We start from the raw sequence: 56656 nt of genomic DNA on the forward strand, positions 1-56656 counted from the left end.
CGCAGAAGAGCCTCACCGGTGACGAGACCGCGCCGCCGGCCGTGGCCATGAAGGGCTGACCATGCTCGCCACCCGCGGTCTGACCTGGCGGATCGGTGAGGTCGCCATCGTCGACAGCGTCTACCTCGACCTGGCTCCCGGGGAGTTCCTGGGCGTCATCGGGCCGAACGGCGCCGGTAAGACCTCACTGTTCAACCTGATCACCGGCCTGCGTCGGGCCACCGAGGGTCGGGTCGTTCTCGACGGGCAGGACATCGGGGCGCTCCCGCCGCATCGGCGGGCCCGCCTCGGCCTGGGCCGTACCTTCCAGGCGTCCTCGGTCTTCGGATCGTTGAGCGTGCGGGAGAACGTCCGGCTCGCCGTGCAGGCGCACCGCGGGGGCTCAATGGCGTTGTGGCGGCGGGCGGCGGCCGACCGGGAGGTCGCCGTCGCCGCCGACGCGGCGCTCGACCGGGTCGGCCTCGCCCACCGGGGTACGGCCCTCGCCGGCACCCTGGCCCACGGCGAGAAGCGCAAGCTGGAGATCGCCCTGCTGCTCGCCGGTGAACCGCGGGTGATGCTGCTGGACGAGCCGATGGCCGGGGTCAGCGCCGAGGACGTGCCGGAGCTGGTCGCCGTCATCAAGTCGTTGACCGGCGACAGCGGCCGGGCGGTGTTGATGGTCGAACACCACATGGACGTCATCCTGGAACTGGCCGACCGCATCGCCGTCATGCACCACGGTGCGCTGCTGGCCTGCGACACCCCGGAGACGGTGATGGCCAACCCCACAGTGCAAGAGGCCTATCTGGGGGAGTCGCTGTGAGCGCGAGGAGTGAGCCGGGTTTGCGAGCCCCGCAGTCGCGAACGGAGGCGGTGCTGTGAGCGCGAGGAGTGAGCCGGGTTTGCGAGCCCCGCAGTCGCGAACGGAGGCATCTCAGTGACGGAACCGATCCTCAGTGTGGAGGACCTGTCGGTCCGGATCTCCGGGCTGCACATCCTCCAGGGGGTGTCCTTCACCGTCGCCCCGACCGGCGTGACAGTGCTGCTCGGTCGCAACGGCGTCGGCAAGACCACCACGCTGCGCGCGATCGTCGGCCTCACCCCGCCTGCCGGGGAGGTCCGCGGCACCATCCGGATGGGCGCGCAGAGTCTGCTGGCCCGGCCGACGCACCGGCTGGTCCGCGGTGGGCTCGGCTACGTGCCCGAGGACCGCTGCGTGTTCGCCGGGCTCACCGTCGCGGAGAACCTGCGGCTCGCCGAGCGGCGCGGCACCAGCCCGGCGTACGACAAGGTCTTCGCGCTCTTTCCGGAGCTGGACCGACGCGGACGGCAACGGGCCGGTTCGCTGTCCGGCGGGCAGCAGCAGATGCTCGCCATCGGTCGGGTGCTGCTCAACGACAACCGGCTGCTGCTCGTCGACGAGCCGACCAAGGGGTTGGCGCCGAAGGTGGTTACCGAGGTGGCCGAGGTGTTGGAACGGGTCGCGGAGTCGGTGCCGGTGCTGCTGGTCGAGCAGAACCTCGCCGTCGTACGCCGACTGGCCCGCGACGCGGTCGTGCTGGCCGCCGGCAAGGTGGCCTGGACCGGCGACGCCCACGAGTTGCTGTTGGAGACCGCGTTGACGAAGTCGCTGCTCGGTGTCGGCTCCGCGGAGGCGGCTGCGCCGAGCGCGAGGAGTGAGCTTGCGAGCCCCGCAGTCGCGAGGAAGGACAAGCTCTGATGGGCACCGTGATCCTGTTGGCGCTGACCGGGCTCGGTCTGGCGGCGCTGTACTTCCTGGTCGCGTCCGGCCTGTCCCTGGTCTTCGGCCTGGCTGACGTGCTGAACTTCGCGCACGGGCTGTTCCTCGGCGTCGGCGCGTACGGCACCTGGTGGGCGGCGGGCAACCTGCCGGGCGCCGGCCCGGACGGGTTCGGCTTCGTGTTCGCTGTCGCCTTCGGGGTGGCCGCCGGCACGCTGGTCGCGATCCTGGTCGAGCTGGTGCTGATCCGCCCGCTGTACTCCCGCACCATCGAGCAGGTGCTGGTCACCGTCGGGCTGTCGCTGGCCGGGGTGGCGTTGCTCCAGGCCACCTGGGGTGCGGACGCCCGTCCGTTCCCGCGTCCGGACTGGACCCGGCAGGTGACCGGGATCTTCGGCGCGCAGGTGCCCAACGGAGGCCTGCTGCTGATCATCTCTGCGGTGCTGGTGCTCGGCGCGATCCTGGCGTTCCTGCGGTGGACCCGGTACGGCCTGGTGATCCGGGCCGGCGTGGAGAACCGGGAAATGGTGACCGCGCTGGGCATCGACGTCCGCAAGGCGTTCACGCTGGTCTTCGCGATCGGTGGGGCGGCCGCGGCGCTCGCCGGCGCGCTCGGCGGGGTCTACTTCGGCACCGTCTCGCCCGGGCAGGGCGGCTCGCTGCTGATCTTCGCGTTCATCGTGGTGGTGATCGGCGGGATGGGCTCGGTCGTCGGCTCCGCGTACGCGGCGGTCGTGGTCGGGCTGGTGCAGCAGTTCGTCAACTACTACGGCACGTCCGGGCTGGGCGACATCTGCGTGGTCGGGCTGCTGGCCGTGGTGCTGCTGCTGCGCCCGCAGGGCATCGCCGGAAAGGTGGCAACGGCATGACGGTGATCGACGCTCCTCCCGCGCAGGTGCCCGACGAGTTGACCCCGCAGCGGGGGCGGTGGCACCGGGTCCGCCCGTTCCTGCCGCTGGTAGCGCTTGTCGTGCTGGCGATCCTGCCGTACTCGACGATCTCCCTACCGGGGATCTTCGAGGGGCCGGTCAACTCACCCGGCACCCTGCAGATTCTCGCCATCTGCCTGATCTTCGGCGGCCTGGCGGCCGGGTACGACCTGCTCTTCGGTCGGACCGGGATGCTCTCCTTCGGGCACGCGCTGTACTTCGCCGCCGGTGTCTACGGCACCGACATCCTGGTCACCAGGGCCGGTCTGCCGCTGTGGCAGGCGGCGCTGCTGACCATCACCGGCGGCACCATCCTCGCCGCGCTGCTCGGCGCTGTGGCGCTGCGTACCGTGGGCATCGCGTTCGCCATGGTCACGTTGGCCTTCGCCCAGGTGGGCGCGATCCTGGTGGCCCGGGACTTCGGCGGGCTCACCGGAGGCGAGGAGGGCCTGCCGCTGGACGTGTCAGGGCTGCCCGCCGGGCTGGTCGGGGTGACGAACACCGTCAACCTGTACTGGTTGGCGCTGGCGTACCTGACGCTTGTGGTCTTCGTGGTGCACCGGGTGAGCGGCTCACCGACCGGTCGGGTGCTCGCCGGGCTGCGTGACGACGAGCGGCGGATCGGCGTGCTCGGGTTGGACCCGTACCGCTACAAGCTGGTGGCGTTCACCCTGGCCGGCGGGTTGGCGTCGGCGGGCGGGGTGGTCTACGTCCTGATCGTCGGCGGCGCGTCGCCGCACATCACGTCCTCCGAGCTGACCCTGTCGCTGCTGGTCATGGTGGTGCTCGGCGGGCCGGGCACCCGGTGGGGTCCGGTGCTCGGTGGTGTCCTCTACATGTACCTGGACCACCGGCTCACCGCCTTCGGCACGAGCGACGCGGTGGACAACCTGCCGGCCGTCCTCAGCCGTCCGCTGAGCCAGCCGCTGTTCGTCCTGGGCACTGTCTTCATCCTGGCCGTCTACTTCTTCCCAGGCGGCCTGACCAGTCTGGCCCCCCGCCTGTCCCACCTGACCCGAGCCCTCCGCCCCCGCCGTTAAGTCTGTTGATCAAGAGGTTTGCGTCGAAATTCGACCGGATGGTGACGCAAACCTCTTGATCAACAGGGGTATGACGGACGGCGCTGGTAGAAATGCCGGGTGGAGACAGCAGAGCGGGCAGCCGTACGCGAGCGGGCCGAGGCGGTGCTGCGCCGGCTGGCCGGCGACCACGCCCGGCTGCGCGAGGATCAGTGGCGCGCCATCGAGGCGCTGGTCGTCGACCGGCGGCGGGTGCTCTGCGTCCAGCGCACCGGTTGGGGCAAGTCGGCTGTCTACTTCGTGGCCACCGCCCTGCTGCGGGAGCGGGGGGAGCACGGCCCGACGGTCATCGTCTCGCCGCTGCTGGCGTTGATGCGCAACCAGGTCGAGGCCGCCGCGCGGGCCGGCATCCGGGCCCGCACGATCAACTCGGCGAACCTCGACGAGTGGGACGAGATCACCGCCGAGATCCAGACCGGCGCGGTGGACGTGCTGCTGATCAGCCCGGAACGGCTCAACAACCCGGATTTCCGCGACGGCGTCCTGCCGAAGTTGGCCGCCACCACCGGCCTGCTGGTGGTCGACGAGGCGCACTGCGTCTCCGACTGGGGGCACGACTTCCGGCCGGACTACCGGCGGCTGCGGACGTTCCTCGCCGAGCTGCCCGAACGCACCCCCGTGCTGGCGACCACCGCCACCGCCAACGCCCGGGTCACCCAGGACGTCGCCGAGCAGCTGGGCGACGCCCTCATCCTGCGCGGCACCCTGGACCGCGAGTCGCTGCGCCTCGGGGTGCTCGACCTGCCCAGCCCGGCGCACCGGCTGGCCTGGCTCGCCGACCACCTGGACCAGCTGCCCGGCTCGGGCATCGTCTACACGCTGACAGTGGCCGCAGCGGGGGAGACCGCCGAGTTCCTGCGCTCCCGGGGCTACCCGGTCGCCTCGTACAGCGGGCAGTCCGACGACGCCGACCGGCGCGCCGCCGAACAGGACCTGCTCGACAACAAGATCAAGGCGTTGGTCGCCACCAGCGCCCTCGGCATGGGCTTCGACAAGCCCGACCTGGGCTTCGTCGTCCACCTCGGCGCGCCACCCTCGCCGATCGCGTACTACCAGCAGGTCGGCCGCGCGGGCCGCGCCGTCGAGCACGCCGAGGTGCTGCTGCTGCCCGGCGTCGAGGACGCCGCGATCTGGCGTTACTTCGCCTCGCTGGCGTTCCCACCGGAGCAGCAGGTCCGAGCCGTGCTGGCGGCCCTGCACACCGACCGCCCGCTCTCCACCCAGGCCCTCGAACCCCTCGTCGACCTGCGCCGGGCCCGGCTGGAGCTGATGCTCAAGGTGCTCGACGTGGACGGCGCGGTCCGCCGGGTGCGCGGTGGCTGGCTCGCCACCGGCGAGCCGTGGGTCTACGACGAGGCCCGGTTGCGCCGCGTCGCCGAGGCGCGCACCGTCGAGCAACAGGCCATGCGGGAGTACGCGACGACGTCCGACTGCCGGATGCGGTATCTACGGGAACGCCTGGACGACACCGAGGCGGTCGACTGCGGCCGATGCGACAGGTGCGCCGACCCACTCTTCGCCGCAGACGTGTCGACAGCAGCGCTCGCCGCCGCGCAGACCTTCCTGGGTCGACCCGGCGTGGAGATCGCTCCGAAGAAGCTCTGGCCGACCGGGCTCGACGCGGTGGGCGTACCCCTCAAGGGCCGGATCGCCCCCGCGGAGCAGGCGCTGCCGGGCCGGGCCGTCGGGCGCCTCTCCGACCTGGGCTGGGGTAGCCGGCTGCGTGCCCTCGTCGGCCCGGAAGCGCCGGACGCGCCGGTGCCCGACGACGTCGCCGGCGCGGTCGTGGAGGTGCTGAAGGCGTGGGCGCACGGCGACAACCCGTGGCCCCGTCGGCCGGTGGCGGTGGTCGCGGTCGGTTCCCGGCGGCGGCCCCGGCTGCTCGGCTCGCTGGCCGAGCGGATCGCCACAGTGGGCCGGCTGCCGCTGCTCGGCGAGGTCACCGCGGCCGGCCCCGACGGCCCGGCCGGGCCGCGCGGCAACAGCGCCCAACGGGTACGCGCGCTGCACGACGCCTTCACCGTGCCGGCCAATCTGGCCGACGCCCTGGCCGGGCTGGACGGCCCGGTGCTGCTCGTCGACGACCTGATCGACTCGGGCTGGACGATGACGCTGGTGGCCCGGGCCCTGCGTCGGTCCGGCGCGACCGACGTGCTCCCGCTCGCCCTCGCCGTGGCCGGCTGACCTGCTGCCCGCAGGTCGGTTTCCCTCGGCGATGTTCGGGTCTGCGCCGCGGTCCGTGCCTGTTCGGGCGTTGCCCGGCGCTGCGGCGCGCTATTTGCTCCGTGGTCCGTGCCTGTTCGGGGCGTTGCCCGGCGCTGCGGCGCGATCTGCGCCGGTCGGGGTGGGAAAGTTCCCGGGCGGTGTCGAGTGCGACGGTCGCCACGCTGTCCGGGCGTCGGCCTGACCCGGCCGGGCGCGACGGTACCGTGGTCGGCATGACCGACCAGCAGCCCTCCACCCGTGCGCGCACCATTGCGGGCAGGATCGCTGGCGGCGAGGCCGGCCAGGCGCTGGGCGTCGGTCGTGGCTGACCAGGGCCCCGTCGAGCCGGACCGGAGCACCCTCCGGCTGGCGCTGGTGGTCGGCGGGCTGGTGCTGGCGGTGCTGCTCGGCTTCGGCCTCGGCCGGTTAAACGCCAACGGCACCGTCACCGGCAGCCCGTCGTTGGCCGCCGAGCACACCGACCCACCGGGCGTCGCGCCGCACAACCACGGCAGTGCCACGGCCACCGATCAGGGCGCGGCCGTCGAGCCGGGCGGTCTGGCGGTCAGCTCGGCCGGGTTCACCCTGGTGCCCCTGGTCACCGAGTTCGTGGCGGGTCGCCCGGGTCAGCTCCGCTTCCAGGTGCGCGACGCGCAGCGCCGGCCGATCAGCCGGTTCGCCATCGTGCACGACAAGCCGATGCACCTCATCGTCGTCCGGCGGGACCTGACCGGTTACCAGCACCTGCACCCGACCATGGCGGCGGACGGCACCTGGTCGGTGCCGTTGACCCTCGCGCAGCCCGGCCTCTGGCGCGCGTACGCCGATTTCACAGTGGTCGCCGACAACGGCGCGCAGACCGCTGTGACCCTCGGGGCGGACCTGGTGGCCCCCGGCGACTACCGACCCCGTCCACTGCCGGGGCCGGTCACCTCGACCACCGTGGACGGCTTCACCGTCGGCTACCAGGGCACGGTGCAGGCCGGGGCGACAGTGCCGCTGACCTTCCGGGTGGGTGGTGCTGGTGGCGCAGCCCAGTTGGAGCGGTACCTCGGGGCGTACGGGCACCTGGTGGCGTTGCGCGAGGGCGACCTCGGCTATCTGCACGTGCACCCGGAGACCGAGTTGGTGGACGGTCAGATCAAGTTCTGGTTGACCACCCCTGGTCCGGGCCGCTACCGCCTCTACCTCGACTTCCAGGTGAACGCGGAAGTCCGAACGGCCGAGTTCACCCTGACCGTCCCCTAGCCCGGCTCCGGGCCACTGCCCCGTTGATCATGAAGTTGTTGCCCTTCGCTTCGGCGTGTCGTGGCAATAACTTCATGATCAACGGCCGCAAGGGGCGGGGCCCGGGGCCGGGGCGGGGCGGGTTAGCTGGCTCGGCGGATGGGGCGGCGGGCCAGGTAGCGGAGCAGGTCGCGGATGTGGTGCTTCTCCTCGGCGGGGACCGTGGGGTCGGCCAGCCGGTCCAGGATGGCCCGGACGTCGGCCTCGACCGGGCCGTCGTCGTGGCGTCGCCGACGCGCTGGACCGGCGTCGGGCAGGCCGAGCGCGCGGAACGCGGCAGCGACCGGCAGATCCAGCGCGGCGCAGAAGCCGCGCACCTTGGCCAACTCGGGATAGTCCTGCCAGTCGCCGGCCAGCCAGCGGAAGACGGTGGAGCGGCCCACGCCCGTGTGCGAGGCAAGATCAGTCACGGTCCAGCCACGTTCGTCGCGAGCGTCATCGATGGCGCGCCGGACGAAGCGAGCAAAGGCCATCTGCGGTGATACGTCGGCTGATCCCATCCCTGCGTGTCTTCCCCCCTGCCGGAGCACCGGGACGATGCGCCTTCCGAGGGTAGTACGCGAGAAGCCGGAAACAATTGACTGACCGCACAAACTGTCCCGTGGGCGAGACTTTTCTCTGGAAGCGTGTGTGCAGAACGAAAATTGCATCGAGCGATCTTCATCGTTCTTCCATTAAGCTCGGTGCCCGTCCCGACATCGCGTCTGTCGTCTGCCGCCTGCGACCGGACCATCGCCGAGGAGCACCATGGCCGAATTGAGCCGCCCCCAGCCGTACCAGCCCGGTGCGGTGAGCCTCTTCTTCGTCGCCAAGGCCGGCGTCTTCGCCGCCGCGTTCTGGATCTGGTTGCTGGTCCTGGTGCTCCGCACCGACTCCGCGACCGGTCTCCAGGTGCTGGCCGCCACCGGCGCCATCACCACCACGCTGGTCGCTGTCCTGCTCGGCGCCCGGATGGCGGTGCAACACAACGCCGCCATCCGGCACGCCGAGGTGAAGAAGCTACTGGTCGACATCTCCTGGAACGCCTTCGCGGCGGCCGGCAACGCCGAGACCGAGGGCAAGGTCGTGCCATTCCCGACCGCCCCGGTCGACGGTGACTGGGCCGCCCAGCGGCCCGCCGCCGACCGGGTGTCTCTCCTCGACCGTTCTACCAGCGAGCGCAACGGTGGCCGGGACCGCCGACGCTAGCCGCCCTGGGGTGCCTCTTCGGCGGCCAGCAGGGTCTCCAGCCGGGGAGTCACCTGCCACTGGTCCACCAGCTCGCGGTACTCCGCGCGCTGTGGCTCGGTCGCCCCGGCACCGGTACGACGGGCGCGGATCAGCAGGTTACGCGGGGTGTGCTGCGAGTCCACGAACTCCACCACCTCGGTCCGGTAGCCGTGCACCCGCAGCAACCCGGCGCGCAGCGCGTCGGTGAGCACGTCGGCGAAGCGCTCGCGCAGGATGCCCTGCCGGGTCAGCAGGTCGTACGGGGCCGGGGCGGGATGGGCGCGGAGCTGCTTCGCCAGATCGTGGTGGCAGCACGGCGCGGCCAGCACCCAGCGGGCCTCCCAGCGCACCGCGCGGGCCAGCGCCTCGTCGGTGGCGGTGTCGCAGGCGTGCAGCGCCAGCACCAGGTCGGGGGCAGGGTCGACGACGGCGTCGGCGATCGTCCCGGCCACGAAGCTGACCTGGTCGGCCCAGCCGAGCCGCTGCGCCAGCTCGGTGTTGCGCCGCCGCTGGTCCTCCCGGACGTCCACGCCGACCAGGTGGACGTCGAGCCCCCGACTCGTCAGGTAGCGGTACGCGGCGAACGTCAGGTAGGCGTTGCCGCAGCCCAGGTCGACCACCCGTAATGAACCGGTCAGGTCGTCGGGCAGGGTAGCGGCCAGGGCCCGCAGGAACGCGTCCACCTGGCGGCGCTTGGCCGCCGAGCCGCCGATCTCGGCGAAGATCGGGTCACCGGGGTCGAGCAGGTATTCCTTCGCCCGGTCGTTCCCGGTGGGTGTCGCCACCGGACGGGACGTCGCGGCCCGGTGCACCTGCGCCTCACCGGACTTGGTCACCCGCAGTTGAAGGGTCGCGTCGGCCGTCTCGACGTGCCAGTTGCCGAACGGCTCGGCCAGCAGTTCGTCGATCGCCGCAGCGGCCTCCGGACCGGAGGCGAGGTTGCGGGTGTAGGGGCGAGCGCCGTCGGACGTGGTGATCTGCATCCGGGGCCCGGCCTTGAGCCGCACCGGCCGCAGTTCGGCCCGCTCAACTGTGGGGCGGCGACCGCGTCGACGTCCGGCGGCGACCGCCCGGGTCAGCGCGGGGTCGAGCAGCAACGCCCGAACCTCGGTCAGGGCGGCGTCCAGTGGTTGCGGCATCGTTCCATCTTCGGCAGGTGGGGTGGGAGAAGGGAACATCCCCCGTACCGCGCGAGGCGGTGCGGGGGATGTCAGGTGTGGCTGGTGGTCAGTCCGCTGTCGCTTCGGCCGGCGTACCCGCATCGGAACCGCCACCACGGCGGCGGCGTCGGCGACGCGGCTTGGACGCCTCGCCCTCGGACGCGGTGGCCGGCTCGGACGAGCCGGCGTCGGCGGAGATCACCGCGGTCGTCTCGGCCGTGACCGCCTCGCCGGCCCGGCGGCGACGCCGACGGCGAGGGGTACGGGTGCCTTCGTCGGCGGCGTCGGCCGCAGGTGCCTCGGCGGCGGCCGGCGTGGCGGCGTCGGAGCGGTCGCGGCGGCCATCGCCCCGACCACGGCGCTCGCCACGACCCTCGCCACGACCCTCGCCACGACCCTCACCACGGCTCTCGCCGCGTCGGGGGCCACGACCACCGCTGTCGCCCCGACGGGAGCGGGTCGTCCCACCCAGATCCTCTTCGATCTCGGCGGACAGCCCGGCCCGGGTGCGCTCGGCCGTGGGCAGCGTGCCGCTGACCTCGGTGGAGATGTGCAGGTCGGTGTAGAGGTGCGGCGACGTGTGGTACGTCTCCGGCGGCTCCGGCATCTCCAGACCGAGGGTCTTGTCGATGATCCGCCACCGCGGCATGTCGTCCCAGTCGACGAAGGTCACCGCGACACCCGTCGCGCCGGCCCGGCCGGTACGACCGATCCGGTGGGTGTAGGTGTCCTGGTCTTCCGGGCAGTCGTAGTTGATGACGTGGGTGACGCCTGTGACGTCCAGCCCACGGGCCGCCACGTCGGTGGCGACCAGGATGTCGATCTTGCCGGCCCGGAAGGCCCGCAGCGCCCGCTCACGGGCACCCTGGCCGAGGTCACCATGCACGGCGGCGACCGCGAACCCACGGAAGTCGAGATCCTCGGCGACCCGGTCGGCCGCCCGCTTGGTACGCGTGAAGATCATGGTCAGCCCGCGCCCCTCCGCCTGGAGGATGCGCGCCACCACCTCGACCTTGTTCATCGAGTGGGTGCGGTAGACCAACTGCTGGGTCTGCGGCGACGGGCCGGTCTCGGCGGTGTGCCCGGCGTGGATCGTCATCGGCTGGCGCAGGAATCGCCGCGACAGGGTGACGATCGGGTCCGGCATGGTGGCCGAGAAGAGCATCGTCTGCCGGTCTTCCGGAAGCATCGCGAGGATCTTCTCGACGTCGTCGAGGAAGCCCAGGTCGAGCATCCGGTCGGCCTCGTCGAGGACGAGTGCGTGCACCCGGTCGAGCCGGAGGTGCTTCTGCTTCTGCAGGTCCATCAGTCGGCCGGGCGTACCGACCAGGATCTCGACGCCCTTGCGCAGCGCGTCGATCTGCGGCTCGTACGCCACGCCGCCGTAGATCGGCAGCACCCGGACGCCACGCGTCCGGCCGGCGGCAGCCAGGTCCTTGGCGACCTGGATGCCCAGCTCACGGGTGGGGACGACGACCAGCGCCTGGGGGACGCCGTCGCTGCCCTCGCCCGGGGCGAAGACCCGGTCGAGCAGTGGTACGCCGAAGCCGAGGGTCTTGCCGGTGCCGGTGGGCGCCTGGCCGATCAGGTCGACGCCGCGCAGCGCAATCGGGATCGCGTACTCCTGGATGGCGAAGGCGCGGGTGATGCCGGCCGAGGCCAGGGCCTCGACGGTCTCGGCGCGGGCGCCGAGTGCGGCGAACGTGGGGGCCTCCGGTCGAACCGGGGCGGTGGGGGCCAGTTCCTGGCCGTCCAGCAAATCTTGAGTCAGGTCGCTCATGTGGATGTGGGGGTGCCCTCTCGTGGGTGCGCCCGTCATGTCCTCAGGGCGCGTTCGGTATGACGCGGGCCACACGGTCGGCGGCAGATTGCCGAGCCGGACCGGGCCGCACGCGCGCCGCGGGCTGAGCTTCGATCAGATCGGCGCCCACGGCAACTGCTCCATGTTACCTGAACAGGCATACCCCCGTCCCGATTCCCAGTCGGCCACTCGCCACGCGGGGCAAGCAATTGTGACCCACGCCACACCAGCCCTCCATCCCGCCCGTGCCCCCGTTGGCCCGCGCCCGACCCCGTTCCCGTCGATCATGGAGTTGTGGTGGTGGACAAAAGGTTCAAAAGTTCCGCAACCGGGCACCACAACTCCATGATCGACGGGGGCCAGCGCGGAGGGCAGCCACGCGATAGCCTGCCGCTCGTGTCCGCCTCCGGTTCCGCGTACGCCGACCTGTTGGGTCTGGTCGCCTTCGGCGAGCTGCTCGCCTTCGAGCGGATGGCGGGCGATGCCCGGCTCGCTCCCGACTTGCGCCGCCGGGCAGCGCTGAACGAGATGGCCGCGGCTGAGATCGCCAACTACCGGCGCCTCGCCGACCGGCTCACCGCGTTGGGCGTACCGCCCGAGGATGCGATGGCGCCCTATGTCGAGCCGTTGCAGGCGTACCACGACTCGACCGAGCCGCGGGACTGGGCGGAGGTGGTCACGAAGGCGTACGTGGGCGACGCGATCACCGACGACTTCGTTCGCGAGATCGCCGACGCGCTGGAGGAACCGGACCGGGCGCTGGTGCTGGACGTCCTGCACGACTCCCGGTACGCGGACTTCGCCGCTGCGGAGATCCGGGTGGCCGTCGCCGACGACCCCCGGGTGGCCGGTCGGCTCTCCATGTGGGCCCGACGGCTGGTGGGTGAGGCGTTGTCCCAGGCCGGCCGTGTCGCCGCCGAGCGGGCCACCCTCACCGCGCTGATCGCACGCGACGGCCGGGTCGACGTGCCAGGGCTGTTCGGCAGGCTCACCACCGCGCACACCGCGCGAATGGCCGCCGCCGGGCTGAACAACTGACCACTCGGCCGGGTTGGCCGGCTCCGGCCTGCGGCAGGCGGGCCGAGTGCCGACCTGCCGCGATGGCCGGACCGGTCAGCGGACGGTGAACCCGACCGCCCGGGGCGACGCCTCGGCGATCTCGACGTAGGCGACCTTCTCGACCGGAACGATGACCCGCCGGCCCTTCTCGTCGGTCAGGGAGAGCGTGCCGCCGTTGCCGGCGAAGGCGTCGGTGACGATCTGCTCGATCTCGGCCGGCGACTGCGCGCTGTCCACTACCAGCTCGCGTGGCGCGTACTGCACGCCGATCTTGACCTCCACTGTGCCTCCTCAACTGGGGCGAGAGAACCGCCCTGCGAAGGCTATCCGATCACGGGGCCGGCGGTCAGGCTGACTCACCTTGCAGCGGGAAGCTCGCGATGCCCCGCCACGACAGCGCGGCCACCAACGCCTCAGCTTCGGCCTTCGGTACCTGTCGGCCGCCGGCCAGCCAGAACTGTGCGGCCGTCTCCGCCGCGCCGACCAGCCCGGAGGCCAGCAGCTCGGCGTGCGCCCGGCTCACCCCGGTGTCGGAGATGATGGTGTCGGTGATCGCCGCGATGCAGCCCTGCTCGACCCGCTCCACCCGCTGCCGCACGGCCGGGTCGTTGCGCAGGTCCGACTCGAAGACGAGCCGGAACGCCTCGCTCTCGTGGTCGACGAAGTCGAAGTACGCCCGTACCGACGCGCTGACCCGCTCCTTGTTGTCGCTGGTGCCGCGCATCGCATCCTGCACCTGAGCGACGATGGCGTCACAGTGCGTGTCGAGCAGCGCCAGGTAGAGATCCATCTTTCCGGGAAAGTGTTGGTAGAGCACCGGCTTCGAGACCCCGGCCCGCTCGGCGATGTCGTCCATCGCGGCGGCGTGGTAGCCCTGCGCGACGAACACCTCCTGCGCCGCAGCGAGAAGCTGCTTACGACGCGCGGAGCGAGGCAGGCGGGTGGGCCGGCCAGCGGTCTGTGCACCGTTCCCCGCAGCGGTCATGGGATCCTCCGAGTTCTCCGTACGAGCCGGCATTTTCCCCCCAGACCGGGCGAGGCCCGTGACCTCGGTCGTGGAAATGGCCCGCCGCTGTAACTTATCGCCACTCTCGGCACACGGTAGCCTCAGCGGGGGCGACCAAGGAGCGCGCGGTGAGTGAAACAGGGCAACCCGGAGCCGCCACCCCGGGAGATCACGGTGACGGAGCGGGTCAGCACGACGACCCGAGCCGTTCCGTCAGTGGGTGGGCGCCTCAGGCGGGTGGGTGGCCCCGAGCCGCCGACCACGAGGACGCCCGGGATGAGGCGCCGCGCTGGCAGCCCGACCCCGCGTCGGGCTGGCGGACCTCCTCGACACGGCACGGTGACCTGCCATCGCCGCTGGTGGGGCGGTCGGGCGAGCCGGAGTCGCCGGCCCGCACCAACGGCCACCAGGTCAACGGCGTGCACCACCCGGACGACGTCAACGGCGTCCACCACCCCGGTCTCGAACCGCCCTCGGGGCGCCCCACGCCGGTGAGCGCACCGCCTGGGCTGCCCGAGGAGGGTCGCCTCGGGGCGGCCGGCGACCGGCTCGTGGTGCCCGCCCAACGTCCCGCACCGCCAGCGGAGCAGGGTGCCGTCGAGTCCGACCCGGGCCCCGCCCCACACTCCAGCGCCGATCCGGCTGCCGCGCACCGTGCCCGCTGGGCCGAGCCCGGCTTGCCCACCTCGGCCCCGCCGGCCGTCCAGGTGCCACCCGTCGGCACCGCGGCGTCGGGTTTCGAGGTTCCACCCGGTTTCCACGCGCCGATCGCCGAGCGGCTGGCCGCCGACGAGAGTCCGACCGCCCCACGCGACTGGCGGGACCCGCTCGCACCCGAGCCCGCAGCCACCTCGGGACGCAACCCGGGGCCGGCCGCCTCCGCCGACGAGGGCGAGCCCGGTCGCGCTTCCGAGGGTTCCCGCCCGGCAGACACGCATCGCGCCAGCGAGGCGCATCGCACCGGGGACGCGCAGCGTCCCGGCGAAACGCACCGGGCCGGGGAGTCGTCGGCCACCGAGCCCGACTGGTCGGGGCCGAGCTGGAACCGCCCGAGCTGGGGTGGCGGGTGGGCCCCGCCCTGGTCCCGCCAGGACGACGAGCCGGCTGGCCCGGCTGCACGGGACGAGTCGGCGCCGGACTGGGTCGGCGAACCCCACCAGCCGTACGAGCCGGTGCGCGCCGAGGTGCCCCGTCCGTACGAGCCGGTGCGCGCCGAGGTGCCCCGGCCGTACGAACCCGGCCGGGTCGAATCCGCGTCCACCCCGGAACGCCCCGCCGAACCGACCAGCGCACCACCCGCCGACCGTCCGTCGTGGGCGGGTGGCGCGTCGCCGACCAGTGGTCCGCCTGCTGACCGTCCGTCGTGGGCCGGTGGCGCGTCGCCGACCAGTGGTCCGCCGGCTGACCGTCCGTCGTGGGCGGGTTCCGGGGCGACTGGCGGACCTCGGTCCGACCGCCCGTCCTGGGCTGGCGGGGCCGATCCCGACCCCACCAACGCATCGCCCGCGCGGCCCTCCTGGGCCGGGGGGTCCGATCCGACGCCGACCAGCCTGCCGCCGGTACGGCCGTCCTGGGCCGGCGGGTCCGAGGCGGCGACCAGTGTGCCGCCGGTACGACCGTCCTGGGCCGGCGGTTCCGAACCGCCCGCCACCGGCGCGGCGGCGACGCGACCGTCCTGGGCCGGCGGCGCCGATCCGGCACCGGCCAGCTCCCCGCCGACGCGACCCTCCTGGGCCTCCAGCCCCGCATCGGCCGACCCGCCCGTACCGGCCGAGGCGACACCTCCGGTACTCGCCGGACCGCCTCCGGCTCCGGCCGGGCCACCTCCCACGCTGACCGACGCGCCACCGGCTCCGGCAGGCCCGTCGCTGGTGGCGGAGCGCTCGTCCTGGACCAGCGGTTCGCCGACGGCGAGCAGTTCCGGGGCCGAGCGGCCGGACTGGTCCGAGGGCCGGCTCCCGGCCACCCCGGTCGAGCGCCCGTCGTGGCCGGCCAGCCGGTCGGCCAGCACCGGTGGGGGCGACGGAGGCGAGACGCCTGGCCGGTCCCGGCCCGACGTCCGACCGACCGGGCCGTTCCGGCTCCGGCCGGCGACACCCGAGCCCGGCCCGTCGCCCGTCGAGCCGCCCACACCGGCCGCGCCGGTGAACGGCTCGCCATCGACTGACGCCACCCTGCCCTCCACCGCAGCGGTTCCGCCAACCAACCCCAAGGGTTCCGGCCGCCGCGATCAGTCCGCACCGACGTCCGCCTCCGCCACCGCCTACGCGGCGCGCCGATCCGCTCCCGACCCGACGTCCCCGGCCGACGATGGCCGGCAGTCGGCTGCGAGCGCGGTGGTGCTGCCGCAGCGCGTCCCCGCGGAACCGGACGTGCCCGTCGTGCCGGAGCCGCCAGCCGTGGAGCCACCCGCCGAAACTCCGGAACTCGCCCGCATCGCCACTCACCTGCGCCGGGACGACGAGCCAGCCCCGCTGCGCGAGCGCCCCGAGGGGTTCGATGTCAACGCGATCCTGGACGCCGTCCGGGAGGTGGCCGGTGTCCGCGACGCGGCCCTGCGCCGCACTCCGGCGGGGGCGCACAGTCTGCGACTGGACCTGGCCGACGGTGCCGACCCGGCCGAGGTGAGCCGGCAGGTGGCCCGGCTGCTCCAGGAGCGGATGGGGTTGGCCGCGGCCCCGCAGAACGTGCCCGGCCTGCCCAGCACGCCACCACCACCGGTTCGCCGTCGCGCGGCCGAGCCCGCCGAGCGGCGTACCCCGGAGACTCGAAACGCGGCTTCGCGCGATCCCGGCGAGGTTCGGTCGGCCGAGCCGCCGACGGTCGCCCGCCCGTCAAGCGGTCGGGTCGAGTCCCTGCCGGCCGGGCCGGAGCAGCGGACCGGCACGGACCCGACGCGCCGCCGCCGGTCGAACGCTCCGCACCGGGGGCGCGCCACGGTGGAGGAACCAGGGTCGGTCTCGTCCGCGCCGGCCGGCGCCGCGACCGGTAGCCCGGCGACGCTGGGCACGTCGTACTCCGGTGGTCAGGTGACCACGACGGAGTCGGCGCCGTCGCGACCGCTGGAGACCGGCGGTACGCCGGGGCCCCGGGTGGTGATCGACCACGTGCAGGTCAGCACCTTCGGCCTGGACGCGAACGTGGAGGTCCGGCTGCTGGCCGGGGGCGACAGCGCCTCCGGGTACGCCACCGGGCCGGCGGTGGACGGCTACGTGTTGCGGCTCTGCGCGGTGGCGGCGGCCGCCGCTGTGGACGAGTTGCTGCGCGGTGCCGAGAACGCCGAGCGGGGGCGCTGTTTCGTCGAGCACGCCGCTGTGGTGCCCTTCGGCAATTGCGAGGTGGCCACCGTTGTGGCGCTGCTGGTCTGTGAGGGCTGGGTCGAGCAGCTCGCCGGGTCGGCCCTGGTCGCGGGTGATCCGCGTCAGGCGGTGGTCCGGGCGACGCTGGCGGCGGTCAACCGTCGGCTTGAGGCGCTGCTGTCCTGAGTGGTTCGAGGCAGACTGGAGCAATGAGACGCGCCACCCTCTGGCCGGACCACCTGCTCCCCGACGACCGCGTTCCGCCGCCATGGCCGGGCCGGGAGGTCCGCCTCGACGGCCGGGTCACGTACGTCCGGGACACCCCGGCCACCGCTGCCGGGGCGGAGCCGGCGTTGTACGTGCACGGGCTGGGCGGGTCGTCGCAGAACTGGACCGACCTGGCCGGTCTGCTCGCCGACCGGCTGGACGGTCAGGCCATCGACCTGCCCGGCTTCGGCCGGAGCGAGCCGGGCCCGAGCTACACGATTCCGGCCTTCGCGAATCTGGTCGTCCGCTGGATCGAGCATTCCGGTCGAGGGCCGGTGCACCTGTTCGGCAATTCGCTGGGCGGCGCGGTCGCGGTCCAGGTCGCCGCGCTCCGGCCGGATCTGGTCCGCACCCTCACCCTGATCTCCCCGGCGCTGCCGTTCCTGGATTTCCGGCGCTCGTTGCAGGGGCGGATGCTGCCGGTGCTCGCCATTCCCCGAGGTGAGCGGCTGGTCGCCCGGCATCTCACCCAGCTTGCCCCCGAGGTGATGGCCCAGCAGGTGCTGGAGGCGTGCGTCGCCGACCTCAGCCGGATCTGCGATCAGCGCCGGGCGGAGGCGCTGGAGGAGATCCGGGTGCGGTACGAGGCCGAGCACTACGCCGCCGCGTACGTCCGGACGTTCCGTGGGCTGGTCTCCAGCTTCCTGCGGGCGTACCTGCGGGGGCCGGGGTCGCTGTGGCGCCTGGCCGAGGCGGTACGCGCACCGACCCTTGTGGTGGGTGGTCTGCAGGACCGTCTGGTCGACGTGCGGGTCGGGCCGCAGACCGCCCGGCTCATTCCGGACAGCCGATTGATGATGCTCGAGGGCGTCGGCCATGTGGCGCAGTTGGAGGTCCCCCGGCTGGTCGCCCGCGCGGTGGTCGGCCTGCTCACCGAAACGGGGGACGCCGCAGGGCGGTCTGATCTGGCAGGCTGACCTGGATGCTCAGCTCAGCGCGCCATTCTGCTCGCCGTCGGCGACGTTTCGCGCTGGTCGCCCAACTGGTGGCGGTGGTGGTGGCCGTCGGCGCGGCGGTGACCGTGATCGCTGAAGGGCCGGGTGGGCATCCGGGCGCTGAGCGGTTGGCTGCCGAGGAGATCAGCGCGCCGCCGCCGTTGGTGGCCGGGCCGCTGCCGCCCGCCCCTTCGCCCTCCGGCGCGGTCACGCCGAGCCCGCCCCCGGTCACGCCGAGCCCGCCCCCGGTGTTGCGGGTGCCCGGCGCGGTTCCGAGCGCGGGCACGGGCGGGTTCGGCTACGACGCCCGTTCCGGCGCGGTGCTGGGTCGGGCGGGTGAGCTGCGGCGTTACCGGGTCGCTGTGGAGTCGGGCAGTGCGGAGGACGTCACCGAGTTCGCCGAGGCGGTGGAGGTGGCGCTGGCCGGGCCGGGCAGTTGGGTCGACAGCGGCAGGTTGCGGCTCCAGCAGGTGCCGGGGGCTGCGCCTCGGGACTTCACCGTCTACCTGGCCACCGCCCGCACCGCGGGTCGGATGTGCGCGAAGGGTGGGGTCGACATCCGGATCGGCGGCCGCCCGTACACGTCCTGCCGGGCGCCCGGCCAGGTGATCATCAACCTGGATCGGTGGCGGTTGTCAGTGCCGCATTTCGTCTCGGCCGGCGTGCCGTTGGCGGTCTACCGGACGTACGTGGTCAACCACGAGGTGGGTCACCAGCTCGGGCATCGGCACGAGCGCTGCCCCGGCAAGGGCCGGCAGGCTCCGGTGATGATGCAGCAGACGCTGTTCCTCAACGGCTGCCGGGTCAACCCCTGGCCGTACGTGAACGGGCGTCGGTACACGGGCCCCGCCCTCTGAGTACGACACGCCGACCATTGAGCGCTCCATCAGGCGTCTTGCGGCAATAGCGGCGAAAACGGAGAAATGCCCGAATAATCTGGCAGGCTTGATCCTATGACGCCGTCGTCCCCTTACGGCCCGCCCCGGCCGCCCGAGCCCAGCTCGGCGTCGCGGGGTGCGCGTCCCGCGTTCGTCCGGATGCACCGGCGTCGTCGTCGCAGCATGCTGCTCGGTCTCCTCGTGCTCGCGGGCGCCATCGGGGTGACCGTGAGCCGGGGCGGCGAACCGTCGGTCGAGCCTCCGGCCACCACGCAGGGCGGAATGGGCCATGGAGGTGGGGCGGCCGCGCACCCGGCGCCCACCGGCTATCCGTCGGTCGGAGCGGGACGCTTCACGGCAGCCGACGGCGAGACACCGGTGTACGGCACGGACGGGCCGCTGCACCGATACCGGGTCGTCGTGGAACGCGGCGCCGGCCAGGACGCCGACGTGTTCGCCTCCCGAGTTGACGAGGTGCTGACCGACCCGCGCAGTTGGATCGCGTCCGATGAGCTGCGGGTGCAACGGGTGGCCGACACCGGCGCCGCCGACTTCACCATCTACCTGGCCACCCCGGTCACGTCCGAGCGGATGTGCGCCGAGGGCGGGTTGACCACCGAGCGCTACACCTCCTGTCGCCTGCCCGGTCAGGTCATCATCAACCTGGCCCGCTGGATGGAGGCGGTCCCCGACTACGGCGCCCCGCTGGACACCTACCGGACCTACGTCATCAACCACGAGGTGGGCCACGAGTTCGGCAAGGAGCACGAGGCGTGTCCGGGCCCGGGGGAGCCCGCCCCGGTGATGCAGCAGCAGACGTACGGGCTGCAAGGCTGCGTCGCCAACGCCTGGCCGTACCTCGACGGTCGTCGCTACGCGGGGGACATCGTCCCCTGATCCGCCGGGTCGTCGGTTATTCCCGCTCCCGCATACCGGACCACGTGTCGTCCCTCATGGCCGAGGAGGGCTCCCGCGAGCAACAATGGCGCGGTTCACACCGCCGATCCCGGGGAGTCCACCGTGTCGTTGCCCCCGCTCGTCGAGCCCGCCGCCGAGCTGACCGTAGACGAGATCCGCCGCTACTCACGCCACTTGATCATCCCGGACGTCGGGGTGACCGGCCAGAAGCGGCTGAAGAACGCCCGGGTGCTCTGTGTCGGCGCCGGTGGCCTCGGGTCGCCCGCCCTGTTGTACCTCGCCGCGGCCGGAGTCGGCACGCTCGGCATCATCGACTTCGACACCGTCGACGAGTCGAACCTCCAGCGCCAGGTCATCCACGGCGTCTCCGACATCGGCCGGTCCAAGGCCGAGTCGGCCGCCGCGTCGATCCGCGAGATCAACCCCCTGGTCAAGGTGGAGATCCACAACACCGCGCTGGACCGCGAGAACGTCCGCGAGATCTTCGCCCAGTACGACCTGATCGTCGACGGCACCGACAACTTCGCCACCCGCTACATGGTGAACGACGCGGCGGTGCTGCTGGGTAAGCCGTACGTCTGGGGCTCGATCTACCGCTTCGACGGCCAGGCGTCGGTGTTCTGGGCCGAGCACGGCCCCTGCTACCGCTGCCTCTACCCGGAGCCGCCGCCGCCCGGCATGGTTCCCTCCTGCGCCGAGGGCGGCGTGCTCGGCGTGCTCTGCGCATCGATCGGTTCGATCCAGGTGAACGAGGCGATCAAGCTGCTCACCGGCATCGGTGAGCCGCTGGTCGGCCGCCTGATGGTCTACGACGCCCTGGAGATGGAATACCGCAAGATCAAGGTCCGCAAGGACCCGAACTGCGCGCTCTGCGGCGACAACCCGACGGTCACCGACCTGCTGGAAGACTACGAGGACTTCTGCGGCGCGGTCTCCGAGGAGGCCCAGGAGGCGACGCTCGACTCGACCATCACCGCACTGGAGCTCAAGGAGTGGCAGGACGCCGGCAAGGACATCTTCCTCGTCGACGTACGCGAGCCGGCCGAGTACGAGATCGTCCAGATTCCCGGCGCCACCCTGATCCCCAAGGGCGACATCATCTCCGGTGAGGCCCTCGCGAAGCTGCCACAGGACCGGCAGATCGTGCTGCACTGCAAGTCGGGCGTCCGCTCGGCGGAGGCGCTCGCCGCGCTCAAGGCGGCCGGTTTCAAGGACGCCGTGCACGTGCAGGGCGGCGTGCTCTCCTGGATCAAGCAGATCGACCCGTCGCTGCCCGCGTACTGACCGATCGAGCCGGGGCGGCCCTGGCGCGGCCACACCGCCGCGTCGGGGCGTCCCGCGCGACCGCCCCGGCAAATCGACGCAGATGACGCCGAGCGGCCGTCCGGCCGGAGCGACGCAGCCATCCCGGGCTGGCCGATTCTCCGAGGCGGCATCGCGTCTGCGCAGGTAGCGTCTCCGCCGTGGTCGACTTGGAAGCCGCGATCGGGTTCGTCGTGGCGCACGGGGATGCGGTGGAACGCGCCCGCCTCTCCTGGCTCCGCAACGGCACCACCGTGCCCGCCGAGTTGCTGGAGACGGCCGAGGTAGGCCAGTCGCCGGACGGCGGTTGGCCGGCCACCTGGGGCGGCGAGGTCGCCTCGATCGACGCCACCTGCTTCCGGCTCGTCGAGCTTGACGACCTGGGGGCGCTCGGCCGTCCCGCCGCCCGCCGCGCCCTGGACTGGCTGGCGTCCCGGCAGCAGGCCGACGGCGGTTGGGAAGAGGACGCGTCGCTGGCCGACTCGGCGCCGGAGTGGGCCCGTCCCGGTGACCCGGAGGCCGGGTTCCTCGTGTCGGCCAACGCCGGCTTCTGGCTCACCGTCGCCGGGCTGGACGCCCGGGCGTCGGGTCCGCTCGACCATCGGGTCGGTGGGGCGTACGCCGGGGTGGTGCAGGCGGCGGCCCACTCGCTCGCCGCGCGGCTGCGCCCGGACGGTAGCTGGCCGTCGTACCTCGCGGCGGGCTGGCTGAGCGCGGCCGTGCTGCACCGGCAGGAGATGTTCCAGGAGTCCGCCCGGATCCAGGTGGCGCTCGCCGAGCGGATGCCGAAGATGTCCCCCGGGGACGTGGCGTGGCTGGCGGCCACGTTGCGCCGCGCCGGCGTCGACCCACAGGACTGGATCATGGTGCGGGCGCTGCGCCGGCTGACCGAGACCCAGCGCAGCGACGGCGGCTGGGAGAGCGACGACGGCCACCAGTTCGACGTGCACGCCACCCTGGCCGCGATCCGGGCGGCCCGCCCCGCGCCACCCCGCTGAGCCGCCCCGACCTCGCCCCGGCCGGGCGAGGGCGGGGGCTTTAGCGCACGTGACCGTCGCCGGTGACGACGTACTTGGTGCTGGTCAGCTCGGGCAGGCCCATCGGGCCGCGAGCGTGCAGCTTCTGGGTGGAGATGCCGATCTCCGCACCGAAGCCGAACTCGCCGCCGTCGGTGAACCGGGTCGACGCGTTCACCATCACCGCCGCCGCGTCCACCCGCGCGACGAAGTCACGGGCCGCGCTCGCCGAGTCGGTGACGATCGCCTCGGTGTGGCCGGTGCCGAAGCGGCGGATGTGCGCGACCGCCGCGTCCAGCGAGTCCACCACCGCCACCGAGATGTCGGCGGACAGGTACTCGGTGGCGTAGTCCTCCTCGGTCGCCGGGACCACTGCGGCGGAGTGGGCGGCCACCTCGGGTGAGCCGTGCACTGTCACCCCCGCCTCGGCGAACGCGGCCAGCACCAGCGGCAGGAACGCGTCGGCGATGCCCGCGTGCACCAGCAGCGACTCGGCCGTGTTGCAGGTGGACAGGCGTTGCGTCTTGGCGTTCAGCGTGACCGCGACGGCCTTCGCCAGGTCGGCGGCGGCGTCGACGTAGACGTGGCAGTTGCCCACCCCGGTCTCGATCACCGGCACTGTCGACTCCTCGACCACTGTGCGGATCAGCGACGCGCCACCGCGCGGGATGAGCACGTCGACGAGACCCCGGGCGCGCATCAGCTCCTTGACCGAGTCACGGGAGCTGGCGTCGAGCAACTGCACCGCGTCGGCGGGCAGACCGGCCCCGGCGACCGCGTCACGCAGCACCGCGACCAGCGCGGCGTTCGAGTGCGCGGCCGACGACGACCCGCGCAGCAGCGCCGCGTTGCCGGACTTGAGGCAGATCCCGGCGGCGTCCACAGTCACGTTGGGCCGCGCCTCGTAGATGATGCCGACCACCCCGAACGGCACCCGGATCTGGCGCAGCTCCAGGCCGTTGGGCAGGGTGGACCCGCGGACCACCTCGCCGACCGGGTCGGGCAACGCGGCCATCTCACGCAGCGCGTCGGCGATCCCGGCGACCCGACCCGCGTCGAGCGCGAGCCGGTCCAGCACGGCCGCGCTCAGCCCGGCCTCGCGGCCGGCCGCCAGGTCCGTCTCGTTCGCGCTCAGGATCTCCGGGGTACGCGCGACGAGCGCGTCGGCCATCGCCACCAGCGCCGCGTCCTTGACGGTACGGGTGGCAGTGGCCAGGTCGGCGGCGGCGTCCCGCGCCCGCTTCGCCTGCTCGACGACGCTCATCGACTACTCCTCAGCTGGCAGTTGGCTTACAGCAGCACCAGGTCGTCGCGGTGGACGACCTCTCGTTCGTACGCCGGGCCGAGCGCCGCGGCGAGTTCGGACGTGGAGCGGCCGAGCAGCCCGGGTAGCTCCACCGCGTCGTAGTTGACCAACCCTCGGGCGACCGGCGCGCCCGCGGTGTCCACCAGGTCCACCGGGTCGCCGGCGGTGAACGTGCCGTCCACGGCGGTGATGCCGGCCGGGAGCAGCGACTTGCGCCGCCCGACGACGGCGGCGACCGCGCCCGGGTCGAGGTGCAGCCGGCCCCGGGGTGAGGTGGCGTGGGCCAGCCAGAACAACCGGGCCGTCGGGCGTTGCCGCTGCGGGTGGAAGAGCGTGCCGACCGGTTCGCCGGCCAGCGCGGGCGTGGCCAGGTCGGCGGCGGTGAGCACCACCGGGATGCCGAAGCCGGTGGCGATCCGCGCGGCCTCGACCTTTGTCACCATGCCACCGGTGCCGACGCCGGACCGGCCGGTCCCGCCGATGGTGATGCCGGCGAGGTCCGTGTCGTCGCGCACCTCGGCGATCCGGGTCGAGCGCGGGTTGGTGGGGTCGCCGGTCCAGAGCGCGTCCACGTCGGAGAGGAGCACCAGCAGGTCGGCGTGCACCAGCGCGGCCACCAGGGCGGCCAGCCGGTCGTTGTCGCCGAAGCGGATCTCCTGGGTGGCCACCGTGTCGTTCTCGTTGACGATCGGCACCGCCCGCAGGTCGAGCAGCTTGCGCAGCGTCCGGTACGCGTTGCGGTAGTGGGCTCGCCGGGTCACGTCGTCGACGGTGAGCAGCACCTGCCCGACGGTGCGGCCGTGCCGGGCGAAGCTGGCCGCGTACCGGCCGATCAGCAGCCCCTGCCCGACGCTGGCGGCGGCCTGCTGGGTGGCCAGGTCGCGCGGGCGTCGGGACAGCCCGAGCGGGGCGAGCCCGGCGGCGATGGCGCCGGAGGAGACCAGCACCACCTCGCGCCCCTCGGCGGTGAGTCGACCGAGGGTGTCGACCAGCGTGTCGACGCGCTCGTCGGCCAGCCCGCCGGTGGCGGTGGTCAACGAGGAGGATCCGATCTTGACGACGACCCGCCGGGCCGTCGTGACTGCGTCGCGCACCCGACCATTCTGCGTGGTCACCGCCGCACCGCCCGGCGGCGTTCCCATATGGTGGCGGATTGTGACTCCAGACGAGTACGTCGAGGCGGTTCTCGACCTGGTCGAGCGGATCCCGGAGGGCCGGGTCATGTCGTACGGCGCGGTGGCCGACGCGCTGTCTGAGCGCTCGGGCCGCGCCTCGGCCCGGTTGGTCGGCACCATCATGGCCCGGCACGGGGGCTCGGTGCCCTGGCATCGGGTGGTGACCGCGAGTGGTCGACTGCCGCCGGGGCACGAGCGGGAGGCGCGGTCCCGACTGCGGGCCGAGGGGGTGCCGCTGCGCGGCGAGGGTGTGGACATCGCGGCGGCGGGTTGGTCGCCCGATGAGGGGATGTGACCCCCGACTGAACGTGAGTAATGTTCGGCCCCATGAAAACGCCGCCGGGCCCCGGCTCGCTGCCTCGACGGGTGCACGCCGGCTACGCGCTCGGCTCCCTGGCGACCGGAGCGTTCGGCACCGTGCCCGGTCTGCTGCTTCTGCCGTACCTGACCGACACGCTGGGCGTGGCCGCCGGGCTGGCCGCGCTGCTGGTGCTGTTGCCCAAGGCCTGGGACGTGCTGGTCAACCCGGTCGCCGGGCGGATCTCCGACCGCACCCGGTCGCGGTGGGGCGCCCGCCGGCCGTACCTGCTCGTCGCCGGCCTCGCGCTCGCCGTCCTGTTCGCGTCGATCTTCGCCGCGCCGTTCGGTAACGGCTCGGGCGCTGCGGCGTACGTGGCTTTCGCCTTCCTCGCCACCGCCACCGCGTTCGCCTTCTTCCAGGTGCCGTACGTGGCGATGCCGGCGGAGCTGACCGGCGACTACGCCGAGCGAACCCGGTTGATGACCTGGCGGATCGCGGTGCTGGCGCTGGCCATCCTGGTCTCCGGCGCGGTCGCGCCGCTGGTGGTCAGCGCCGGTGGTGACGGCGTGGCCGGGCACCGCTGGATGGGCCTGTTCGTGGCGGTGCTGATCGCCCTCGGCGCCCTCGGCGCGTTCCTGGGCACCCGGTCCGCGCCGACCGGCACCGTGGGCGAGAGCGAGCCGACGCTGCGCGCCCAGCTCGCCGTGGCCGGCGCCAACCTTCCGTTCCGGGCACTGCTGATCTGCTTCGTGGTGCAGTCCGCCGGGGTGGCGACCATCCTGGCCGGGGTCAACTACTTCGCGGGGCAGATCCTGCGCGACGAGGAGAGCGGGCCGACCCTGCTCTTCGTCTGCTTCGTCGGGCCGGCGCTGCTGGTGATGCCGATCTGGAGCCGGATCGGTGCCCGGCTGGGCAAGCGCACCGCCCTGGTGGTCGCCTCGCTGATCCTTGCCGTCGGGGCCTTCGCCCTGGTCGCCGCGCCGGTGCTGCCGGCGGTTGCCGTCTATCTCCTGGTCGCGCTGATCGGCGTGGGGTACGCCGGACAGCAGGTCTTCGCATTGGCGATGTTGCCGGACTGCATCGCGCACGAGACGGCGCGCACCGGCCGACGGCAGGCGGGCGTCTTCACCGGGCTGTGGACCGCCGGTGAGACCTTCGGCCTGGCGCTCGGCCCGGGCATCTACGGACTGGTGCTCCAGCTCTCCGGCTACGTGTCCTCCGACACCGGCTCGGCGGCGGCCCAGTCCGACACGGCGAGGATGGGCGTCCTCCTCGGCTTCACGCTGATCCCGGCGCTGCTGATCGCGCCGCCGATCCTCCTGCTCCGCCAGTACACCCTCACCGCCCACAGCGACCTGGTCGATCATGGAGTTGTGCTGGGGGACGAGAGCGTTGACCGCCACGAGAAGGGCACCGTTACCCCATGATCGACGAGAGCAGGGTTGAGGCCGGAGCACTTTCCGCCACCGGGGTTCCGGCGGAAGAGGTTCTGGAAGAGGTGCGCAAACTGCGGGCGGGTGACGCGCCCACCCACGGGGGACGGCTGTTCGCCTACGTCTACGACCCGGCCGTCCCAGGGCTGGACGAGCTGGCCGCCGCCGCCCACCGGGAGAGCGCGCACGTCAACGGGTTGGACCCGACCGCGTTCCCGTCCCTGCTGGCCATGGAGAACGCGCTTGTCGGCGCCGCCGGCCGGGTGCTGGGCGCCGGCCCCGGCACCACCGCCCCGGACGTCGTCGGCAGCGTCACCAGCGGCGGCACCGAGTCACTGATCCTCGCCGTCAAGACCGCCCGGGACGCCCACCCGGAGATCTCCGAACCCCGGATCGTGGTCCCGTCGAGCGCACACGCGGCATTCGCCAAGGCGGCGCACTACCTGCGGGTGGCGCTGGACGTCGTGCCCGTCTCCCCGGAGACGCTGCGTCCCGACCCGGCCGCGATGGCCGCCGCGATCCGCCCGGAGACGGTGCTGGTCGCCTGCTCCGCGCCGTCGTACGCGCACGGGGTGGTGGACCCGGTCACGCAGATCGCGGCCGCCGCGGCCGAGGCCGGGGTGCGCTGCCACGTGGATGCCTGCTTCGGCGGCTGGACCCTGCCGTACCTGCGTCGGCTCGGGGAGCCGGTGCCGCCGTTCGACTTCGCGGTGCCCGGGGTCACCTCCATCTCGGTCGACCTGCACAAGTACGCGTACGCGCCGAAGGGGGTGTCGGTGCTGCTGCACCGCGATGCCACGCTGCGCGTCCCGCAGTACTTCGCGTACGCCGACTGGCCCGGCTACACCATGATCAATCCGGTGATCGCGTCCACCCGCTCGGGCGGCCCGATCGCTGCCGCGTACGCCACGTTGCGGCACCTCGGCGACGAGGGTTACCTGCGGCTGACCGCCCTCACCCGGGACGCGGTGGCCGGGCTGGCCGACGCGGTCCGCGCCGTCGACGGGCTGCGGCTGATGGCCGAGCCGGAGTCGACAGTCGTCTGCTTCACCGCCACCGACGGTGGCCCCGACCTGTTCGTCCTGGTCGACGAGCTGACCGCGCGGGGCTGGCACACCCAACCCCAGCTGTCGTACGACGGCCTGCCCGCCAGCGTGCACCTCACGGTGACCGCCGCTGTCGCGCCCCGGGTCGCCGAGTTCGGGCCGGACCTGACCGCCGCGGTGGCCGCAGCCAGGGCCGCCGGCCCGGTGCGGCTGCCCGCCGAGCTGGCGGCACTGGTCGGCGCGCTGACCCCCGAGGCGCTGACCCCGGACCTGATCATCGGTCTGGCCGCCGGGCTGGGCCTGGGTGGCGAGGAGGGGTCGGACGCGGGACCGCTGCCGGAGCGGATGGCACTGGTGAACACACTGCTCGACGCCGCGCCATCGGCGCTGCGCGAGCGGTTGCTCGTGGAATTCGTCAGTCTGCTGCAACGCCCCAGTTGGGCGCCGAGCTGACCGTGCGGCTACGGGCCCGGCCTTCAGTTCCGGCCGGGCCCGTAGCCGCGGGTCGATGTCAGACCTTGCCGGTCTCCTCGATGCTCTCGTCGAGCAGTTCCGCCAGCGCTGCCCGGCCGCGGTGCAGCCAGGACTTGATGGTGCCCGCGGCCACCCCCTCCTGACTCGCTATCTCATTGACCGGCAGGTCGGCGAGGTAGCGCAGGATGACGGCCCGCCGGTGGTGGGCGGGCAGTTGGGCCAGCGCGGCGTCGATCGCCACCCGATCGGGCGTCGGCCCGGCCATCGTGGCCTCGACCCGCCGTTGCCGGAGCAGGTGGTTGCGCGCGGTTTGGAGCCGCCGCCAACGGCTCCGGGCGAGGTTCAGGGCGACCTGCCGGACCCAGGCGACCGGGTCGTCGTACCGGGCCAGCTGGTCCCACCGGGTCAGTGCCCGGCAGAATGCCTCCTGCGCGAAATCCTGGGCCTGCGAGAGGTCGCCGACGTAGGCACTCAGTTGGCTGGTCACGCTGCGAAAGTGCGCGTGATAGAAGTCGTCGAAGCTCTCTGTCGTGCTGCGCTCTCCGGCCTCCGCGGCAATGGCCGCCGGTGGCTCGTTGGCACGGGTCCCCGTCATCACTGTCACTGCCTCCCCGTTCGCCGTCGGGCCCGTACCCGAGGCGGTCGTACCACTCGCTCAGCGGGGATCGTTTCCCGTGGTCCCCGCCGTCGGCGGCCCTGCTCGGCGCGCCGTACCCCCGTAGAAGCCCGCAACGGGCCTCGGGGTTGCCGCCGACGCTGTGGATCGACTGTCGTATGGGGGACTGAGTGGCGAGGCGGGGTCGGACGCGGGGCCAGCGCCCCCTTGGTGGGCGACCGTCAGCCGTAGGTCAACGTCATCTGAACCAGGTTGTCGGCTCTGTTGACGTCCGGCAGGACGTCACGTTCGCTGTCCATCGGCTGGACGTCCACGTCCGCCTTGTTCGTGCTCAGCGTTATCCCTTCGAGCACCCGGAAGTCCAGGTCCAACCGCATCTCCGCCCCGGCGGCCAGCTGACCCAGGCGGCAGGTGATCGGTTCGACGCTGTCGTGGACGCCCGCGCACGTGCCCCACCCGTCGACGTCCGCGCGCACCACAGCGGGCACGCCCAACCGCAGCACCACGTGGGCGACCGGGCCGGTGCCCCGGTTACGGATCCGCACCGTGGCCGTACCCGTCCGGGAGCCGTCGTCGGCAGTTCTCAGCACGAGGTCACCGGTGGTGACGGAGACGTCCGCCAGGTTCGGGTTCGGACCGAAGCTGGTCGGCCCGGAGACCTGGCTGAAGGCGTCACCCTTCCAGCGGTAGCCCCGCCACTGCCGTTGTGACCACCTGGCGTTCCAGCCACCCCCGGGAGCGATGTCACCGACCTGAACGCGAACCGTGCCGTCGCCCACGACGTCCAGCGCGAACAGCCACTCCGGCTTGTCGATGGTGGTCGCGACCACCCGGCCGACAGTCGTCGCCTTTCCTTCCTCGTCGCGGTCGAAGGCGACCACCTGCATCGGCCCGCGGGTGCCGAGCACGCACTGCACGAGAGCGACGGTCTCCACCGCGCCGTCTCCGTCGATGTCGCCGTGGTCGAGCGCCAAAAGCCAGTTCGCGCCCTCCCGGGCGTCGCCGGTGAGCCGCGTCTGCGACGTCGGGCAGCCTCGTCCGGCCCGCCACGCCGGCAGGGTCACCGGCACGCCCAGCAGCTGGGCCCGGCTGAACCGGCCGTCCGGCACCCCGATGGTCGGGCCGGCACTGGTCCCGGCAGGGCTGGGGGTCGGACTCGTCGGCGTTGGCGTCGGTGACGCCGAGATGCTCGGCGTCGGGTCGACCGGACCGGGCCGATGGTCCGGGCCGCTCAACGCCGCGTATCCGACCGCCGACCCGCCGAACAGGGCAAGCGCCGTCGTGGCGGTGGCAGCCAGCCGGCGTCGGCCGCGGCCTCGTACGGTCCGTCGAACGGCGGCGGGCCCTGGCGCCTCGACCTCCGCCAGCGCGGTACGGCGGTAACGGGCGAACTCTTCGGCGAGGTCAAGAATCTCCTGCTCAGACATCCCGCACCTCCTCATTCGTGTCGCGTAGGTGAGTGGCGAGCGCGGTTCGGCCCCGGTGCAGCCAGGACTTCACGGTCCCTTCGGCGACCTGTTCCTGGGCGGCGATCTCCGCGACCGTCAGGTCGGCGAGGTAGTGCAGTACGACGGCCCGTCGCTGTTTCGGCGGCAACTTCGCCAACGCGGTGTCGACGGCGACCCGGTCGGGGCTCGGCTCCGCGACGTGTGTCTCCCGCTGCCGCAGCACCCACTGCTGGGCGGTCCGCAGCCGCCGCCAGCGGTTGTGTCCGAGATTCCACGCGACCCGACGGACCCAGGCCAGGGGGTCCTGGTATCCGGCGAGCCGGTCCCAGCGGGCGTACGCCCGACAGAACGCCTCCTGAACCAGGTCCTGTGCCTGCCCCCGGTCACCGGTGTACGCCGTCAGCTGCACCACCAGGCTGCGGTAGTGGGCGTGGTAGAAGTCGTCGAAGACCAGCTCTGCCGGCGCGGAGGTCGCGGCTCCCGGTGGGTCCGGTGGGCGCCCACCCACCGGCACATCTCGTGTCACAAGCACTTGTCCTCCCCGTGGCGACTGCCGGCATCGTGTTCGCCAGCACCGGTCACACAAGCGAGCGCACCGGTAGGTTGCGCGTCAATCGCTGCCGATCCTTGTCGGCTCCGGGACAGTTGGTGAGCCGCTCGGGCCGATCACCGCCGGACCGCACGGACGCCGGCTGTGATTCACTGTCGGTGAGGAGAGGGGGCGGTCGTGCAGCTGCCGGCAGTGCTCGGCGAGCCGATCCGGTTCGTGCTGAACTGGGGGCGCCGCTACTCGCTCTGGGTGTTCAACTTCGGTCTGGCCTGCTGTGCCATCGAGTTCATCGCCACCAGCATGGGTCGGCACGACTTCATCCGACTCGGCGTGATCCCGTTCGCCCACGGCCCCCGCCAGGCCGACCTGATGGTGGTCTCCGGCACGGTGACCGACAAGATGGCCCCGGCGATCAAGCGCCTGTACGACCAGATGCCCGAGCCGAAGTACGTCATCTCGTTCGGCGCCTGCTCCAACTGCGGCGGCCCCTACTGGGATTCGTACTCGGTGACCAAGGGCGTCGACCAGCTCATCCCGGTCGACGTGTACGTGCCCGGCTGCCCGCCCCGGCCGGAGGCGTTGCTGCACGGCATCCTGCGCCTACAGGAGAAGATCGCCGCCGAGCAGTCCGGCATCGGAGGTGTGCCGCAACGGGACGTGCTGGCCGCGCCGCTGGACGCCCCGCCCCGCGAGGCCGCCGCCCCCCGCTCGGTCGACTCGCTCACCGCCCCGCCGGTACGCCCACCAGCCGCGACCTGACAGCATCCGTCGCCACCCACGACGGGTCGTTCGCCACTTCGTTGTGGACCCGCCGCACTAGCCTGCGCACTATGAGCAGCTCAGGGGACCAGCGCTCCGCCCACATCGTCGACGTGCTCACCGAGGAGTTCGGCGCGTCGATGGCTATCGACCCGGCCGCCTTCCGCCGCAAGTTCCGCAAGATGGCGGCGTCGCCGTTCGCCTTCTACCGGGGCAGCGCCGCGCTGTTCTACGCCGACCAGCTCGGCGACTTCGCCGACGACCGGTTCCTGAACGAGCAGACCAGCCGGGTGTGGATCCACGGTGACCTGCACGCGGAGAACTTCGGCACCTACATGAACGCCTCCGGGCAGCTCGTGTTCAACGTCAACGACTTCGACGAGGCGTACGTCGGGCCGTTCACCTGGGACCTGCGACGGCTCGCGGCCAGCGTGGCGCTGCTCGGCTACGGCAAGGCGCTCTCCGACACGGCGATCGGGGAGCTGGTTGCCGGGTTCGCCCGGTCGTACCTGACCGAGCTGCGGGCCATCGCCGCCGGCGGTGACGACGCGATCGGTTCGATCACCCTGGACAACGCCGACGGGGTGCTACGCCGGGTGCTTCAACAGGCCCGGCTCAACACCCGCGTGGACCTGCTCGCCACGCAGACCACCATCGACAACTACGAGCGACGTTTCTCCATCGGCGACGGCGTCTTCGAGATCGACGACGCCACCCGGGACCTGGTCAGCGCCGCCTTCCAGGAATACCTGGGCACCCTGCCAAACGCCTCGACGCAGCTGCGCCCGGTGGCGGCGCGGATCAAGGACGTGGTGCTGCGCAAGGGGGTGGGCATCGGCTCGGCCGGACTGCCGTCGTACAACCTGCTGCTGGAGGGGCACACCCAGGCGCTGGAGAACGACGTCGTCATCTACATGAAGCAGGCGCAGGTGCCGGCCGTGGCGCGGTACGTCACGGACGAGTCGGTCCGTGGCTACTTCCAGCACCAGGGGCACCGGACCGCCGAGTCGCAGCGGGCGTTGCAGGCGCACGCCGACCCGTGGCTGGGCTTCACCGAGCTGAACGGGGCCGGTCAGCTGGTCGCCGAGGTCTCCCCGTACGCCGCCGACCTGGACTGGTCGGACGTGAACGAGCCGGAGGAACTGACCGGCGTTCTCGTCGACCTCGGTCGGGCGGTGGCCCGGATGCACTCGGTCGCCGACGACGAATCCAGTCACGACCTGGTGGACTACTCCACCGAGGAGGCGATCGTCGCGGCGGTGGACGCCGACGAGTCGGGATTCGTCGCCCACCTGGTGGACTTCGCGCACGCGTACGGGGTGCGCGCCCGCCAGGACCACCAGCTCTTCGTCGACCTGTTCCGCAACGGTCGACTGCCGGGCATCTGATCGGGCGCCGCGTCGCTCAGGACGCGAACTCCAGCACCACCTTGATGTCGTCCGGCCCGGGGGTGTACGCGTCGGCGTACCGGTTCACCGGCACCCGCCGCGTGATCAGCGACTCGAGCCAGACCTGGTCGGCGCGGGCGAGCGCCTGCGCGGCCATGGTCCAGTGTCGTCGGTTGGCGTTCACCGAGCCGAACACCACGTTGTTCTCCAGCACCAGCGCCCGGTTCAGCGCCCCGGCGTCGAAGTCGATGCTCCGGCCACCACTGGACACCCCGGCCAGGCAGACGATCCCGGTGGGGGCGGCCTTGCACATGACGTCGAGGACCACCGTGGGAGCGCCGGTGCACTCGATCACCACGTCCGGCTCGAAGGGCAGGTCGTTGACCGGCACCGTGTGGTAGGTGGCACCCAGCCCGGCGACCAGCTCCGGCTTCGGCCCCTCGGTGTTGCGGTCCAGTACGTGGACGGTGAGCCCACGCTGGGTGCCGAGCAACGCGGCCAGCAGACCGATCGGCCCGGCCCCGGTCACCAGGACTGTCTGCGGCTGCCACTCGGCCCGGTGCCCGATCCGCTCGATGTGGTCCCAGGCCTTCGCCACCACACTTGTCGGCTCCAGCAGCACCCCCACCTGCGCCAGCGTCGGGTCGAGCGCGACAGCGAACCGCGGTTCCACCCGCCAGCGGTCCCGCGCGAACCCGGCCAGTGCCTTGATGCCATGTTCGGTGTACTGACCGTTACGGCACATGTCCCACTCGCCGACCGCGCAGTTCGGGCAGGGCACCGGGTCGGGGTACCTGACGATTCCGGCCACCAGGTCACCGGGTTGCAGGGTGCCGCTGGAGTCCTCGATCACCCGGCCCAGTGACTCGTGCCCGATGACCAGGCGGTCGGCACCCGGCGGCGCCTCGCCGTACTCCCCGGCGATGATCTCGTGGTCGGTACCGCAGATCCCCACCGCCAGCGCCTCGACCAGGACAGAGCCCTCCTCGGCAGCCGGCTCCGGCTGATCGTCGACGAGGCTCAGCGAGTTGGCGACCCCAGGTCTTACCGTCACAGCGCGCACGTCCTCATCTTTCCCCGCCCAGGCGCACGCCGCGCCCAAAGCTGGCAGATCGCCGGGCATCGGCGGCGGCCAGGTGCGGCCTCGGCCGGCACTAGGATCAGCGGCATGACTCCCGAAGAGGTCGGCGCTCGACTGGTCGCGCTGCTCGCGCCGGCTGAGGCGACGCCGTCGGTCTCCGGCGGGCAACGTTTCGCCCGGGCCACCATCGACGTGCCACCCACGAGTTGGCTCACAGCGGTTTCGGCCGCCCGTGACGACGCCGAGCTGGCCTGTGACTTCTTCGACTGGCTCTCCGCCGTTGACGAGTTGACCGAGGGCTTCGACGTGGTGGCGCATCTTTGGTCAACGCGACTGCGGCACGGCGTGCTGCTGCGTACCCGGTTGCCGAGAAGCGCGCCCACTGTCGCCTCGGTGGTCGACGTCTACCCCGGAGCCGCCTGGCACGAGCGGGAGACGCACGAGATGTTCGGCATCGACTTCGCCGGGCATGAAGAGCTGCTGCCGCTGCTGCTGCCGCCAGAGTTCGAGGGTCACCCGTTGCGCAAGGAGTTCGTGCTGGCTTCCCGGGTGGCAAAGCCCTGGCCGGGTGCGAAGGAGCCGGGCGAGTCCGAGGCCGGCGGCGGGCGTCGACCGATCCGCCCGCCGGGCGTACCCGCTCCGGGCGAGTGGGGGCCCACGCCCACCCCGGCCGGCGCCGGTGGAGTGGGGGAGGGCCCGCGTGGCGGCACCCCCGCCAGACCGGCCCGTGAGCGTCCGGCGCGGCCCGCCCCGGGGGCCCGTCCGGCGCGTACTCCCCGACCGGTCGGCACCACCGACGGCCCGATCCCTGCCGACCAGCCCGCGCCCGACGCAGGCCCGGCCGCACCTGACCAACCTGGCACCGGCCCGACTGCCGCGCCCGTGTCCGGCGTTGGCCCGGCCAACCAGCCCGCGCCCGACGCGGCCGCACCTGACCAACCTGGCGACGGCCCGGCTGCCGAGCCCGTGTCCGGCGGGCCGGCCACCGAGCACGTGCCCGGCGTCGACGAGATCGGCCACGTCGCGTCCGGCGCGGCCGCATCGGACAAGCCCGGCGAGGGCTCGGCCGCGTCGGGTGGCGAGCCGGTCGCGGACCCGCCGGGCCGCGATGGCCGGAGCGACCACGACGGGGGTACGGCCTGATGCCGCTCTGGGTGGAGTTGGTGCTCCGGATCGGCGGCGTGGTGGTCGCTTTCCTCACCCTGCCATTGCTTGTCGGCCAGGCCGAGCACAAGGTGATGGCGCACATGCAGGGTCGGCTCGGCCCGATGTACGCGGGCGGCTTCCACGGCTGGGCGCAGCTCGTGGCCGACGGGGTCAAGTTCGTGCAGAAGGAGGACATCACCCCGCGCGAGGCGGACCGGGCGGTGTTCCGGTTGGCGCCGGCGGTGGCCCTGGTGCCCTACCTGCTGGTGTTGCTCGTCATTCCGCTCGGTCCGAACGACCTGGTCGGGCAACCGTTGGACATCGGCCTCTTCTTCGTGCTGGCCGTGGTCGGCGTCGGGGTGGTGGCGGTGCTGATGTCGGCGTGGGCGTCGGCCAACAAGTACAGCCTGCTGGGCGGGTTGCGCGGGGCGGCCCAGCTGCTCGGTTACGAGCTGCCGCTGGTGCTGGCCGCCGCGTCGGTGGCGATGGCAGCCGGCACGCTCAGCCTGTCGGGCATCGTCGAGGCGTGGCAGCCGTGGTGGCTGCTCTGGCAGGCACCCGCGATGATCATCTTTTTCGTCGCCGGGCTGGCCGAGATCCGTCGACCACCGTTCGACATGCCGGTGGCCGACTCGGAGCTGGTCTTCGGCTACATGACCGAGTACACCGGTCTGCGGTTCGCGTTCTTCCTGCTCGCCGAGTACGTCGGCATCGTGGTGATCGCCGCGCTGACCACTGTGCTGTTCCTGGGTGGTTGGCAGGGCCCGTTCGCCGACGACCAGTTGGGCTGGCTCTGGACGCTGCTCAAGATCTTCGCGGTCTCCTTCGTGATCATCTGGCTCCGGGTTTCCTACCCACGCCTACGCGAGGACCAACTCCAACGCCTCTGCTGGCTGGTCCTGGTCCCGGCCGCGCTGGCGCAACTGGTCCTGACCGCAGCCGTCCGCATAGCGCTGTAACCCCGCCCGGCCCTGCCCTGCCGTGCGGCCCTGCCCTGCCGTGCGGCCCCGCTCAGCTGCCCCGCCCCGCTCGCTCCGCCGCCCCTGCTGCGTCGATCATGGAGTTGTGGTGGGTGACAAACCGCCAGTACAGGAGTAATTCAGGCACCACAACTCCATGATCGACGGGGTCGAGAGGTTCCGACCCGCGATCTTGCACTTACTGTGCCGACAGAAGGGGGCAAACTGCTCGAACCGGCAACCGAAACTGCAAGATCGACGGCGCAGGCGGGGCGGGCGCGGCGGGCAAGGCGGGCGCGCGGGGATGTGGGGTAGAGCTCGGGCGCGGGCGGGCGCGGGGCGCGGGCGAGGGTTGCTGTTTAGGGCAGCGGGGTGTGGGCGGGGTTAACGGGCTCGACCGGGGGTGGGGGTGGGGTGCCGTCGCCGAAGGGGCGGCCGCCCAGCGCTTCCCGACCGTGTGGGGTGAGCCAGTTGGACAGGTCCGGGCCGAGCGGCACGATCCCTGTCGGGTTGATGTCGCGGTGAACCTCGTAGTAGTGCCGCTTGATGTGGTCGAAGTCGATGGTGTCGCCGAAACCGGGAGTCTGGAACAGGTCCCGGGCGTACGCCCACAGCACCGGCATCTCGCTGAGCTTCTGCCGATTGCACTTGAAGTGGCCGTGGTAGACCGGGTCGAAGCGGACCAGCGTGGTGAACAGCCGCACGTCGGCCTCGGTGATGGTGTCGCCGACCAGGTAGCGCTGGTCGGTCAACCGCTCGGTGAGCCAGTCCAGCCGGTCGAAGAGCTGGTGGTACGCCTTGTCGTACGCCTCCTGGTTGCCAGCGAACCCGCACCGGTAGACGCCGTTGTTGACGTCCCGGAACACCACGGCGTTGACCTCGTCGATCTGCTCCCGCAGGTGCTCGGGGTAGAGCTGCGGTGCGCCCTCGCGGTGGTACGCCCTCCACTGCGTGGACAGGTCCAGGCTCATCTGCGCGTAGTCGTTGGTCACCACCTGGCCGGTTGGCACGTCGACGATCGCCGGCACTGTGATGCCGCGTTCGTAGCCGGGGAAGCGCTTGAAGTACGCCTCCTGGATGCGCTCGATGCCGAGTACCGGGTCCCGGCCGCCGGGGTCGAGGTCGAAGGTCCAGCTCCGGGCGTCGTGGGTCGGGCCGGCCACCGCCATCGAGAGGGCGTCCTCCAGGCCGAGCAACCGCCGCACGATGATCAGTCGGTTGGCCCACGGGCAGGCCCGGCTGACCGCCAGCCGGTACCGGCCGGGCTCGACCGGGTATCCGTCGCGCCCGTCCTCGGTGATCCGGGTGGCGATGTACCGCTGGTCGCGGGTGAACTCGCCGCCCGGCTCGACATACTTGCCGCCTTTTTCCTCGCCCACGTCGCCCTCCCGGTCTGGTCTGTTGTCTCTACCCAATCCTCGCGGATCTACGGCGCACAGTGGTCCGGATACCCTGCCGGCATGACGGATGTGGAGGCGGCGGCCCGGCGGTTCATCGCCGATGTGTGGAATGCCCGCCAGGAGGAGTCGGCGTACGAGTTGGTCGCCGAGGAGTGCCCGGGGCTGGGCGGCACCGGGCCGGAGGCGACGTTGGCCTGGCACCGCGAGCGTCGGGCGGCCTTCCCGGACCTCCGCTACAAGATTGTCGACGTGGTCGCGGCCGGCGAGCGGGTGGCGGTGCACTGGCGGGCCGCGGGCACCCACGCCGGGCAGTTCGGGCCGGTGCCGCCGACCGGGCAGGTGGTCAGCTACTCGGGGGCGACGTTCCTGCGCTTCGACACCGCGGGCCGGATCGTCGAGGTGTGGAGCTGCAACGAGTTGTTCCAGTTGTTGCAACAACTCGGTGTCGAGATGCTCCCGCCGGCCGTCGTCGGCGGACCCGGGGCGTGATCCGGCTGTTCCGCAGGTGACCGCGCTCCTCGGGTGAGCCCTGAGGTCGTCGACCTGTGGGTGGTGGTCGCGCGCGCAGTGGCCACAGGGCAGGATGGTCGACATGAGCGACCCCAGCGAGCGCGGCGACACCAGCGAGCGCGGCGACACCAGCGAGCGCGGCCTCCCCGGCGCGGGCCTGGTGAAGGGGCTGGCGGTCACCCTCAAGACGATGACCAGCCGGTCGACCACTCAGCAGTACCCCGATGTGGCCCCTGAGCTGCCGCCCCGTTCGCGTGGCGTGATCGCGTTGTCGGAGGAGAACTGCACGGTCTGCATGCTCTGCGCCCGGGAGTGTCCGGACTGGTGCATCTACATCGACTCGCACAAGGAGGAGGTGGTGGTGCCCGGCGCCGCCCGCCCCCGCCAGCGCAACGTGCTCGACAAGTTCGACATCGACTTCTCGCTCTGCATGTACTGCGGCATCTGCATCGAGGTCTGCCCGTTCGACGCGCTCTACTGGTCACCGGAGTTCGAGTACGCCGAGTACGACATCAAGGACCTGCTGCACGACAAGGACCACCTCGGTCAGTGGATGGCCACCGTTCCGCCGCCGCCCGCGCACGACCCGAACGGCGAGCCGGCCAAGGAGGAGACCTCCGCCGCGCGCAAGGCGGCCGCCGCACGTCCCGCTCCGCCGGCGGTACGCTCCGACGCCGACCAGGACCCGGCGTCGTGAGCGCCCGGGCCGGAAGGGCGCTCCGGTGACCGGCGCGGACGTGCTGCTGCTCGCCCTCGGCGCGGTGGCGGTCGGCGCGGGCGTGCTGGTGGTGACCACGAAACACCTGGTCCGGGCCGGGCTCTACCTGGTGGTGTGCCTGGGTGCGTTGGCCGGTGACTTCCTGGTGCTCAGCGCCGAGTTGGTGGCCTGGGTGCAGGTGCTGATCTACGTGGGCGCGGTGGTGGTCCTGCTGCTGTTCGCGGTGATGCTGACCCGAGCCCCGATCGGCGCTTCCGACGACCTGGACCGGCCGGGCTGGCCGGCCGCGCTGATCGGTGGCGGCGCCGGGCTGGGGCTGACCGCGCTGCTGGTCGACGCGTACCGGTGGAGCACAGTCACGTTGCCTGACGCCGGCACCGCCGAGCGGCTGGGCGAGCAGATCTTCCAGTCCTGGGTGCTGCCGTTCGAGGTGCTGTCGGTGCTGCTGCTCTCCGCGCTGGTGGGCGCGATCGTGCTGTCCCGGCCGGACATCGGCCGTGCCGCCCCGCAACGCGACGCAGGCGACCTGGTCGACAGCGAGCCCGGGGGGCGCCGGTGAGGCCGGTCATCCCGTACGTCACCGCCGCGCTGCTGTTCGGCCTCGGCGTGTACGGCGTACTGCGCCGCCGCAACGCGGTGCTGGTGCTGATGTCGGTCGAGTTGATGCTCAACGCTGTCAACCTGATCCTGGTCACCGCGGACACCACGGCCCGCGCCGTGCTCCCGCACTCGGGGCAGGTCTTCGCGCTGTTCGTCATCGTCCTCGCCGCCGCCGAGATCGGGGTGGGGCTGGCGATCGTCCTTCAGCTCTACCGGCTGCGGGCGACCGTCGCGGTGGATGACGTGCCGTTGACCGAGTCGCCGGATCCCTCCGCCGGGCGTGAGCCGGTCGTCGCAGACTCGGAGGCTGGCCGGTGACCGGGCTGCTCGGGGCGCTGCTGCCCGCCGTACCGCTGGTCGCCGGGCTGCTCGGTCTGCTGCTGCCACCGGCCCCTCGACGCGACAGCGCGACCGGCGGCGACCGGGCCCGCTCGGGCGCCGTGACGCTCGGCGTCACCGGTGCGGCCGGCGCGCTGGCGTTGGCCGTCGCCCTGCTGTTCACCGTCGACGGGCCGACGGAGACGTCCGCCACCTGGGTCGACTTCGGCGGGCTGGCGGTGACCCTCGGCGTACGGCTGGACGGCGCCGCCGCGCTGGTCGCGGTGGCGGTCGCCGCTGTCGCCCTGGCCGTGCAGGTCTACTCGATCGGCTACCTGCGGCGCGGTCCCCACGACGACGTCGACGTGGACCACCGCTACCCGCCCTACGCCGCCCAGATCAGCCTCTTCACCGGTGCCATGCTGCTGGTCGTGGTCGCCGGCGACCTGATCATGCTGTTGGTCGGCTGGGAGGTGATGGGCCTCTGCTCGTACCTGCTCATCGCTCACGACCGCCGACTGGCCGGCGCCCCCGCCGCCGCCATGAAGGCGTTCCTGGTGACCCGGGTCGGTGACGTCGGGTTCCTGCTCGGCATCGCGCTGCTGGGTGTGTCGACGGGCAGCTTCCGGATCGCCGACGTGCTCGCCCACGACCATTCCGGCGCGACGTTGACCGCTGCCGGCCTGCTGCTGCTCGCCGGTGTGGCCGGCAAGAGCGCGCAGTTCCCGCTGCACACCTGGTTGCCGGACGCGATGGCCGGCCCGACCCCGATCTCCGCGCTGATCCACGCCGCGACGATGGTCGCCGCCGGTGTGTACGCGGTGGCCCGGCTCTACCCGCTGTTCACGGCCGCGCCGGTGACGCTGACGGTGCTGGGGGTGCTCGGCGCGATCACGCTGCTGCTCGGCGCGCTCGCGGCCACCGCCCAGGACGACATCAAACGCGTGCTGGCCTGGTCGACGGTGTCCCAACTGGGTTACATGACCGGCGCGCTGGCGGTCGGTTCACCGTCGGCCGCACTGTTCCACCTGCTCACCCACGCCGCCTTCAAGGCGCTGCTGTTCCTCGCCGCCGGTGCCGTGATCCACGCCGTCGGCACCACGCTGATGTCGGAGATGGGCGGGCTGCGGCGCAGCATGCCGGTGACGTTCTGGTGCACTGTGGTGGGCCTGGGCGCGTTGGCCGGGGTGCCGCCGTTGGCCGGTTTCTGGAGCAAGGACGGCGTACTGTCGGTCGCCGAGTCGGCCGCGCTGGAGGGCACCGGGCCGGCCCCGTCCTGGGTGGGCTGGATCGTCTGGATCGCCGGGCTGATCGGCGTGGCGGTCACCGCCTGGTACGCGGGTCGGCTGCTGTTGCGCGCCTTCTTCGGCGCCCCGCGCCTGCCCCTGGTTCAGCCGCACGACCCGCCGGCCGTCCTCCGCTGGCCGGTGCTGCTGCTGGCCGTGCCGGCCGCGCTGCTCGGTCTGGTCGGGTTCGTCGGGGCCTTCGCCGACCGCCTGCGGTTCCCCACCGTCCCGGTGGCGGGCTCCGAGGACGGCCTGGTCCACCTGGGGCCGGGGGTGCTGCTGCCGCTCGCGTTCCTGCTGTTCGGCGCCGCGCTGGTGACGCTGGGCTGGCGGCGCGACCCGGCCGCCGACCCGGCCGCCGCGCTGGGTCCGCTGCGGCCGGTCTTCGCCAGCGCGTTCCGGCTCGACGACGTCCAGCGCACCCTCGTGGTACGTCCCGTCCGCGCGCTGGCCCGAGCCGCGCGCACGAGTGACGAGGTGGTGGTGGACGGCGCGGTCGAGGGCAGTGGGCGAGCCGCTTCCGGTCTGGGCGCGGGGCTGGCCGCGCTGCACCGCGCGGCGCTGCCCCGGGCCGCCGCCGGCGTACTGGCCGGTGCTCTGCTGATCGGCCTGGCTGCCGCCCTGGTTGGAGTTAACCGATGATGCTGGGGCAGGGGTTGCTGGTCGCGGTGCTGGCGGTGCCGGCGCTGGGTGCGGTCGCGGTGGCGGCGACGCCCCGGGACCGGGCGGCCCGGCTGGTCGGCACTGTCGCGGCGGCGTTGACCCTGCTGGCAGCGGTGCCGCTGGTGTTCGACCGTCGGGGCTGGGTCGTCTGGTCGGGCAACGAGCCGGCGGTGCGCCCGTGGCACCAACTGGACCTGCCCTGGGTGCCCGGTCTGGAGTTGCGCTTCCACCTCGGCGTCGACGGCATCTCCTGGCCGCTGGTGGTGTTGACCGCGCTGCTCACGTTGCTCTGCTGCGCGTACACGATGTGGCGGGTTCCGGACGGCGGCAGCGGCCGGGCGCTCGTCGCGCTGCTGCTGGTGGTCGAGGTGGGCATCCTGGGCACCTTCCTCGCCCTGGACCTTGTGTTGTTCTTCCTCTTCTTCGAGGTCGTCCTGCTGCCGATGTACGCGATCATCGCCGGCTGGGGTGGCGCGGACCGGCGTCGGGCGGCCCGGAAGTTCGCCCTTTACACGCTGTTCGGCTCGGTGTTGCTGCTGGTCGGCGTGTACGTCGTGGTCGCCGCTGCCGGCACCGCCGACCTGGTGACGCTGACCGGTGGCGCGGGGATGTCCCGGGGCACCCAGTTGGCCGCGTTCACACTGCTCGCGTTGGCGTTCGCGGTGAAGAGCCCGCTGTGGCCGTTGCACTCCTGGCTGCCGGACGCGCACACCCAGGCACCCACAGTGGGCAGTGTCGTGTTGGCCGGTGTGCTGCTCAAGATGGGCACGTACGGCCTGATCAGGGTCGCGGTGGGGGTGGCACCGGAGGGAGCCCGTTGGGCAGCGCCGGTGCTCGGCGTGCTCGCCGTCGCCGCGATCCTGATCGGTTCGCTGGTCTGCCTGGCCCAGTCGGACGTGAAGCGGCTCATCGCGTACTCCAGCGTGGGGCACATGGGCTTCGTGCTGTTGGGCGTCGCCACGCTGACCGCCACCGGCATCCAGGCGGCGTTGATCGGCAACGTCGCGCACGGGGTGATCACCGGCCTGCTGTTCTTCCTGGCCGGGGCGGTGAAGGACCGTACCGGCACGGGCACCCTCACCGAGCTGTCCGGGCTGCGGGAGACCTCGCCCCGGTTGGCGGGTCTGCTCGCGTTCGCGGCGATCGCGTCGCTGGGCCTGCCCGGCCTGGCCGGTTTCTGGGGCGAGGCGTTCGCGGTGATCGCCGCCGTGCAGGTGGGCGGTCCGCTCTGGACCACCCTCGGGGTGCTGGCGGCGGTCGGTGGGGCGCTCACCGCCGCGTACTTCCTGCGGTTGCTGCGGCAGGTCACCCACAATCGGCCGAGCCCCGCCGTCGGTCGGGTCGGCCCCGGCCTGGCCGGTGCGGAGTTGACCGCCTGGGTGCCGCTGGTGCTGCTCGCGGTGGCCATCGGGCTGGCACCGACGCTGGTCCTCGGCGTCGCCGAGGCTCCCGTCGACGCCCTGATCGGGGTGGTCTCCCGGTGAGCGTGAGGAGTGCAGCGGAGCGGAGCCCCGCAGTCGTGAACGAAGGCGAGCCCCGATGAACGTCGTGCAGAGCGTGGACAGCGTCGCGCTGCTGCCGGCCTACCTGGCCGCCGGCACGGCCGTGCTCGTGCTCATCACCGATCTGCTCGTGGCCCGGCCACGGGCCACCCTCGCCGTGGCCGCGCTCGGTGCGCTCGGCACCGCCGTCGGCTCCGCGCTGGTCGGGGCGGGTGCCGAGCGGCGGACGTTCTGCGTGGGCGCCGACTGCTCCTGGATCTTCGGCGGTCGGGCTGCCCTGGTCGCCGTGGTGGTCGCGCTGCTCACGGTGGGTGTGCTCGGGCTGTCGGTGCCCGCGCTACGGACCGGGCGGTCACCGGTCGGGGAGTACGCCTTCCTGTTGGCCTGCTCGATGACCGGCGGCGTGGTGCTCGGTGCGGCCGGCGACCTGATCACGCTGATCGTCGCGCTGGAGACGCTGACCCTGCCGCTGTACGTGCTGGTCGGCCTGCGCCGGGGCAGCCTCGCGAGCGCCGAGGCGGCGCTGACCTTCTTCGTGGTCAGCGTGGTGGCGACCACGCTGACCCTGCTCGGCGCGGCGCTGCTGTACGCGGTGACCGGTGGGCTGCACCTGGACCGGCTCGGCGCGTTGATCGCCGAGCAGCCAGAGTTGCGGGACCTGCCGTTGACCACCGCCGCGGTGGCGGTGCTGCTGGTCGGCCTGGCCTTCAAGGTGGCGGCGGTGCCGTTCCACGCCTGGGCGCCGGCCACCTACGACGGCGCGCCGCTGCCGGTGGCCGCGTACCTGTCCACAGCGTCGAAGCTGGGCGGCCTGGTCGCCCTGCTCGCCGTGGTGCAACGGGCGCTGCCGGCGGACCAGACCGGTCCGGTGCTCGCTCTGCTCGCCGTGCTCACCATGACCGTCGGCAACCTGGTCGCCCTGCGTCAGCGGCGGACCGTCCGGCTGCTCGCCTGGTCGTCCGTCGCGCAGGCCGGGTACATCCTCGCCCCGTTGGGGGCGTTGGCGCTGGCCGCCGGACGCACGGACGAGGCGCGGTCCGCCGCGTACGCGGCCGCCATCGCGTACGCCGTCTTCTTCGTGGTGTTGGAACTGGCCGCGTTCGCCGGAGTGACCGCGCTGCGGCCGGCGGGTGCGGACGGCGGCACGCTGGACGACCTGCGCGGGGCAGCCCGGCGGCACCCGTGGCGGGCTGCGGCGTTCGGTCTCGCGCTGGTGGGTCTGGCCGGTCTGCCGCCGGGGCTGGCTGGCCTGTTCGCGAAGGTGACAGTGGTCCGGGCGCTGCTGGACGGTGGCGCTGCCTGGCTGGCGCTGGTGGTGGCGTTGAACGCCGTGATCGGGCTCGCCTACTACCTGCGGGTGACCGCAGCGCTCTGGGCACCGAGGCCCCTCGCCGCCCCGAACGTCGGCGGTGCCGCGGCCGTACCCGTGGTGGGTGTGGTGGGGGTGGTGCTGGCGGTGACGACGGTGGCCGCCGTGGTGCTGGGTGTCGCCCCGCAGCTGGTGCTCGACCTGGCCGGCCGTTGACCTGACCTGCGACTTCGGTCTCAGTGAACTCTCAGCGTTGTAACGGATGGTTGACGGGTACCGGGTTGTTGAACCGGTCAGCGGATCCCGGCGATCCGTGCACCGAAGGAGACATCGTGCACCACAACCGTCTGAAGACCGCAGCGCTGCTCGGCCTGCTCAGCGCCCTGATCCTGGCGGTGGGCTACTGGTTCGGCGGCAGCGGCGGCCTGGTCATCGCCGTCGTCGTGTCTCTGGTCATGAACGGCGTCACCTACTTCTACTCCGACAAACTCGCACTGCGCTCGATGGGGGCGCAACCGGTCACCGAGGCGCAGTTCCCCGAGCTGTACCGGATGGTCAGGGAGTTGGCCACCGACGCCCGGCAGCCGATGCCGCGGCTCTACGTCAGCCCCACCGCGCAGCCCAACGCGTTCGCCACCGGTCGCAACCCGCAGCACGCGGCCGTCTGCGTGACCCAGGGCATCACCGAGATCCTCGACTACCGTGAGCTGCGCGGCGTGATCGGGCACGAGCTGTCCCACGTCTACAACCGGGACATCCTGATCTCCAGCGTGGCGGCCGGTCTGGCCAGCATCATCACCCTGCTGGCGAACCTCGCCTTCTTCATCCCGCTGGGCGGCGGGGACGACGAGGATCGACCCAACCCGGCTGTGCTGCTGCTCACCCTGATCCTGGGCCCGATCGCGGCCACTGTGATCCAGTTGGCGATCAGCCGGAGCCGCGAGTTCCAGGCGGACGCCTCGGGCGCCGAACTGAGCCGCGACCCGCTGGCCCTGGCCAGCGCGCTCCGCAAGATCGACGCGGTGGCCCGACGTCGGCCGTTGCCGGCCCAGGGGCAGCTCACCAGCACCGCCCACCTCATGATCGCCAACCCGTTCCGGGGTGGCGGCATGGCGGCGCTCTTCTCCACCCACCCCAAGATGGAGGACCGCGTCGCCCGGCTGGAGCAGATGGCCCGCAACTCGGGGCCGGTCCAGTTCCAGCGCTGACCCGCTGAAAACACTGCCTCCGCCCGTACCTGGCCACGCCGGGTACGGGCGGAGTGCTGTATTTCCGTTGTCTACCGGCCGAGCGATGGCGTTAGGGTCATAACGGCTTACGCTCATTACATCCTCGGGAGGTTCACGGTGACCGCGCTGCGTCAGTACCTGGGTGTCTGGCGGATCCCCGGCGCGCCCATGCTGCTGATCTTCGGCATCATCGGGCGGCTCGGAATCGGCATGACCCCGCTGGCGCTGCTCCTGGTCGTCGAGCAGGTGACCGGGCGCTACTCGCTGGCCGCCATCGCCGGCGGCATCTACGCCCTCGCCGGCGCCGCGCTCAGCCCGATCGCCGGGCGGATCGCCGACCGGGTCGGCCCCAGCCCCGTCCTGCTGCTCACCGCCGTGGCCCACCCGCTGGCACTCATCGGGCTGCTGCTGGCCAGCCGCTCCGGCGACGACGCGCTCCCCGTCATCTACCTCGCCGCAGGCATTGCCGGCGCCACCTACCCGCCGCTCAGCGCCGCCATCCGAGGCGCCTGGAACGACCTGACCGGCCCCAACTCCGGCCGATACCACCTCCGCAACACCGCGCTGGCCGCCGAGACCACACTGTTCGAAATTGTCTTCGTCCTCGGCCCACTGCTCGTCGCCGGCTTCGTCCTCGTCGCCGACGCGGCGGCCGCGCTGATCGGTGCGGCAGTGGTCACCCTGGTCGGCACGACCACCGTGGCCCTCGGGCAGGTCATGCGCGGCTGGCGTCCGCACCCGCAGGAACACCACGCGCGCGGCCTCGGCCCGCTACGGGTCGCCGGCTTCCCGGCCCTGCTGATCTGCGTCGCCGGCCTGGGCATCGCCTTCGGGGCCGCCGGTGTGATCGTGCCGGCGTTCGCGAGCGACCACGCCACCGGCGACCCGGAGAGCCTCGCCGGCGTCCTGCTCGCCGTCTGGGGGATCGGCAGCGCCATCGGTGGGCTCTGGTTCGGCGTCCGCAAGCCGGCACCGAACATGACCCGACAGTTCGCCCTGCTGCTCGCCGCGCTGGCCGCCACCTTCGCCGTCTTCGCGGTGATGCCCAACCCGCTCGCGCTGGGTGTCGCGCTGATCGCCGGCGGGGCCACCATCGCGCCCGCGCTGACCCTGGAGAACACCCTGGTCGGCCGGATCGCCCCGACCGGGATGTTGAACGAGGCGTACACCTGGGTGGTCACCGTCGCTGTGGCGTCGAGCGCCGCCGGCGGCTCGGTGGCCGGCGTGATCGTCGACCACGCCGGTGGCGTCCGCTGGGCGTTCCTGTTCGCCGGGGCGGCGGTCGCCGTCGGGGCCGCGGTCGCCGCACTACCCGCCGGGCCCATCGCCCGCGCGGAAACCACCGCGGTACGCGCCGAACACCCCGTCCCCGTCTGACCTACTGTCTTCTGACTGGTCGGTCCGCGTCGTGGTCGGCTCGTGTTGTGGTCGGCTCGGGTCGTGGTCGGCTGGCGTCGTGGTCGGGTTGCCCTTGATCGACTCGGGTTCCTGAAAGTCGCGGTGTCCCAGTCGCCCGGACGCCCCGACTTTCAGGAAGCCGAGTCGATCTCAGCTGGACGCCCTGTGGCCGGGGACCGGATCGCTGCGGATAGCCGTCAGCGGTAGTTGTTGAACTGGAGGGCGACGCCGAAGTCCTCGCCCTTGAGCAGCGAGATGACGGCCTGGAGGTCGTCCCTCTTCTTGCCGGTGACCCGCAGCTGGTCGCCCTGGATCTGCGCCTGCACGCCCTTGGGGCCCTCTTCGCGGATCTTCTTGCTGATGGCCTTGGCCTTGTCCGTCTCGATGCCCTGGATCACCTTGCAGTCGATCTTGAAGATCTTGCCCGACGGGCGCGGCTCCCCAGCATCCAGCGACTTCAGCGAGATGTTCCGCTTGACGAGCTTCTCCTTGAACACGTCCAACGCGGCGCGGACGCGCTCCTCGGTCTCCGCCTGAAGGCCGATCGCCTCCTCGCCAGACCAGGAGATCTCAGCGCCGGTACCGCGGAAGTCGAACCGCGTCGCAAGCTCCTTCTCCGCCTGACGAAGGGCGTTGTCGACCTCCTGACGGTCAACCTTGCTCACGATGTCGAACGACGGGTTCGCTGCCATGATTCTGCTCCTGCTGTCCGGCGGTCTGGGCCTGCCGTCGGCCGCCGACCAGCGGCACGACCCCCTGACCGTACCCGGTTGCGTAGGTGCCGGGGGGAGCCGCTATTCTTGCTTCCGCCGCCGCGTTACGACGCGGTGGGGTGCCCTGGCGGGTTGCCCGAGCGGCCAATGGGAGCGGACTGTAAATCCGTCGCGAAAGCTTCAGAGGTTCGAATCCTCTACCCGCCACCAGGTGCAGACACGGCCCCTGGCCAGCAGAGATGCTGATCGGGGGCCGTTGTCGTTGATCTAGCGGAGTCCGGCTGAGTCCAGCGGTTGACGACTGGTTGTGGGCAGATGGTGGCAGGTCGAAGGATCGTTCTCGAGTGCTGTCCGCAGCGTGCCCCGGCATCCTGTGGGTACACCGCCGCTCCTTCATCTCCGCCGCGATACGTCGCTGGCGCGCAACCAGGGAGCGCTGGCTGACTGCGGGTGACACCTGGGGCATCGCGCCCGTCATGTTCGCCTTGGTCGAGTTGATGTCGTATCAGGTAGCTGCCGAGACGAGCGTCCACCGACGAGGGCCACCGCGAGCGGCCTAAGAAGAGGGCGAAGAAGCCGGACCGGCCAGCGTCAATTTTCGGGGCGTGGGTGACGCCTACGCAACTCCCAGGAGACGCCGCAGGGCCGCTAGCTGTGTTTGGTGGGCCCGAACCATGTTGCGGGCTGCCGATTTCCGGTTCACACAGGCCACCCGATTGTCATGAGACTCGTAGAGAGTGCAGTCTGCCTCTAACGCTTCCCTGAATTGAAGCTGAACCAGGACAGCTTCGCGCTCCCGCTGATCAAGTAGCTGCTCGGCATGGATATTGCGGCTGTCCGGTCCGTGGTGCTGCACGCCTGCGTCCCCTGCCCGGCTGGGACGGTCGGATGGTGGCGTAGCGGAACCCAACGCCAAGGCGACGGCCCCGGCCAAGCCGGCGGCTCCGATGCTGAATAGCCCAGCGATCTTTGCTGCGCTGCGGGATCCGCTGGCACTGATGCCTGCGCTGGCCACGGTGGCGTTAGCAGTGATCATGGCGCTGACCTCGGTTGCGCGCGCGGTGATGAACGCCGCCTGAACCGCAGGGCTCACGGCGCGCTTCTTTCGCCGACTCATTCTGCTCCTCCGGCCCACAAGCCTCCCACATTCAGGTTCTGGTGTGGGTGGACGCTCGGGCGTGTCGAGCATCAGGGCGACGGGGCGGGGAGTCCTTCGCAAGCCCTGCGCTGAGCAGCCTGCGGGCGATGATCCTCCAAGACTGCGGCGCAAGGACTGCCTCTTGGCGCTTCCAGCGTGCCGGCCAGCACGGCCCCCCACGTCAAAGGGCGAGCCAGCGGTCAGCGCGGGTGGTAGACGACCGCTCTGACACCCGAGACCGTTCGGATCGAGGCGGCGATGCGGCCACGGTCATCGAGGCCGACGAACTCGCCGTACATGCTGATGCCGGCGAGGCTCAGGTCGTGCAGAACGCCGCGTCGCCACAGCGCCGGGCGGGAGATTCCGTCGCTGGCGGCGGAGGTGGCCAGGATCTCGCCGCGGTTGTTGATCGCCCGCAGCTCGGTGGTGTTGCCGCCGAGAGTGCCGACGTCCAGGGCTCGGCCGTGTCGCCAGAGGATGCCGCGCGGGAACTGGTCAGCAGAGAACTGCCAGCCGATCACCCAGCCGCGGTCGTTGAGGGCGTACGTGTTGCTGCGGTTGAAGGGGCCGGCGCCGAGGTCGGTGACCCGGCCGCTGTGCCATCGGACGGCGTGGAAGCCGTCCGGTGGCAGGTACACCCCACCTGAAACCTGGCCGTGTTCGTTGATGTCGGACACCTCGGTGAGAGGCAGGGACCGGGCACTGCCGTTCGTCCACAGGACGGGGCCTTCGTCGGTGCGGCCGACAACCTGGCCGCGGTTGTTGATCGCCAGGGGTAGGGCGGACGGACCCAGCGGCCGCACGACACCGTGGTCCCAGACGTACCCGCCGGAGCCGTCGGCGGGGTAGCCGACGACCTGGCCGCGGTCGTTGACGTCGGTCGGGGTGAAGGCACCGAGGTCGGTCATCCGGCCGTGGTGCCAGAGGAACCCGCGGTAGCTGCCGTCGGCGGCTTGGGCGCAGCCGACCACGTCGCCGCGGTTGTTCATGGCGCTTGCGAAGCTGTTGTCGCCGCCGAGGGTGCCGAGCTCCACCAGGCGGTAGCCGGGTGCCGGGGCGGGGGTGGCGGCGGACGCGGTTGGTGCCGCCGTCAAGGCGGCCGCGAGGAAAGCTGCGCCGAGGATGGATGGCATGGGACGGCTCCCTTCGGAGCGTTGCCGGGCGAACCCTGCGCACAGGCTAGGCGGATCCCGTCGCTCGGCCAGGGTGCCGTCACATGGCCGACTGCCCCGCCGTCCTGCCTACTAGCGGAACCGTTGTCCGGTGACGCACCGGCGGGCGGTTTCGCTCGCGAGTCGCTTGTCGACACCGTGGCGCTGTACTGGCTGACCGGTACCGGCGTCCGTCCGCCCAGTGGTACTGGGAGCAGGAGCGGTTTCAAGCAGCGGCCCAGGCGGCCGGTCAGACTCCGCCACCGGTCACGGTGCCGGTCGGCTTCACCACGTTCCCCGGCGAGATCTGGGCCGCTCCGCGGAACGGGGCCGAGGCTGCCTACCCCGGCATGCGTACGTCAATGAGGTTGACCGCGGCGGGCACTTCGCGTCCTGCGCTGCCATCCTCGGTGGCCGTGGGCCGGAACGTGACCGGCCTGCCCGCCGTAGCCGGTCTGCGCGCCGCGAGCGGGTGTCGCCGAGGGCGGTTCAGGGTGGCGGCGGCGCTGGTTGCATAGATGATTGCGGTTTGCCGCGTGAGGCGTCACAATCTGCTTCGGGAAAGTCACGCTTGATCGGGGCGTTCAGCCCGCAAGGCGAGTGTCGTACGACTGGCCGGCACAGCAGGTCGAGGTCCGGTAGGAGTGCTAAGCCGCATAGGAGTTGTTAGCGGGGCTTGTCGTTTCTTGAGGGGCGGCGATCGGTCGGACGGTAAGACGATCTGGCCAGACGTGGTGGGTGGACAGGCCGACCGGTTCGTAATTCCCCGTCCGCAGCCCGGGGCCGTCGTGGAACTTTCCCCCCTGCCACCGCTGTGGCACCATCGGGGAACGCAGTTTTCTGACACCCTTGGTGGTAGGAGTTTCCGATGTCTGGTCTAACGCGTGGCCGGCTGCTCGGTCTGATCGTGGCGATGGGTCTTGTCTTGTCCGCTGTCGGGGGCGTTGTCGTCAGCAGTGAGATGCAGACGACAGGGGTTGAGTGGGGTGCTCCGGTCAGCAGCAGTGGCGCGGGAGCCGTTGTCAACGAGCGTTGATGTCGGCGCGCTTCAGCGCCACCGATGAGGGGACACGAGCGTGCCGGGCAACAACGTCCCCCGCCGTTCAACGGAACGTGCCTGGCTGATCACCGGCCCCCTGGCTTCTCTCGCTATCCTCATCACCACATTCCTAGCCGTTACTGAAACCATAAAACCCCGCGACCTTCTGGTTGCGGGGTTGCTCGTGCTTGTGATGGTGGTGGCCGGCGTACCGACTCTGAGCTTCGTCGTCCGACGGCAGGCCGTCGTTGTCACCCTCACCGAGATCCCGTTGGTGCTGGGGCTGTACTGGCTCTCACCGGTGCTCGTGGTCCTGATCGCGACGATCGCCGCGGTGGTCACTCAGGCTCACCGTCGCTACCTGCCCCCCAAGTTCTGGTTCAACGTCGCCCGGGATGCCGCCGGCGTGTCGGTGGCGGGCGTGGTCGTGGTGGCGGCGCCGCCGCTCGACGGGGTTGGGCCCGCCACCTGGGGGGTCCTGTTTCTCGCGGTCAGCGCGAACACGCTGATCAGCTTGGCCTCGGTCGTCGGCGTGATCAGCCTGTTGCAGGGCTGGCAGGGGCTGCGGGGCACGACGGCGATGGCCGTGCAGGTCTTCCTCACCACCGCGCTGAACGTGGCGGTGGGGCTGCTCATCCTGATCGCGCTGGTGACGACACTGTGGTCGACGTTGCTCCTGGTGGCCATCACCGTCGCCGGCGTCATGCTCTACCGCGCGTACTCCCGGTTCCTTCGTCAGCATCGGACCCTCGGCGACATGTACGAGTTGACCCGGGCGATGACCAGCGCGGGCCACGAGGGGGCGCTCGCGGACGTGCTGCTCGATCGGATCCGCACCCTCATGCAGGCCGAGTACGCGACGCTCTGGCTTCCGGCGCAGCGCCGGCATCCGGAGGTGCTGCTGACCGCACGGCTGGACGACCGGGGGCTGCTCGACGTGGCGCCCACCCCGGTGGTGATTCGTGAGCGGGCTTTCGAGGCGGGCCACAACGTCACCCTCGGGCGACTGCTCGGAGGCGATGCGGAGTTGCGTCGCGCGATCGCCGGCCGTCAGGTGAAGGACGTCATCGTCGTGCCGCTGCGGTCGGGAAAGGTGGTGATCGGCACGTTGGAGGTGGTCAACCGCCTCAGCGACGTCGGCCACTTCACCAAGGCCGATGTGCCCGTGCTGGAAACGGTGGCGGCGCACGCGGCCGTCGCGTTGGAGAATTCGCGGCTGGTCGACCGGCTGCGGCACGACGCGTACCACGACACGTTGACCGGGTTGCCCAACCGGCGGCGCATCACCGGCGCTCTTGACGAATCGGTCAAGATCGGCGCGCCGGACGAGGTGGTGGCGCTGCTGCTCTTCGACGTCGACGGGCTGCGCCAGGTCAACGAGTCCCTGGGGCACGCGGCCGGGGACAAGGTCCTCACCGAGGTCGCCAATCGGTTGCGGGCCAGCGCGCCGTCGTCGGCTCTGGTTGGCCGTGCCGGTGGGGACGAGTTTCTGGTGACGTTGCGGTTGGAGAGCGCCGAGGCGGCGGTCGAGTTGGCCGCCCAACTGCGCGACCAGATCCGCGACGAGATGGTCTTCGACGCGCTCACCCTCGACGTGGACACCGCCGTCGGGGTGGCCGTACACCCGGATCATGGCAGCGACGCGGCGACCCTGCTGCTTCGGGTCGACCTCGCCGCCACCGCGGCCAAGTCGGTACCGGGCAGCGTGCAGCTGTTCAATCCCGCGCTGGAGTCCCGTTCGCTGCGCCGGTTGGGTCTGGCCGGCGATCTGCGCCGAGCACTGGACCAGAACGAGCTGGAGGTCTACTTCCAGCCCAAGGTGACTCTGCGGGACCGGCGCCTGGTGGGTGTGGAGTGTCTGGCGCGCTGGGAGCACCCGGCGCACGGCACTGTCGCGCCCGAGGACTTCGTGGCGGTGGCCGAGCACACCGGCCAGTTGAGCCGGCTCACCGAGGTGGTGCTCCGGGAGGGCCTTCGGCGCAGCCGGGACTGGGCGCTGGCCGACCAGCCGCTGCCCATCGCGGTCAACCTCTCGGCCCGTACGCTCATCGACCGACACTTCCCGGATCGGGTCCAGGAGTTGTTGACCGAGTACAAGGTGCCGGCGCAGCGCCTCACCCTGGAGATCACCGAGTCGGGGGTGCTGGACGGTACGGACCGGCCCATCCCCACCCTGCAACGGCTGCGGGATCTCGGCGTACGACTGTCGGTGGACGATTTCGGCACTGGTGATTCGTCTCTGGCGCACCTGCGCCGGCTGCCGGTGCACGAGGTGAAGGTGGACCGCTCCTTCGTGCAGGGCATGGCGACCGACCCGGGGGACCTGGCGATCGTCAACGCGGTCGTCACCCTCTCCCAGCAGTTCGGCCTGACGGTGGTGGCCGAGGGGGTGGAGAGCGAGCTGACCCTGGAGCTTCTCCAGGACATCGGCTGCGAGATCGGGCAGGGCTTCCTGTTCAGCCGGCCGCTGCCGTACGAGCGTTTGGCTGCATGGTTCGGTGCCCAGGTCGAGCCCGAGACGGTCGCCAACGGGGAGCTTCCGCGCCTGCGTGTCGTGCCCTGAGCAGGGCGCCGACGATCACCGGGGATCCGATTTCACCTGTCGAGCCGGGCCGTGTACTCTTACTCCTGCGCGCCCCACGGGGAGATCGCGCAGGCCCCCTTAGCTCAGTCGGCAGAGCGTCTCCATGGTAAGGAGAAGGTCTACGGTTCGATTCCGTAAGGGGGCTCGAGGGTTCAGCTGGACCCATCGCAGCGGTGTAGCTCAGATGGTAGAGCAAGCGGCTCATAATCGCTGTGTCGCCGGTTCAAGTCCGGCCACCGCTACTCTCGTCTTCCGGGCTCGTTGCCGGTGGTCGTAAGAATGGGCGCTTCCGGCGCCCACTTTGCATGTCCGCGCTGTCAGCGTCTAGGCTGGCGCGTCGTAGTTGTTTCCGTTAGCGAGGAAGGCACTCCGCCGTGGCGAAGGCTACCGATGTCCGGCCGAAGATCACTTTGGCGTGTGTGGAGTGCAAGGAGCGCAACTACATCACGCGCAAGAACCGGCGCAACGACCCCGACCGCATCGAGCTGAAGAAGTTCTGCCCGCGCGACGGTCGGCACACGGTCCACCGCGAGACCCGCTGACTGCTGGCCGGCCTCAGGGCCGGCCGTTGTCGAAGCTTTCCGATCGCCGATCTGACCGGTTTGGTGCGGCTCCGCCGCCGCCTACCGATCAGGTCGGCGATTGGGCTTTCCGTGTAGGTTCGCGGCATGCCTCTGGACCCTTCCTTCGTCGGCCGGACGTATCCGCCGACCGCCCCCTACCAGGTGGGCCGAGAAAAGATCCGCGAGTTCGCCAGCGCCATCGGTGCCACCGATCCGGCCCACCACGACCCGGAGGCCGCGCGGGCGCTGGGCCACCCCGACGTGGTGGCCCCGCCGACCTTTCCGGTGATCGTGACGATGGCCGCGAGCAGCCAGATCATCGAGGACCCGGCCCTGGGTGTCGACTACAGCCGCCTGGTGCACGGTGACCAGCGGTTCGCGTACACCCGGCCGGTGGTCGCCGGCGACGAGCTGGTCTGCACCAACACCATCGAGGACGTCAGCACCAGGGGTGGGCACGGCTTCCTGACCACGCGCACCGACGTGAGCACCACTGGCGGGGAACCCGTGGTGGCGGTCTGGGCCAGGTATGTCATTCGCGGGGAGGCGTGAGATGGAGTTGCCAGCACAGACGTTTCAGGTGACCCGCGCGGACCTGGTCCGCTACGCCGGTGCCTCGGGCGACTTCAACCCGATCCACTGGAGCGACCGGGTCGCCACCACTGTGGGTCTGCCCGGGGTGATCGCCCACGGCATGTTCACCATGGCCCTGGTCGGGCGGGCGGTCACCGAGTGGGCCGGGTCGCCGGACGCGGTGGTCGAGTACGGCGTGCGTTTCACCCGGCCCGTTGTGGTCCCCGACGATGACCAGGGGACCGAGATCGAGGTGACCGCGCGGGTCCGCGAGGTGACCGAGGACGGTCTCACGCGGCTCGAGGTGACCGCCACCTGCCTGGGTGAGAAGGTGCTGTCGCAGGCGCGGGCAACCATCCGGACGGCAGGCTAAACCGAGCCCGCCACGCGTGGCGGAGAGACCGGTTGGGAAAGTCGGGCGGCTACCCGTACACTGGTCCGCCGTGGGGCAAGTGACCCCTGCTCGGTCGTCTGTGGCCGCGTGGGGCGAGTGTTGCCACATAGGGGTGTAGCTCAATTGGCAGAGCAGCGGTCTCCAAAACCGCAGGCTGCAGGTTCAAGTCCTGTCACCCCTGCGCCTCAGGCCTGACCGTTCCCGTGGGCCGCGCCGCCACCTGGCGGCGTCCGGCCCGTGGTGGTGGCATCGGCGGGGTGGCTCCGAGGCAATCGGGGCCCTCCGGGTGATCCACCGGCCGCGGCCCGTCGCGGGACGGTTGGGTCCGGCCGGCGTGACCAGCGCCGCGTGCGCCACTCGGCGTACGACCCCAGATTCCGCGACGGAGGGCGAAGTGGCCGACAACAAGCGGCGCGACGACGACGGCGACGATCGTCTGGACGACGAGGTCGTCGACGACGTGGCCGACGACGACGCCTCCGGCGCGGACGAGCCGGTTTCCCGGGGAGGCACCGCCACGCGGTCCCGTGCCCGGGCGGAGTCGGCGGACAGCCGGCCGACCACGCGGTCGGAAACGGGTCGGGTGGGCGTCTTCGGCCGCATCGCCCGGTTCTTCCGCGAGGTCGTAGCTGAACTGCGTAAGGTCATCTGGCCGACCCGCAAGGAGTTGCTGACCTACACCGCCGTGGTGGTGGCGTTCGTCGCGGTGATGCTGACGATCGTGGGTGTGCTGGACTTCGGCTTCGCCAAGGTCGTGTTGTTTGTCTTTGGCAACTCGGACTGACCGGCTGCCTCCAGCCATAGTGACGGAAGTGAGCGAGCGTGCCTGAGTACGACGAGACCGCCGGACCGGTGGACGAGCAGTCCACGGTCGCGACGGCGGCTGGTGACGAGTCGGTCGAGGCCGCCAGCGAGCCGGAGTTCCCTACGACCGAGCCCGCACCGGACGAGGACTACGACCCCGTCGCGGAGCTGAGGCAGAAGCTTCGCTACGCGCCGGGTGACTGGTACGTGGTGCACTCGTACGCCGGCTACGAGAACAAGGTCAAGACCAACCTCGAGACCCGGATCACGAGCCTCGACATGGAGGACTTCATCTACCAGGTCGAGGTGCCGACCCGGGAAGAGGTCGAGGTCAAGAACGGTAAGCGTTCGCAGATCCAGGCCAAGGTCTTCCCGGGTTACATCCTGGTCCGGATGGAGCTGACCGCCGAGTCGTACTCCTGCGTCCGGAACACCCCGGGTGTGACCGGCTTCGTCGGCGCGACCGACCGGGCCGACCGGCCGGCTCCGCTCTCGCTCGACGAGGTGCTGAAGTGGCTGGCGCCGGCTGTCGAGACCGAGCAGAAGAAGGCGAAGCCGGAGATCAAGGTCCTCGACTTCGAGGTGGGCGACTCCGTCACCGTCACCGACGGCGCGTTCGCGTCGCTGCCGGCCACGATCAGCGAGATCAACGCCGACCAGCAGAAGCTCAAGGTGCTGGTGTCGATCTTCGGTCGTGAGACTCCGGTGGAGCTCAACTTCAACCAGGTCGCCAAGATCTGATTGGTCGTCGGCGGCGGGCCCAGCCCGCCGCCGACGTCGGCGTACGCGCTCTCGCTCGACCTCGGCGGACGAGTGGGCTGCGGCCTGCGCTACTCTTGAATGTCGCCGCTGTCGCACCGCGCTGACCGTGCGCGCCCGAGGGCGGCGACAGCCGCATTTTCCCAGCTCCAAGCCCCAGGAAGTGACATGCCTCCGAAGAAGAAGCTCGTCAAGACGTTCACGCTTCAGTTGCCGGCGGGCCAGGCCACGCCGGCGCCGCCGGTCGGCC

52 protein-coding genes, 4 tRNA genes and 1 pseudogene (2 of these 57 cut by a window edge) are annotated in these 56656 nt (G+C 71.6%); 43 read left to right on the forward strand and 14 right to left on the reverse strand.

Features of this window, described 5'->3' with window-relative positions:
* The 7 genes from ACLQ3F_RS12960 to ACLQ3F_RS12990 all read left to right on the forward strand — a co-directional run.
* Positions 1–59 carry the end of a substrate-binding domain-containing protein gene (locus tag ACLQ3F_RS12960; RefSeq protein WP_425848868.1) on the forward strand. It extends 1141 nt beyond the left edge of the window, so the window shows 59 of its 1200 coding nt (coding positions 1142–1200); its start codon lies beyond the left edge, outside the window; its stop codon occupies positions 57–59.
* A gap of 2 nt (positions 60–61) precedes the next feature.
* Entirely contained in the window at positions 62–805 is a 744-nt protein-coding gene (locus ACLQ3F_RS12965; protein WP_355005715.1) for an ABC transporter ATP-binding protein, read from the forward strand.
* Between the two features lie 114 nt (positions 806–919).
* Positions 920–1702: an ABC transporter ATP-binding protein gene (locus ACLQ3F_RS12970; RefSeq protein ID WP_425848870.1), complete on the forward strand. Its 783-nt coding sequence runs from the start codon at positions 920–922 to the stop codon at positions 1700–1702.
* Positions 1702–2592 carry a branched-chain amino acid ABC transporter permease gene (locus ACLQ3F_RS12975; RefSeq protein ID WP_425848872.1) on the forward strand — a complete coding sequence of 297 codons (891 nt, stop codon included), beginning with the start codon at positions 1702–1704 and terminating at the stop codon, positions 2590–2592. The genes ACLQ3F_RS12970 and ACLQ3F_RS12975 overlap by 1 nt, the downstream gene beginning before the upstream one ends.
* Positions 2589–3692 (forward strand): branched-chain amino acid ABC transporter permease, encoded by a 1104-nt coding sequence (locus ACLQ3F_RS12980; protein ID WP_357229833.1) that lies wholly within the window; start codon positions 2589–2591, stop codon positions 3690–3692. Before ACLQ3F_RS12975 ends, ACLQ3F_RS12980 begins: the two co-directional genes overlap by 4 nt.
* Positions 3693–3791: 99 nt before the next feature.
* Complete coding sequence (locus ACLQ3F_RS12985; RefSeq protein ID WP_425848875.1) at positions 3792–5915, forward strand: DEAD/DEAH box helicase; 2124 nt, start codon at positions 3792–3794, stop codon at positions 5913–5915.
* Between the two features lie 342 nt (positions 5916–6257).
* Entirely contained in the window at positions 6258–7184 is a 927-nt protein-coding gene (locus ACLQ3F_RS12990; RefSeq protein WP_425848878.1) for a hypothetical protein, read from the forward strand.
* Between the two features lie 122 nt (positions 7185–7306).
* Here ACLQ3F_RS12990 and ACLQ3F_RS12995 read toward each other — a convergent pair whose 3' ends face one another.
* Positions 7307–7723: a helix-turn-helix domain-containing protein gene (locus ACLQ3F_RS12995; RefSeq protein WP_357200745.1), complete on the reverse strand. Its 417-nt coding sequence runs from the start codon at positions 7721–7723 to the stop codon at positions 7307–7309.
* A 247-nt stretch (positions 7724–7970) separates the two neighbouring features.
* Between ACLQ3F_RS12995 and ACLQ3F_RS13000 the strand changes: the two genes are divergently transcribed.
* Positions 7971–8411, forward strand: a complete 441-nt coding sequence (locus ACLQ3F_RS13000) for a hypothetical protein (RefSeq protein WP_357200748.1) — start codon at positions 7971–7973, stop codon at positions 8409–8411.
* On the opposite strand, the gene ACLQ3F_RS13005 is transcribed toward ACLQ3F_RS13000, so the two are convergent.
* Positions 8408–9571 (reverse strand): class I SAM-dependent methyltransferase, encoded by a 1164-nt coding sequence (locus ACLQ3F_RS13005; protein WP_425848882.1) that lies wholly within the window; start codon positions 9569–9571, stop codon positions 8408–8410. The genes ACLQ3F_RS13000 and ACLQ3F_RS13005 overlap by 4 nt on opposite strands.
* 88 nt (positions 9572–9659) lie before the next feature.
* Positions 9660–11372 carry a DEAD/DEAH box helicase gene (locus tag ACLQ3F_RS13010; RefSeq protein WP_357200754.1) on the reverse strand — a complete coding sequence of 571 codons (1713 nt, stop codon included), beginning with the start codon at positions 11370–11372 and terminating at the stop codon, positions 9660–9662.
* A gap of 417 nt (positions 11373–11789) precedes the next feature.
* Here ACLQ3F_RS13010 and ACLQ3F_RS13015 point away from each other — a divergent pair, with 417 nt between their 5' ends.
* Entirely contained in the window at positions 11790–12431 is a 642-nt protein-coding gene (locus ACLQ3F_RS13015) for a ferritin-like fold-containing protein (protein ID WP_238689107.1), read from the forward strand.
* Positions 12432–12506: 75 nt separating this feature from the next.
* On the opposite strand, the gene ACLQ3F_RS13020 is transcribed toward ACLQ3F_RS13015, so the two are convergent.
* Positions 12507–12734, reverse strand: coding sequence for a DUF3107 domain-containing protein (locus ACLQ3F_RS13020; protein ID WP_179781071.1), 228 nt, complete (start codon positions 12732–12734; stop codon positions 12507–12509).
* A gap of 64 nt (positions 12735–12798) precedes the next feature.
* A complete protein-coding gene (locus tag ACLQ3F_RS13025) occupies positions 12799–13437 on the reverse strand; it encodes a TetR/AcrR family transcriptional regulator (protein ID WP_030489514.1) in 639 nt (212 codons plus the stop codon).
* Between the two features lie 1622 nt (positions 13438–15059).
* Here ACLQ3F_RS13025 and ACLQ3F_RS13030 point away from each other — a divergent pair.
* The 6 genes from ACLQ3F_RS13030 to ACLQ3F_RS13055 all read left to right on the forward strand — a co-directional run bounded on the left by ACLQ3F_RS13030 (position 15060) and on the right by ACLQ3F_RS13055 (position 22055).
* Positions 15060–16943 (forward strand): hypothetical protein, encoded by a 1884-nt coding sequence (locus ACLQ3F_RS13030; RefSeq protein WP_425849294.1) that lies wholly within the window; start codon positions 15060–15062, stop codon positions 16941–16943.
* 23 nt (positions 16944–16966) lie between these two features.
* On the forward strand, positions 16967–17941 hold the full coding sequence (locus ACLQ3F_RS13035; RefSeq protein WP_357257449.1) for an alpha/beta fold hydrolase: 975 nt from the start codon (positions 16967–16969) through the stop codon (positions 17939–17941).
* A 5-nt stretch (positions 17942–17946) separates the two neighbouring features.
* Positions 17947–18816 carry a DUF3152 domain-containing protein gene (locus tag ACLQ3F_RS13040; protein ID WP_425848886.1) on the forward strand — a complete coding sequence of 290 codons (870 nt, stop codon included), beginning with the start codon at positions 17947–17949 and terminating at the stop codon, positions 18814–18816.
* 96 nt (positions 18817–18912) lie between these two features.
* Positions 18913–19734, forward strand: a complete 822-nt coding sequence (locus ACLQ3F_RS13045) for a DUF3152 domain-containing protein (protein WP_425848888.1) — start codon at positions 18913–18915, stop codon at positions 19732–19734.
* Between the two features lie 123 nt (positions 19735–19857).
* Positions 19858–21039: an adenylyltransferase/sulfurtransferase MoeZ gene (gene moeZ, locus ACLQ3F_RS13050; RefSeq protein WP_393219808.1), complete on the forward strand. Its 1182-nt coding sequence runs from the start codon at positions 19858–19860 to the stop codon at positions 21037–21039.
* Positions 21040–21218: 179 nt separating this feature from the next.
* The gene (locus ACLQ3F_RS13055) at positions 21219–22055 is read left to right on the forward strand and encodes a squalene--hopene cyclase (protein ID WP_425848891.1); all 837 of its coding nucleotides are present in this window, start codon (positions 21219–21221) and stop codon (positions 22053–22055) included.
* A gap of 40 nt (positions 22056–22095) precedes the next feature.
* On the opposite strand, the gene ACLQ3F_RS13060 is transcribed toward ACLQ3F_RS13055, so the two are convergent.
* Positions 22096–23337 (reverse strand): glutamate-5-semialdehyde dehydrogenase, encoded by a 1242-nt coding sequence (locus tag ACLQ3F_RS13060; RefSeq protein ID WP_355005703.1) that lies wholly within the window; start codon positions 23335–23337, stop codon positions 22096–22098.
* Positions 23338–23363: 26 nt separating this feature from the next.
* Positions 23364–24521, reverse strand: a complete 1158-nt coding sequence (proB, locus tag ACLQ3F_RS13065) for a glutamate 5-kinase (RefSeq protein ID WP_425848894.1) — start codon at positions 24519–24521, stop codon at positions 23364–23366.
* A 13-nt stretch (positions 24522–24534) separates the two neighbouring features.
* Between proB and ACLQ3F_RS13070 the strand changes: the two genes are divergently transcribed.
* The 3 genes from ACLQ3F_RS13070 to ACLQ3F_RS13080 are packed head-to-tail and all read left to right on the forward strand — an operon-like array spanning position 24535 to position 27787.
* A complete protein-coding gene (locus ACLQ3F_RS13070; protein ID WP_357232824.1) occupies positions 24535–24849 on the forward strand; it encodes an MGMT family protein in 315 nt (104 codons plus the stop codon).
* 32 nt (positions 24850–24881) lie between these two features.
* Entirely contained in the window at positions 24882–26282 is a 1401-nt protein-coding gene (locus ACLQ3F_RS13075) for an MFS transporter (protein ID WP_425848897.1), read from the forward strand.
* Complete coding sequence (locus ACLQ3F_RS13080) at positions 26279–27787, forward strand: pyridoxal phosphate-dependent decarboxylase family protein (protein ID WP_425848900.1); 1509 nt, start codon at positions 26279–26281, stop codon at positions 27785–27787. The genes ACLQ3F_RS13075 and ACLQ3F_RS13080 overlap by 4 nt, the downstream gene beginning before the upstream one ends.
* Positions 27788–27845: 58 nt before the next feature.
* On the opposite strand, the gene ACLQ3F_RS13085 is transcribed toward ACLQ3F_RS13080, so the two are convergent.
* The 3 genes from ACLQ3F_RS13085 to ACLQ3F_RS13095 all read right to left on the reverse strand — a co-directional run bounded on the left by ACLQ3F_RS13085 (position 27846) and on the right by ACLQ3F_RS13095 (position 30404).
* Positions 27846–28403 carry a SigE family RNA polymerase sigma factor gene (locus ACLQ3F_RS13085; RefSeq protein ID WP_357257460.1) on the reverse strand — a complete coding sequence of 186 codons (558 nt, stop codon included), beginning with the start codon at positions 28401–28403 and terminating at the stop codon, positions 27846–27848.
* A 242-nt stretch (positions 28404–28645) separates the two neighbouring features.
* The gene (locus ACLQ3F_RS13090) at positions 28646–29851 is read right to left on the reverse strand and encodes a hypothetical protein (RefSeq protein WP_425848902.1); all 1206 of its coding nucleotides are present in this window, start codon (positions 29849–29851) and stop codon (positions 28646–28648) included.
* Positions 29844–30404: an RNA polymerase sigma factor gene (locus tag ACLQ3F_RS13095; protein ID WP_357200977.1), complete on the reverse strand. Its 561-nt coding sequence runs from the start codon at positions 30402–30404 to the stop codon at positions 29844–29846. Before ACLQ3F_RS13095 ends, ACLQ3F_RS13090 begins: the two co-directional genes overlap by 8 nt.
* Positions 30405–30599: 195 nt before the next feature.
* Here ACLQ3F_RS13095 and ACLQ3F_RS13100 point away from each other — a divergent pair, with 195 nt between their 5' ends.
* Complete coding sequence (locus ACLQ3F_RS13100) at positions 30600–31181, forward strand: NADH-quinone oxidoreductase subunit B (protein WP_355005696.1); 582 nt, start codon at positions 30600–30602, stop codon at positions 31179–31181.
* A 71-nt stretch (positions 31182–31252) separates the two neighbouring features.
* Complete coding sequence (locus tag ACLQ3F_RS13105) at positions 31253–32569, forward strand: DUF2252 domain-containing protein (RefSeq protein ID WP_425848905.1); 1317 nt, start codon at positions 31253–31255, stop codon at positions 32567–32569.
* Positions 32570–32585: 16 nt separating this feature from the next.
* Here ACLQ3F_RS13105 and ACLQ3F_RS13110 read toward each other — a convergent pair whose 3' ends face one another.
* Positions 32586–33632, reverse strand: a complete 1047-nt coding sequence (locus tag ACLQ3F_RS13110; RefSeq protein WP_357257464.1) for a glucose 1-dehydrogenase — start codon at positions 33630–33632, stop codon at positions 32586–32588.
* Positions 33633–33737: 105 nt separating this feature from the next.
* On the opposite strand from ACLQ3F_RS13110, the pseudogene ACLQ3F_RS13115 reads away from it, so the two are divergent.
* Together ACLQ3F_RS13115 and ACLQ3F_RS13120 are read left to right on the forward strand one after the other, a co-directional pair.
* Positions 33738–34334, forward strand: a pseudogene (locus tag ACLQ3F_RS13115) (NADH-quinone oxidoreductase subunit C); the annotation flags it as partial.
* A gap of 458 nt (positions 34335–34792) precedes the next feature.
* Positions 34793–35755 carry a complex I subunit 1/NuoH family protein gene (locus ACLQ3F_RS13120; RefSeq protein WP_355005693.1) on the forward strand — a complete coding sequence of 321 codons (963 nt, stop codon included), beginning with the start codon at positions 34793–34795 and terminating at the stop codon, positions 35753–35755.
* Positions 35756–36114: 359 nt separating this feature from the next.
* Here the strand turns inward: ACLQ3F_RS13120 and ACLQ3F_RS13125 are convergent, their stop codons facing one another.
* Entirely contained in the window at positions 36115–37134 is a 1020-nt protein-coding gene (locus ACLQ3F_RS13125) for a glutathione S-transferase family protein (RefSeq protein ID WP_425848908.1), read from the reverse strand.
* An 81-nt stretch (positions 37135–37215) separates the two neighbouring features.
* Here ACLQ3F_RS13125 and ACLQ3F_RS13130 point away from each other — a divergent pair, with 81 nt between their 5' ends.
* The 9 genes from ACLQ3F_RS13130 (at position 37216) to ACLQ3F_RS13170 (ending at position 46667) form a co-directional block, all read left to right on the forward strand.
* Complete coding sequence (locus tag ACLQ3F_RS13130) at positions 37216–37644, forward strand: ester cyclase (RefSeq protein WP_355005691.1); 429 nt, start codon at positions 37216–37218, stop codon at positions 37642–37644.
* A 94-nt stretch (positions 37645–37738) separates the two neighbouring features.
* Positions 37739–38362, forward strand: coding sequence for a NuoI/complex I 23 kDa subunit family protein (locus ACLQ3F_RS13135; RefSeq protein ID WP_425848912.1), 624 nt, complete (start codon positions 37739–37741; stop codon positions 38360–38362).
* A 25-nt stretch (positions 38363–38387) separates the two neighbouring features.
* Positions 38388–38942 (forward strand): NADH-quinone oxidoreductase subunit J family protein, encoded by a 555-nt coding sequence (locus tag ACLQ3F_RS13140; protein WP_357200960.1) that lies wholly within the window; start codon positions 38388–38390, stop codon positions 38940–38942.
* Complete coding sequence (gene nuoK / locus ACLQ3F_RS13145; protein ID WP_425848915.1) at positions 38939–39301, forward strand: NADH-quinone oxidoreductase subunit NuoK; 363 nt, start codon at positions 38939–38941, stop codon at positions 39299–39301. The genes ACLQ3F_RS13140 and nuoK overlap by 4 nt, the downstream gene beginning before the upstream one ends.
* Entirely contained in the window at positions 39298–41229 is a 1932-nt protein-coding gene (locus ACLQ3F_RS13150) for an NADH-quinone oxidoreductase subunit L (protein WP_425848918.1), read from the forward strand. Before nuoK ends, ACLQ3F_RS13150 begins: the two co-directional genes overlap by 4 nt.
* The gene (locus ACLQ3F_RS13155) at positions 41226–42734 is read left to right on the forward strand and encodes a complex I subunit 4 family protein (protein ID WP_425848920.1); all 1509 of its coding nucleotides are present in this window, start codon (positions 41226–41228) and stop codon (positions 42732–42734) included. The genes ACLQ3F_RS13150 and ACLQ3F_RS13155 overlap by 4 nt, the downstream gene beginning before the upstream one ends.
* A 55-nt stretch (positions 42735–42789) precedes the next feature.
* Positions 42790–44277, forward strand: coding sequence for an NADH-quinone oxidoreductase subunit N (locus ACLQ3F_RS13160; protein WP_425848922.1), 1488 nt, complete (start codon positions 42790–42792; stop codon positions 44275–44277).
* A gap of 116 nt (positions 44278–44393) precedes the next feature.
* Positions 44394–45269, forward strand: a complete 876-nt coding sequence (gene htpX / locus ACLQ3F_RS13165) for a zinc metalloprotease HtpX (protein ID WP_124858758.1) — start codon at positions 44394–44396, stop codon at positions 45267–45269.
* A 138-nt stretch (positions 45270–45407) separates the two neighbouring features.
* Positions 45408–46667 (forward strand): MFS transporter, encoded by a 1260-nt coding sequence (locus tag ACLQ3F_RS13170; RefSeq protein ID WP_357200946.1) that lies wholly within the window; start codon positions 45408–45410, stop codon positions 46665–46667.
* Positions 46668–46885: 218 nt separating this feature from the next.
* On the opposite strand, the gene ACLQ3F_RS13175 is transcribed toward ACLQ3F_RS13170, so the two are convergent.
* The gene (locus tag ACLQ3F_RS13175) at positions 46886–47380 is read right to left on the reverse strand and encodes a YajQ family cyclic di-GMP-binding protein (RefSeq protein WP_091402478.1); all 495 of its coding nucleotides are present in this window, start codon (positions 47378–47380) and stop codon (positions 46886–46888) included.
* Between the two features lie 147 nt (positions 47381–47527).
* Here ACLQ3F_RS13175 and ACLQ3F_RS13180 point away from each other — a divergent pair.
* Together ACLQ3F_RS13180 and ACLQ3F_RS13185 are read left to right on the forward strand one after the other, a co-directional pair.
* Positions 47528–47611 (forward strand) — tRNA-Tyr (locus tag ACLQ3F_RS13180).
* Positions 47612–48348: 737 nt separating this feature from the next.
* On the forward strand, positions 48349–48480 hold the full coding sequence (locus tag ACLQ3F_RS13185; RefSeq protein ID WP_357200942.1) for a hypothetical protein: 132 nt from the start codon (positions 48349–48351) through the stop codon (positions 48478–48480).
* A 259-nt stretch (positions 48481–48739) separates the two neighbouring features.
* Here ACLQ3F_RS13185 and ACLQ3F_RS13190 read toward each other — a convergent pair whose 3' ends face one another.
* Positions 48740–49672, reverse strand: a complete 933-nt coding sequence (locus ACLQ3F_RS13190; protein ID WP_425848926.1) for a hypothetical protein — start codon at positions 49670–49672, stop codon at positions 48740–48742.
* 1094 nt (positions 49673–50766) lie between these two features.
* Here ACLQ3F_RS13190 and ACLQ3F_RS13195 point away from each other — a divergent pair.
* From ACLQ3F_RS13195 to rplK, 10 genes are all read left to right on the forward strand, one after another.
* On the forward strand, positions 50767–53292 hold the full coding sequence (locus ACLQ3F_RS13195; protein WP_425848929.1) for a putative bifunctional diguanylate cyclase/phosphodiesterase: 2526 nt from the start codon (positions 50767–50769) through the stop codon (positions 53290–53292).
* A 93-nt stretch (positions 53293–53385) separates the two neighbouring features.
* Positions 53386–53458: transfer RNA gene (locus ACLQ3F_RS13200), tRNA-Thr, on the forward strand.
* A gap of 24 nt (positions 53459–53482) precedes the next feature.
* Positions 53483–53555: transfer RNA gene (locus tag ACLQ3F_RS13205), tRNA-Met, on the forward strand.
* A 132-nt stretch (positions 53556–53687) separates the two neighbouring features.
* Complete coding sequence (gene rpmG / locus ACLQ3F_RS13210; RefSeq protein ID WP_007073056.1) at positions 53688–53855, forward strand: 50S ribosomal protein L33; 168 nt, start codon at positions 53688–53690, stop codon at positions 53853–53855.
* 126 nt (positions 53856–53981) lie between these two features.
* Positions 53982–54428 (forward strand): FAS1-like dehydratase domain-containing protein, encoded by a 447-nt coding sequence (locus ACLQ3F_RS13215; RefSeq protein ID WP_425848931.1) that lies wholly within the window; start codon positions 53982–53984, stop codon positions 54426–54428.
* A 1-nt stretch (position 54429) separates the two neighbouring features.
* Positions 54430–54822: a MaoC family dehydratase gene (locus ACLQ3F_RS13220; protein WP_357200927.1), complete on the forward strand. Its 393-nt coding sequence runs from the start codon at positions 54430–54432 to the stop codon at positions 54820–54822.
* Positions 54823–54951: 129 nt separating this feature from the next.
* A tRNA-Trp gene (locus tag ACLQ3F_RS13225) sits at positions 54952–55024 on the forward strand.
* A 213-nt stretch (positions 55025–55237) separates the two neighbouring features.
* On the forward strand, positions 55238–55627 hold the full coding sequence (secE, locus tag ACLQ3F_RS13230; RefSeq protein WP_091403530.1) for a preprotein translocase subunit SecE: 390 nt from the start codon (positions 55238–55240) through the stop codon (positions 55625–55627).
* Positions 55628–55665: 38 nt separating this feature from the next.
* Positions 55666–56388: a transcription termination/antitermination protein NusG gene (nusG, locus tag ACLQ3F_RS13235; RefSeq protein WP_112584800.1), complete on the forward strand. Its 723-nt coding sequence runs from the start codon at positions 55666–55668 to the stop codon at positions 56386–56388.
* 186 nt (positions 56389–56574) lie between these two features.
* Positions 56575–56656, forward strand: partial view of a 50S ribosomal protein L11 gene (gene rplK, locus ACLQ3F_RS13240; RefSeq protein ID WP_124820953.1) — the start only. It continues 350 nt past the right edge of the window; only the first 82 of its 432 coding nucleotides appear in the window; its start codon is at positions 56575–56577; the stop codon falls past the right edge of the window.

The sequence above is a fragment of the Micromonospora sp. DT15 genome, from assembly GCF_049841475.1.
Taxonomy (GTDB): Bacteria; Actinomycetota; Actinomycetes; order Mycobacteriales; family Micromonosporaceae; genus Micromonospora.

Excerpts from the sequence above, each read along its gene's own strand:
- ACLQ3F_RS12965 (WP_355005715.1), top strand. The coding sequence starts at position 62 with ATGCTCGCCACCCGCGGTCTGACCTGGCGGATCGGTGAGGTCGCCATC.
- ACLQ3F_RS12975 (WP_425848872.1), top strand. The coding sequence starts at position 1,702 with ATGGGCACCGTGATCCTGTTGGCGCTGACCGGGCTCGGTCTGGCGGCG.
- ACLQ3F_RS12980 (WP_357229833.1), top strand. The coding sequence starts at position 2,589 with ATGACGGTGATCGACGCTCCTCCCGCGCAGGTGCCCGACGAGTTGACC.
- ACLQ3F_RS12995 (WP_357200745.1), bottom strand. The coding sequence starts at position 7,723 with ATGGGATCAGCCGACGTATCACCGCAGATGGCCTTTGCTCGCTTCGTC.
- ACLQ3F_RS13000 (WP_357200748.1), top strand. The coding sequence starts at position 7,971 with ATGGCCGAATTGAGCCGCCCCCAGCCGTACCAGCCCGGTGCGGTGAGC.
- ACLQ3F_RS13005 (WP_425848882.1), bottom strand. The coding sequence starts at position 9,571 with ATGCCGCAACCACTGGACGCCGCCCTGACCGAGGTTCGGGCGTTGCTG.
- ACLQ3F_RS13010 (WP_357200754.1), bottom strand. The coding sequence starts at position 11,372 with ATGAGCGACCTGACTCAAGATTTGCTGGACGGCCAGGAACTGGCCCCC.
- ACLQ3F_RS13025 (WP_030489514.1), bottom strand. The coding sequence starts at position 13,437 with ATGACCGCTGCGGGGAACGGTGCACAGACCGCTGGCCGGCCCACCCGC.
- ACLQ3F_RS13035 (WP_357257449.1), top strand. The coding sequence starts at position 16,967 with ATGAGACGCGCCACCCTCTGGCCGGACCACCTGCTCCCCGACGACCGC.
- ACLQ3F_RS13040 (WP_425848886.1), top strand. The coding sequence starts at position 17,947 with ATGCTCAGCTCAGCGCGCCATTCTGCTCGCCGTCGGCGACGTTTCGCG.
- ACLQ3F_RS13045 (WP_425848888.1), top strand. The coding sequence starts at position 18,913 with ATGACGCCGTCGTCCCCTTACGGCCCGCCCCGGCCGCCCGAGCCCAGC.
- ACLQ3F_RS13060 (WP_355005703.1), bottom strand. The coding sequence starts at position 23,337 with ATGAGCGTCGTCGAGCAGGCGAAGCGGGCGCGGGACGCCGCCGCCGAC.
- proB (WP_425848894.1), bottom strand. The coding sequence starts at position 24,521 with ATGGGAACGCCGCCGGGCGGTGCGGCGGTGACCACGCAGAATGGTCGG.
- ACLQ3F_RS13075 (WP_425848897.1), top strand. The coding sequence starts at position 24,882 with ATGAAAACGCCGCCGGGCCCCGGCTCGCTGCCTCGACGGGTGCACGCC.
- ACLQ3F_RS13080 (WP_425848900.1), top strand. The coding sequence starts at position 26,279 with ATGATCGACGAGAGCAGGGTTGAGGCCGGAGCACTTTCCGCCACCGGG.
- ACLQ3F_RS13085 (WP_357257460.1), bottom strand. The coding sequence starts at position 28,403 with ATGACGGGGACCCGTGCCAACGAGCCACCGGCGGCCATTGCCGCGGAG.
- ACLQ3F_RS13090 (WP_425848902.1), bottom strand. The coding sequence starts at position 29,851 with ATGTCTGAGCAGGAGATTCTTGACCTCGCCGAAGAGTTCGCCCGTTAC.
- ACLQ3F_RS13105 (WP_425848905.1), top strand. The coding sequence starts at position 31,253 with ATGAGCAGCTCAGGGGACCAGCGCTCCGCCCACATCGTCGACGTGCTC.
- ACLQ3F_RS13120 (WP_355005693.1), top strand. The coding sequence starts at position 34,793 with ATGCCGCTCTGGGTGGAGTTGGTGCTCCGGATCGGCGGCGTGGTGGTC.
- ACLQ3F_RS13130 (WP_355005691.1), top strand. The coding sequence starts at position 37,216 with ATGACGGATGTGGAGGCGGCGGCCCGGCGGTTCATCGCCGATGTGTGG.
- ACLQ3F_RS13135 (WP_425848912.1), top strand. The coding sequence starts at position 37,739 with ATGGTCGACATGAGCGACCCCAGCGAGCGCGGCGACACCAGCGAGCGC.
- ACLQ3F_RS13155 (WP_425848920.1), top strand. The coding sequence starts at position 41,226 with ATGATGCTGGGGCAGGGGTTGCTGGTCGCGGTGCTGGCGGTGCCGGCG.
- ACLQ3F_RS13160 (WP_425848922.1), top strand. The coding sequence starts at position 42,790 with ATGAACGTCGTGCAGAGCGTGGACAGCGTCGCGCTGCTGCCGGCCTAC.
- ACLQ3F_RS13175 (WP_091402478.1), bottom strand. The coding sequence starts at position 47,380 with ATGGCAGCGAACCCGTCGTTCGACATCGTGAGCAAGGTTGACCGTCAG.
- ACLQ3F_RS13185 (WP_357200942.1), top strand. The coding sequence starts at position 48,349 with ATGCTGAATAGCCCAGCGATCTTTGCTGCGCTGCGGGATCCGCTGGCA.
- ACLQ3F_RS13190 (WP_425848926.1), bottom strand. The coding sequence starts at position 49,672 with ATGCCATCCATCCTCGGCGCAGCTTTCCTCGCGGCCGCCTTGACGGCG.
- ACLQ3F_RS13215 (WP_425848931.1), top strand. The coding sequence starts at position 53,982 with ATGCCTCTGGACCCTTCCTTCGTCGGCCGGACGTATCCGCCGACCGCC.
- ACLQ3F_RS13220 (WP_357200927.1), top strand. The coding sequence starts at position 54,430 with ATGGAGTTGCCAGCACAGACGTTTCAGGTGACCCGCGCGGACCTGGTC.